The 55341-nt window shown below is 36.7% G+C and carries 52 protein-coding genes and 1 pseudogene; 7 read left to right on the forward strand and 46 right to left on the reverse strand.

Translation table 11 applies throughout. From position 1 onward, the window contains the following. Positions 1 to 242 precede the first annotated feature (242 nt). Positions 243 to 491 (forward strand): AbrB/MazE/SpoVT family DNA-binding domain-containing protein, encoded by a 249-nt coding sequence (locus tag EJN67_RS08685; RefSeq protein ID WP_129723983.1) that lies wholly within the window; start codon positions 243 to 245, stop codon positions 489 to 491. 57 nt (positions 492 to 548) lie between these two features. On the opposite strand, the gene rsmI is transcribed toward EJN67_RS08685, so the two are convergent. From rsmI to EJN67_RS08705, 4 genes are read right to left on the reverse strand one after another with little or no spacing between them, the layout of a single operon-like run. Beyond that, on the reverse strand, positions 549 to 1403 hold the full coding sequence (rsmI, locus tag EJN67_RS08690; protein ID WP_129723940.1) for a 16S rRNA (cytidine(1402)-2'-O)-methyltransferase: 855 nt from the start codon (positions 1401 to 1403) through the stop codon (positions 549 to 551). Then, a complete protein-coding gene (locus EJN67_RS08695; protein ID WP_129723941.1) occupies positions 1390 to 2163 on the reverse strand; it encodes a tRNA1(Val) (adenine(37)-N6)-methyltransferase in 774 nt (257 codons plus the stop codon). The genes rsmI and EJN67_RS08695 overlap by 14 nt, the downstream gene beginning before the upstream one ends. A 9-nt stretch (positions 2164 to 2172) precedes the next feature. Beyond that, on the reverse strand, positions 2173 to 2808 hold the full coding sequence (locus tag EJN67_RS08700) for a peroxiredoxin family protein (RefSeq protein WP_165000811.1): 636 nt from the start codon (positions 2806 to 2808) through the stop codon (positions 2173 to 2175). A gap of 26 nt (positions 2809 to 2834) precedes the next feature. Then, positions 2835 to 3509 carry a cytochrome c biogenesis CcdA family protein gene (locus tag EJN67_RS08705; RefSeq protein ID WP_129723943.1) on the reverse strand — a complete coding sequence of 225 codons (675 nt, stop codon included), beginning with the start codon at positions 3507 to 3509 and terminating at the stop codon, positions 2835 to 2837. 93 nt (positions 3510 to 3602) lie between these two features. Here EJN67_RS08705 and EJN67_RS08710 point away from each other — a divergent pair, with 93 nt between their 5' ends. Further along, complete coding sequence (locus EJN67_RS08710; protein ID WP_129723944.1) at positions 3603 to 4745, forward strand: O-antigen ligase family protein; 1143 nt, start codon at positions 3603 to 3605, stop codon at positions 4743 to 4745. Here EJN67_RS08710 and EJN67_RS08715 read toward each other — a convergent pair. The 11 genes from EJN67_RS08715 to EJN67_RS08765 all read right to left on the reverse strand — a co-directional run bounded on the left by EJN67_RS08715 (position 4698) and on the right by EJN67_RS08765 (position 18941). Next, complete coding sequence (locus EJN67_RS08715; protein ID WP_243641266.1) at positions 4698 to 5360, reverse strand: sugar transferase; 663 nt, start codon at positions 5358 to 5360, stop codon at positions 4698 to 4700. The two genes, EJN67_RS08710 and EJN67_RS08715, sit on opposite strands and share 48 nt — an antisense overlap. Further along, a complete protein-coding gene (locus tag EJN67_RS08720) occupies positions 5308 to 6489 on the reverse strand; it encodes a DegT/DnrJ/EryC1/StrS family aminotransferase (RefSeq protein ID WP_129723945.1) in 1182 nt (393 codons plus the stop codon). Before EJN67_RS08720 ends, EJN67_RS08715 begins: the two co-directional genes overlap by 53 nt. Before the next feature lie 31 nt (positions 6490 to 6520). Next, on the reverse strand, positions 6521 to 7546 hold the full coding sequence (locus tag EJN67_RS08725; protein WP_129723946.1) for a glycosyltransferase family 2 protein: 1026 nt from the start codon (positions 7544 to 7546) through the stop codon (positions 6521 to 6523). Then, entirely contained in the window at positions 7518 to 9791 is a 2274-nt protein-coding gene (locus EJN67_RS08730) for a glycosyltransferase family 4 protein (protein ID WP_129723947.1), read from the reverse strand. The genes EJN67_RS08725 and EJN67_RS08730 overlap by 29 nt, the downstream gene beginning before the upstream one ends. Then, a complete protein-coding gene (locus EJN67_RS08735) occupies positions 9745 to 10551 on the reverse strand; it encodes an acyltransferase (protein WP_129723948.1) in 807 nt (268 codons plus the stop codon). Before EJN67_RS08735 ends, EJN67_RS08730 begins: the two co-directional genes overlap by 47 nt. Positions 10552 to 10574: 23 nt before the next feature. After that, positions 10575 to 11660, reverse strand: a complete 1086-nt coding sequence (locus EJN67_RS08740) for a Gfo/Idh/MocA family protein (RefSeq protein ID WP_129723949.1) — start codon at positions 11658 to 11660, stop codon at positions 10575 to 10577. Further along, on the reverse strand, positions 11661 to 12767 hold the full coding sequence (locus EJN67_RS08745) for a DegT/DnrJ/EryC1/StrS family aminotransferase (RefSeq protein ID WP_129723950.1): 1107 nt from the start codon (positions 12765 to 12767) through the stop codon (positions 11661 to 11663). Positions 12768 to 12779: 12 nt separating this feature from the next. Then, positions 12780 to 14111, reverse strand: a complete 1332-nt coding sequence (locus tag EJN67_RS08750; protein WP_129723951.1) for a nucleotide sugar dehydrogenase — start codon at positions 14109 to 14111, stop codon at positions 12780 to 12782. Positions 14112 to 14125: 14 nt separating this feature from the next. Then, on the reverse strand, positions 14126 to 15883 hold the full coding sequence (locus tag EJN67_RS08755; protein ID WP_243641267.1) for a polysaccharide biosynthesis protein: 1758 nt from the start codon (positions 15881 to 15883) through the stop codon (positions 14126 to 14128). 241 nt (positions 15884 to 16124) lie between these two features. Continuing rightward, positions 16125 to 17456 (reverse strand): O-antigen ligase family protein, encoded by a 1332-nt coding sequence (locus tag EJN67_RS08760; protein WP_129723953.1) that lies wholly within the window; start codon positions 17454 to 17456, stop codon positions 16125 to 16127. A gap of 21 nt (positions 17457 to 17477) precedes the next feature. Beyond that, positions 17478 to 18941 carry a lipopolysaccharide biosynthesis protein gene (locus tag EJN67_RS08765; protein ID WP_129723954.1) on the reverse strand — a complete coding sequence of 488 codons (1464 nt, stop codon included), beginning with the start codon at positions 18939 to 18941 and terminating at the stop codon, positions 17478 to 17480. A gap of 373 nt (positions 18942 to 19314) precedes the next feature. On the opposite strand from EJN67_RS08765, the gene EJN67_RS08770 reads away from it, so the two are divergent. Next, positions 19315 to 20373: an LCP family protein gene (locus EJN67_RS08770; protein ID WP_129723955.1), complete on the forward strand. Its 1059-nt coding sequence runs from the start codon at positions 19315 to 19317 to the stop codon at positions 20371 to 20373. Between the two features lie 30 nt (positions 20374 to 20403). Here EJN67_RS08770 and rfbC read toward each other — a convergent pair whose 3' ends face one another. Genes rfbC through EJN67_RS14140 form a run of 5 tightly spaced genes read right to left on the reverse strand, consistent with a single transcriptional unit; the run spans position 20404 to position 23763 of the window. After that, positions 20404 to 20952 carry a dTDP-4-dehydrorhamnose 3,5-epimerase gene (gene rfbC, locus EJN67_RS08775; RefSeq protein WP_129723956.1) on the reverse strand — a complete coding sequence of 183 codons (549 nt, stop codon included), beginning with the start codon at positions 20950 to 20952 and terminating at the stop codon, positions 20404 to 20406. A gap of 1 nt (position 20953) precedes the next feature. After that, entirely contained in the window at positions 20954 to 21979 is a 1026-nt protein-coding gene (gene rfbB / locus EJN67_RS08780; protein ID WP_129723957.1) for a dTDP-glucose 4,6-dehydratase, read from the reverse strand. 33 nt (positions 21980 to 22012) lie between these two features. Then, positions 22013 to 22735 carry a sugar phosphate nucleotidyltransferase gene (locus tag EJN67_RS08785; protein ID WP_129723958.1) on the reverse strand — a complete coding sequence of 241 codons (723 nt, stop codon included), beginning with the start codon at positions 22733 to 22735 and terminating at the stop codon, positions 22013 to 22015. Then, positions 22735 to 23577: a dTDP-4-dehydrorhamnose reductase gene (gene rfbD / locus EJN67_RS08790; protein ID WP_129723959.1), complete on the reverse strand. Its 843-nt coding sequence runs from the start codon at positions 23575 to 23577 to the stop codon at positions 22735 to 22737. Before rfbD ends, EJN67_RS08785 begins: the two co-directional genes overlap by 1 nt. Positions 23578 to 23586: 9 nt before the next feature. After that, entirely contained in the window at positions 23587 to 23763 is a 177-nt protein-coding gene (locus tag EJN67_RS14140; protein ID WP_207208000.1) for a hypothetical protein, read from the reverse strand. Between the two features lie 58 nt (positions 23764 to 23821). Here EJN67_RS14140 and EJN67_RS08795 point away from each other — a divergent pair, with 58 nt between their 5' ends. Next, positions 23822 to 26686 (forward strand): phosphodiester glycosidase family protein, encoded by a 2865-nt coding sequence (locus tag EJN67_RS08795; protein WP_129723960.1) that lies wholly within the window; start codon positions 23822 to 23824, stop codon positions 26684 to 26686. A gap of 45 nt (positions 26687 to 26731) precedes the next feature. Here the strand turns inward: EJN67_RS08795 and EJN67_RS08800 are convergent, their stop codons facing one another. The 17 genes from EJN67_RS08800 to EJN67_RS08885 all read right to left on the reverse strand — a co-directional run bounded on the left by EJN67_RS08800 (position 26732) and on the right by EJN67_RS08885 (position 43496). Further along, positions 26732 to 27856, reverse strand: coding sequence for a GntR family transcriptional regulator (locus tag EJN67_RS08800; RefSeq protein ID WP_165000812.1), 1125 nt, complete (start codon positions 27854 to 27856; stop codon positions 26732 to 26734). A gap of 136 nt (positions 27857 to 27992) precedes the next feature. Next, entirely contained in the window at positions 27993 to 29552 is a 1560-nt protein-coding gene (locus EJN67_RS08805) for an ABC transporter substrate-binding protein (protein ID WP_129723962.1), read from the reverse strand. A gap of 92 nt (positions 29553 to 29644) precedes the next feature. Then, complete coding sequence (locus EJN67_RS08810) at positions 29645 to 30571, reverse strand: carbohydrate ABC transporter permease (RefSeq protein WP_129723963.1); 927 nt, start codon at positions 30569 to 30571, stop codon at positions 29645 to 29647. 30 nt (positions 30572 to 30601) lie between these two features. Continuing rightward, positions 30602 to 31486: an ABC transporter permease gene (locus EJN67_RS08815; protein WP_243641271.1), complete on the reverse strand. Its 885-nt coding sequence runs from the start codon at positions 31484 to 31486 to the stop codon at positions 30602 to 30604. A 339-nt stretch (positions 31487 to 31825) separates the two neighbouring features. After that, complete coding sequence (locus EJN67_RS08820) at positions 31826 to 32965, reverse strand: DHHW family protein (RefSeq protein WP_207208001.1); 1140 nt, start codon at positions 32963 to 32965, stop codon at positions 31826 to 31828. 34 nt (positions 32966 to 32999) lie between these two features. Continuing rightward, a complete protein-coding gene (locus EJN67_RS08825; protein ID WP_129723965.1) occupies positions 33000 to 34406 on the reverse strand; it encodes an MBOAT family O-acyltransferase in 1407 nt (468 codons plus the stop codon). Positions 34407 to 34436: 30 nt separating this feature from the next. Beyond that, on the reverse strand, positions 34437 to 34919 hold the full coding sequence (locus EJN67_RS08830; RefSeq protein ID WP_207208002.1) for a DUF4358 domain-containing protein: 483 nt from the start codon (positions 34917 to 34919) through the stop codon (positions 34437 to 34439). Between the two features lie 31 nt (positions 34920 to 34950). Further along, on the reverse strand, positions 34951 to 35847 hold the full coding sequence (locus EJN67_RS08835) for a GDSL-type esterase/lipase family protein (protein ID WP_129723966.1): 897 nt from the start codon (positions 35845 to 35847) through the stop codon (positions 34951 to 34953). Between the two features lie 171 nt (positions 35848 to 36018). Further along, entirely contained in the window at positions 36019 to 37302 is a 1284-nt protein-coding gene (locus EJN67_RS08840) for an alpha-L-fucosidase (RefSeq protein WP_394347513.1), read from the reverse strand. A 90-nt stretch (positions 37303 to 37392) separates the two neighbouring features. Beyond that, a complete protein-coding gene (locus EJN67_RS08845) occupies positions 37393 to 37563 on the reverse strand; it encodes a helix-turn-helix domain-containing protein (RefSeq protein WP_129723968.1) in 171 nt (56 codons plus the stop codon). A 150-nt stretch (positions 37564 to 37713) separates the two neighbouring features. Continuing rightward, entirely contained in the window at positions 37714 to 38043 is a 330-nt protein-coding gene (locus EJN67_RS08850; protein WP_165000813.1) for a HEAT repeat domain-containing protein, read from the reverse strand. An 86-nt stretch (positions 38044 to 38129) separates the two neighbouring features. Continuing rightward, on the reverse strand, positions 38130 to 38723 hold the full coding sequence (locus tag EJN67_RS08855) for a TetR/AcrR family transcriptional regulator (RefSeq protein ID WP_207208003.1): 594 nt from the start codon (positions 38721 to 38723) through the stop codon (positions 38130 to 38132). Between the two features lie 164 nt (positions 38724 to 38887). Beyond that, positions 38888 to 41539, reverse strand: coding sequence for a glucosaminidase domain-containing protein (locus EJN67_RS08860; protein WP_129723970.1), 2652 nt, complete (start codon positions 41537 to 41539; stop codon positions 38888 to 38890). A gap of 390 nt (positions 41540 to 41929) precedes the next feature. Next, positions 41930 to 42304: a type II toxin-antitoxin system death-on-curing family toxin gene (locus EJN67_RS08870; RefSeq protein ID WP_129723971.1), complete on the reverse strand. Its 375-nt coding sequence runs from the start codon at positions 42302 to 42304 to the stop codon at positions 41930 to 41932. Then, positions 42301 to 42543 carry a type II toxin-antitoxin system Phd/YefM family antitoxin gene (locus EJN67_RS08875; RefSeq protein WP_129723972.1) on the reverse strand — a complete coding sequence of 81 codons (243 nt, stop codon included), beginning with the start codon at positions 42541 to 42543 and terminating at the stop codon, positions 42301 to 42303. The genes EJN67_RS08870 and EJN67_RS08875 overlap by 4 nt, the downstream gene beginning before the upstream one ends. 285 nt (positions 42544 to 42828) lie before the next feature. Continuing rightward, positions 42829 to 42990, reverse strand: a complete 162-nt coding sequence (locus EJN67_RS08880) for a hypothetical protein (protein ID WP_129723973.1) — start codon at positions 42988 to 42990, stop codon at positions 42829 to 42831. Between the two features lie 179 nt (positions 42991 to 43169). Next, on the reverse strand, positions 43170 to 43496 hold the full coding sequence (locus EJN67_RS08885) for a winged helix-turn-helix transcriptional regulator (RefSeq protein ID WP_129723974.1): 327 nt from the start codon (positions 43494 to 43496) through the stop codon (positions 43170 to 43172). A gap of 138 nt (positions 43497 to 43634) precedes the next feature. Here EJN67_RS08885 and EJN67_RS08890 point away from each other — a divergent pair, with 138 nt between their 5' ends. Then, entirely contained in the window at positions 43635 to 44210 is a 576-nt protein-coding gene (locus EJN67_RS08890) for a flavin reductase family protein (RefSeq protein ID WP_243641269.1), read from the forward strand. A 168-nt stretch (positions 44211 to 44378) separates the two neighbouring features. Here the strand turns inward: EJN67_RS08890 and EJN67_RS08895 are convergent, their stop codons facing one another. The 3 genes from EJN67_RS08895 to EJN67_RS08905 all read right to left on the reverse strand — a co-directional run bounded on the left by EJN67_RS08895 (position 44379) and on the right by EJN67_RS08905 (position 47605). Continuing rightward, on the reverse strand, positions 44379 to 45209 hold the full coding sequence (locus tag EJN67_RS08895) for a carbohydrate ABC transporter permease (RefSeq protein ID WP_129723975.1): 831 nt from the start codon (positions 45207 to 45209) through the stop codon (positions 44379 to 44381). A 29-nt stretch (positions 45210 to 45238) separates the two neighbouring features. After that, the gene (locus EJN67_RS08900; protein WP_165000814.1) at positions 45239 to 46168 is read right to left on the reverse strand and encodes a carbohydrate ABC transporter permease; all 930 of its coding nucleotides are present in this window, start codon (positions 46166 to 46168) and stop codon (positions 45239 to 45241) included. 93 nt (positions 46169 to 46261) lie between these two features. Continuing rightward, entirely contained in the window at positions 46262 to 47605 is a 1344-nt protein-coding gene (locus tag EJN67_RS08905) for an ABC transporter substrate-binding protein (RefSeq protein WP_129723977.1), read from the reverse strand. Positions 47606 to 47906: 301 nt separating this feature from the next. Between EJN67_RS08905 and EJN67_RS08910 the strand changes: the two genes are divergently transcribed. Beyond that, a complete protein-coding gene (locus EJN67_RS08910) occupies positions 47907 to 48371 on the forward strand; it encodes a helix-turn-helix domain-containing protein (RefSeq protein WP_129723978.1) in 465 nt (154 codons plus the stop codon). A 233-nt stretch (positions 48372 to 48604) separates the two neighbouring features. On the opposite strand, the gene EJN67_RS08915 is transcribed toward EJN67_RS08910, so the two are convergent. Next, a complete protein-coding gene (locus tag EJN67_RS08915) occupies positions 48605 to 50191 on the reverse strand; it encodes a S41 family peptidase (protein WP_165000815.1) in 1587 nt (528 codons plus the stop codon). A 204-nt stretch (positions 50192 to 50395) separates the two neighbouring features. Continuing rightward, a complete protein-coding gene (locus EJN67_RS08920) occupies positions 50396 to 50833 on the reverse strand; it encodes an endonuclease/exonuclease/phosphatase family protein (RefSeq protein WP_129723980.1) in 438 nt (145 codons plus the stop codon). Between the two features lie 52 nt (positions 50834 to 50885). On the opposite strand from EJN67_RS08920, the pseudogene EJN67_RS08925 reads away from it, so the two are divergent. Continuing rightward, positions 50886 to 51122 (forward strand): annotated as a pseudogene (locus EJN67_RS08925) (transposase domain-containing protein); the annotation flags it as partial. Positions 51123 to 51441: 319 nt separating this feature from the next. Here EJN67_RS08925 and EJN67_RS08930 read toward each other — a convergent pair. From EJN67_RS08930 to EJN67_RS08940, 4 genes are all read right to left on the reverse strand, one after another. Continuing rightward, complete coding sequence (locus tag EJN67_RS08930) at positions 51442 to 53298, reverse strand: hypothetical protein (RefSeq protein ID WP_129723981.1); 1857 nt, start codon at positions 53296 to 53298, stop codon at positions 51442 to 51444. A 299-nt stretch (positions 53299 to 53597) separates the two neighbouring features. Continuing rightward, complete coding sequence (locus EJN67_RS14045) at positions 53598 to 53768, reverse strand: hypothetical protein (protein ID WP_157726515.1); 171 nt, start codon at positions 53766 to 53768, stop codon at positions 53598 to 53600. A 40-nt stretch (positions 53769 to 53808) separates the two neighbouring features. Next, the gene (locus EJN67_RS08935) at positions 53809 to 54669 is read right to left on the reverse strand and encodes a DUF4351 domain-containing protein (protein ID WP_129723982.1); all 861 of its coding nucleotides are present in this window, start codon (positions 54667 to 54669) and stop codon (positions 53809 to 53811) included. Between the two features lie 62 nt (positions 54670 to 54731). Next, a complete protein-coding gene (locus EJN67_RS08940) occupies positions 54732 to 55205 on the reverse strand; it encodes a hypothetical protein (protein ID WP_207208004.1) in 474 nt (157 codons plus the stop codon). Positions 55206 to 55341: the final 136 nt, after the last annotated feature.

The raw sequence follows: 55341 nt of genomic DNA on the forward strand, positions 1-55341 counted from the left end.
CGTTGTCAAGGTTGGGTAGTATTTTCTCGTATACACTCGAAAATCTCCACCCTCCCCTTGACAAGAGGAAGTAAATGGATAAGTATGATTTTCTCAAAAGTGTTGCATTTAATATTGCAATTTAGATTTAAAAATTTTTTAAAAAATTTTTAAAAAATGGGTTGACTGTAATTGGAATTATTGGTAATATAAATACGGAGTCTATGTCGAATTTTGTATTTATATAATGGAGGGAGAAAATGATGAAATCAACAGGAATTGTAAGAAAAGTAGATGAATTAGGAAGGGTGGTTATTCCAATCGAGCTTAGGCGCACACTTGGAATAGAGCAAAAAGATGCCCTTGAAATTTATGTAGACGGAGAACAAATAATACTTAAAAAGTACCAACCTGCTTGTATTTTCTGTGAAGATGCAAGGGATGTACAGGTTTACAAAGGCAAAAACATCTGCAAAAATTGCCTTGCAGAGCTTAAAGAAAAGGACATATAATTATTAAACATCTAAATTCGACATTTTTCTACAAAAGCAGCGAAAATCGCTGCTTTTTTATTTATCTTTTATATCCGAAATTCCAATTCCGTATTTATAAACCTGGCTTTTAGGAATCCCCCTATCCTTAGCCACCCTCTTTATTGCATCCTTCTTGCTAATACCCATGGATATGTAATCCTTTATATGCTCCTCTATGCTTATATCATCAAAAGAATTTTCTTTAGTATCCTCTGCCCCTTCTATTACCAGAACAAATTCACCCTTAGGCGGTTTTTGACTGAAATACTCTAGTGTACCTTCAATATCCATCCTAAGCACTTCTTCATATACTTTTGTAAGCTCCCTTACTACTGCAATCGGCCGATTCCCAAGCATATCCTTCAGATCCTTTAATGTCCTTAAAAGCCTATGTGGGGCTTCGTATAGTATAATGGTCCGTTTTTCGTCCCTTATCTCTTCTAGACGAGTTTTTCGCTCTTTTTTATCTACAGATAAAAAACCCTCAAACACAAATCTATCTGTAGGCAGCCCTGATAGCACCAAAGCGCTTATACCTGCACTAGCACCAGGTATTATGGTAGTAGATACCCCATTTTCATATGCCATGATATTTAGGTCATACCCTGGATCAGATATACCGGGCATCCCTGCATCGGTGACCAAGGCCACATTATAGCCATCCTTCAAAAGTTCTACTATATGCTCTCCGCTTTTTTGTTTGTTATGCTCATGATAACTTATAAGGGGCTTTTGTATATCAAAATAGTTAAGTAGCTTTATGGTACGACGGGTATCCTCAGCTGCTATATAATCAACCATCTTCAATACCTTTAAAGCCCTAAGTGTTATATCATCAAGATTGCCTATGGGAGTTGCACATAGGTATAGCATTCCTTTACTGCTGTCCATTATAATTCACCTTGCTTTTCATATCTATTCCATATATTTTGCACAATTGAGGTGTATAGTTGCCCTCCTCATCATATATAAAAAGGGGCGGGAGGCAGTCAATAGATGGTTTACCTCCAAGTATACCTTCTATAAGCACCAAACTTGGAGGCTTCGACTGATTTTTATGCACCATCTGTATGCGTTTGGGCTCAATATTGTACTCACGCATTCCACATACTATATCAATAAGTCTATCTGGCCTATGAACCATAGAAAATCTCCCGCCAAACCGCAAAAGGCGACTAGCTGCTGATATTACATCCTTAAGCGTGCATAATATTTCATGGCGGGCTATAGCCTTTTTATCATTTGGGTTTACTATGCCACTGCCTACCTTTTTGTATGGTGGATTGGATACCACCACATCAAAGCTACCAGCTTCCAAATATGCGTGGGCAATCTTTATGTCACCTTCCGATATATCCACCCTATCCTCAAGTTCATTTAACGCTACACTACGTCTAGCCATATCCACCATATCATGCTGTATCTCTATTCCACGTATATACCTAGCATTGGTTTTGCCGCATAGCAATATGGGTATTATCCCCGTCCCAGTCCCTAGATCAGCCACCATATCGCCGCTATTTACCCTTGCAAATGATGATAGGAGTATGGCATCGGTACCAAAGCAAAACTTTGACTTATCCTGTATTATCCTAAGCCCTTTGAGTTGCAAATCATCTATTCTTTCCCCATCTTTCATTATCAATTCCATAGTTAGTTTTTACTCCTGTGCAAGTTTTATAAAGGCCTCCATCTGTTTCTTATCAATGAAGGGACCTACTCTAACATATCGAATAGTACCCTCTTTGTCAATAATAAATGTGGTAGGTATACCGGAGAGAGGATATATTTGATTATACCTTTGGGCTATATGACTATCCTCATCAAGTAATACAGGGAAGGTGTATTTTTGCCTTTCAATAAATTTAGACACGCCACCTTTAGCCCGTTTAACATCGTCTCCCCCTTTCAATTCTATATTTGTAGAACTTATTGCTAAGACTGCTGCATCCTTATCTACATATTCATGATGCAATTCCTGCATATGTGGCATTTCTGCCTTACAGGGAGGACACCATGTCGCCCAGAAATTTAAAAATACTACCTTGCCATTATAATCGGATAATTTAACGATATTACCTTCCAAATCCTTCAGTTCAAAATCCTCGATAGGCTCATCTATCACAAGATAGTCATACCCTTCTAAAAGATCTGCAGTATCTTTATTATCGTTATCCTGCTGGTCTAGTTCCATATCTTTATCCCTATTATCCTTTTTCCCAGAAGTACACGCTATAAGCCCCATCATCACCACTATAATCATTAACATTATAAAAAACTTTGTATGCTTTTTCATGAATAGATCACCTCTCATATATTTCGTTAAATTATGCCAATAAGCATCAGCACCCCTAATAATATAAGTACAATGCCGCTTATAAGCTTTATGGTACCCATATATTTATATAATCCCCTTATATGCCCCCATATAATATCGAGCATTAAAGCGATCAGGATAAAGGGGAGCGCAAGTCCAAGTGCATATACAGCCAAAAGACCCATTCCGAAAGAAACGGTAGCAGCATTTCCTGCCATTATAAGCACAGATGCAAGTAGTGGTCCTACACAGGGTGTCCAACCAATGGAAAAGACCAATCCCATTAAAAATGAGGAAGCAAAGCTTATACCCTTTGGCATCACATTTAAACGCTTTTCATAGTTTAAAAATGGTATAGGCACCAGACCGGACTGAAAAACGCCAAAAAATATTACAATAATACCACCTATCTTTGATATTACATATCGATGTTGCTGCAAAAATCTGCCTACAGATGTGGCCACAGCCCCTAAAACGATAAACATCAATGAAAAACCTGCTACAAATCCTATGGAGTTTATAATAAGCCTCTTACGACCTTGAGCATCATCTATAATATCCTGAGCCGACTGCCCTGCCAAATAAGTAATATACGCAGGTATAAGCGGAAGTATACATGGAGATAGAAAAGATGCCAAGCCCTCAAAAAAAACAGCGACAAAAGTTAGACTTCCTTTCATTAGCAAACCTCCCAGTTAATATTTTCCATACAAATATGCGTATTGTTCTTCTCTTCCATTATGTTATAATAAATTGATTGGAGGAAATACATCATGGACAAAGTAACTATTTTTTGCATATTGTGTATATGGATTTCGCCATTTACTGCTCCAATTGCAGTTATAATCTTTTTTAAGTCATTTATAAACCAGTTATGGAGTGGTAACACAAAAATTATTGTAAATTCATCGTTCTTTGCCCCAGGCATGCTATTTTTGGCATCCAGTCTGTTGGGAGCAATAATATGTAAAAATTACATAAATATAATAGCCACCCTAATTATAATATTAGCCTATATCATATTTGGCGTATATGTAGAATATTCTCTAAAGGAAAATCAAATTATTCCCCTTATAAAAATTATGATTTTCCTAAGCTTTATAAGTGCCATAATAGGGTTTCTACAAAAGGCATTTATCTCTCTAGTACAGGATCGTATAATATCTACGTTTTATAATGCAAATTATTATGCCTACATCTTGGAAATAATATTTATACTGACTTTAAGTATCTACCCCCATATTAAATCTAGAAATGAAAAGTTAATTATGTGGGTAATAAATCTTCTAAATATAGTTGCCCTATACCTTACCGGCTGTCGTACTGCCATATTTGCCGTTGCAGTAGCTATTATATTTTATTTTGTGATCACTAAAAATCGCACCTTTATCATATTTACTGCATGTATGCTTTTTGCAGGACTAATAAGTATATATATAAACCCAAATTTAATTCCTAGGTTCAGCGTAATTGGTAAAAATATTGATCAGCGTAGGCTTTACTGGAATGTAGCCATAATAGGCATAAAGGAAAATCCATTATGGGGGCGGGGCTTTTTATCATTTCTATGGTTTGCACCGAAATACGGAGTATATGCCCCCCACTCACATAATATGTACTTAAATCTTTGGCTTGAATTTGGCATCTTAGGCATAGTATCTATAATTTGGATGTTTGGACGTGTCATAAAGAGCTGCCTTTTCTGCATAAAAAATAGCAGCTACCCGCAAATTGGGGCAGCTGTACTCTCTATACTTGTAGCCTCCCTTATACATGGCATTACCGATATCACCATGATAGGAGCTCAAACATCCCTTATATTTCTGACAGTAATAGTAATACCTTTTGTGATAGAAAAGGCAACAAAATCACCTGGCCCCTTGTCCAGTGAAAACGACACCAATAGTACGCCATAATATCCATATATCCTCTTTAAATGACAGGCGTTCTATATACTTTAGATCATATTCCACCGTCTCACCAAGGGTAAGCTCACCCCGCCCCATTACCTGGGCTAGCCCTGTAATTCCCGGCTTTACATTCAACCTCTGCCTATGATAACCGGTATATCTATAAACCACTTCAAAAATCTCCGGGCGGGGGCCTATGAGACTCATATCACCCTTTATTACATTCCATAGCTGGGGCAGCTCATCTAAACTCGTTCTGCGAAGGAATGCACCTACCCCCGTTATCCTACCGTCATCCTCGCTTTGAAATATAAATTCATCCAGTTTTTCCTGATCTATATTGAGTTTAAATCCCCTATCAGCACCCATTGTCATAGTACGAAATTTATATATTATAAATGGATTGCCATAAAGCCCTGCCCTTTTTTGCTTGAATATAACAGTCCCTTGAGAATCACATTTTATTATTATACCAATTATGATCATAATCGGAAGTAAAATTATAAATACAGGTATAGCAATTAACAGATCAAAGATTCTCTTGCCAATTCGCACATAAAATCCCGGTTCAGGCCCTTTTCCCATATTTTTCTGCGATGTCTCTAACGGCATCAATGACATAGCAAACATCCTCCTGTGTCATCTTGGGATATAAAGGCAGAGAAATTATACGCCTGTATATATCTTCTGCTACTGGAAAATCTCCCGCCTTATAGCCATACCTATCCCTGTAATATGGATGAAGGTGAATAGGAATAAAGTGCACGCTAACCCCTATATTTCTTGCCTTTAGCTCCTCTATAAAGGCATTCCGATCTATATTTAGACTATCCTCATTTATACGTATCACATACAAATGCCATGCATGGCGTCCATAATTCTTTACATAAGGCACCTCTATAGCATCCATGTCTCCAAATGCATCGTTATACATCCTAGCATACAACTCCCGCCTCTTCTGAAACTCCTCCAATCTATCTAGTTGATGTAGTCCTAGAGAGGCCTGTATATCGGTCATATTATACTTATAACCCGGATATTCTACCTCATAATACCATGATCCAGTATCCGAATACCTATTCCATGCATTCCTGCTCATTCCATGGAGGCTCATAACCCTTGCCCGTTCTGCCAGTTCATCATCATCGGTAACTAACATGCCACCCTCTCCGGTAGTAATATTCTTAGTGGCATAGAAACTAAAGGATGTAGTATTACCTATAGTACCTATATTTTTTCCCCTATAGGTTGTATATAATGCATGGGCTGCATCCTCTGATACAAAAAGATTATGACGCTTTGCTATATACATTATATCGTCCATATCGCATGCCTGACCTGCATAATGTACAGGCACAATGGCCTTTGTCCGGTCCGTTATTTTCTCCTCTAGCTTGTTTGGATCCATATTTCCAGTTAGAGGATCCACATCCACCAATACCGGCCTTGCACCAGTGTGTATTATAGTATTTGCAGATGAAGCAAATGTAAGGGTGCTTGTTATAACCTCATCTCCCGAACCTATCCCTGCAGATAAAAGGGCCAAGTGCAATCCTGCAGTACATGAATTTAATGCTATTGCATTTTTGCAGCCTATAAACTCACAAAATTTTTTCTCCAGCTTGTCCGTTTTAGGTCCCTTGCTAATCCAACCAGATTTTAATGTATCCACTACTTCATCTATCTCCTGCTGCCCTATTGTTGGAAGGGCATATGGCAAAAAATCATCACGTTTTCTAAAATTATTCACTCTTTTATTCCTCCATATATGCTATCTTTCCTCATCTAGTTAAACCATTATGCTTATCAGATTGCATGCCTCGCCCCTGCATTACACAAAAACGCCAAAGTCCATCTAAAAAGCCTAGTCCATAGCTAAAATGCAGTATGAAAAAGGCAAATATAAGCATAAAAAAATATTTCCAGCCTTCCCTTGTGCATATAATGGACGCAGATATAATATTCCCCATCCCATAGCTTATACATATTAAAAACAATAACCACCTAAAGGGCGTATAAAAAAAGGATATAAAAGCACTCACTAAAAGTCCCATCACAAATGCCATAGGTATAAGGCTTCTCAAACTAGGCACCTGATGATGCTTTTTTATCACCTTTACCTTCCAAAAACCATATTGATAATACTGTTTCCACAGCTTTCCAAAGGAGGACCGGGTATAATAAAACGATCTTATAAAAGGACTTAAAAGTATCTTACCTCCCGATTTTACAAGGCGGAAATTAAGCTCATCATCTTGATTTCTTACAAGCTCCTCATCAAATAGCCCTATCCGTTCAAACACCTCCCGCCTATATGCTCCAAATGCCAACGTATCCACAAGCTGTTCCTCCTTGGAATACCTAAACTTAGCATTTCCTACCCCAAATGGTGAACTCATGGCAAGGGATATGGCCTGGGACTTATAATCCTCATTTATACTCTCAATAGGGCCACCTACACAATCTATATAGGGCTTCTTATTTAGAATATCTACTGCATTTTTAACAAAATCCCTATCCATATAGCTATGCCCGTCCATACGTATTATAATATCACCCAAAGACCTTCGTATGCCTATATTCATGGCAGTTGGAGCAGTCTTTTTAGGATTATCCAACAAACTCACGTTAGAAAACTTAGTCAGATATTCATCTTGTATTATCCCCCTTGTATTATCATCGGACATACCGTCAATTACCAATATCTCCATACATTCACGGGGATAATCCTGGGACAATATGGAGTCTAAACACTCCCTTATATGCACCTCTTCATTCCTAATGGGTACTATCACCGATACCTTCATGCTGTCCCTCCTTTATAAGCCTTTCATACACCGATAAAAGCACATACTCCTGGTCATACCAACTGTATTTTTTTTCATATGCCCGCCTGGATTTTAACCCCATATTATATAGACGTTCAGGTACCCTTAAAAGTTCTGTTATCGTCATTCCTATATCCCTAGGATCAACAGGATTTACTACTACTCCACAATCATCTCCCTCTACTATAGATCTCCAAAGTGGAAAATCGGAGCATACTACAGGTAATCCCGCAGCCATGTATTCAAACATCTTAACAGGCAGCGAAGTAATATACTGCTCTGCCGGCTTTAAACATACCAAGCCCATATGACTGTCATTTAAATAGTCATATATCCTGTCATGTCCTACCCTGCCAGTAAAGGCTACATTGCGGTCATGAGCCAGTGACCTTATCTCATCCTCAAAGGCGTCCTCATCAAAACTTCCAACCAATAGCAACCGCACATTTCTATCACTCTCTATATAATCCATAGCCTCTACCAATTCTTTTATACCACGTACCCTGGTAAGGGCCCCTACATATATAAGCTGTATGTCTCCATCGAACTTTTTTGCACCATTAAAAGGCACATCCAATGGATAATTACGCACAAGATATGTCATATCTCTAGGAAATTTTTTTGCAATATCATCCGTTACCGTTATTATCGCATCAAACTTTGGTGATACCTTCCTTTCAAAGTTTCTAAATTTCCTGCCTATGCGCCTTCGTCTATGCTCTTTTATCCAGAATTTTGACAAAATGGCCTTTTCATAATCCTCATGCACATCATATATTACCTTTTTATCAGTCCATTTTTTGATCAGCATGCCCACAGGCAATAACTCAGGGTCATGAAAATGCACCACTTCCGCCCTGCTCCTTAAGGATACACCCAAAAGCCTTACTATATTCTTAATACGTCTCTTTCTGCTTTTAAACTCTGGTAGACCAAATACATCCACATCATTGTATCTATTTCTCTTAAACGGTGCTACAGCATATAGCTGCACATTATATACCTTAGAGAGTGATACTGCCTCCTTATGAAGTAATCTCGGGTCGTCCCATGGATGCACTGAGCTCATCATGAGCACTTTAGGCCTTGACAACCTATCATACAGCTCAAGTAGCCTTTGCTGTTCCTGTTCCCAGCTATATACACCCTTCGTTCGCTCTACATTCTCCTTATAATGGGTATATCTATCTAACACATCATTTAAGGCCCTACCCATATCCTCAGGATCATCAGGATCAAAGACCTCACCTATATCATGTCCCTTTACTATCTTAGACATCTCTGGAAAATCACTGCTACATACGGGTATGCCCGATAATATATACTCAAACAGCTTATTTGGCAGACAATAATAATAACTAAGACATACATTCTCTATAGGTGATACTCCTATATCTGCCGAAGCAGTATATAAAAGCACCTCCCCCGGAGGTACTGCCTCCTTAAAATATATCTTATCCAATAGTCCAAGATCTCTTGCAGATGATTTTAATTCAGAGATAATATTACCTCGTCCCATCAATACTAATACAGCCCCATCTACATATGACATAGCCTTTACCAGATTAAACAGTCCCCTCCCCTTGGTCATGTTTCCCTGGTATATGATTATCCGCCTATCCTTAGGGATACCAAACTCCTGCCTTAATAGATCGCTCTTCCCTATAGACATACTAATTGGCACATTCTTCACTACCACCGGAGGTGCCACATCATAGAGTTTTGATAGATAATCAGATATGGATTTGCATACGGTTATAGTCCCATCTGCCTTTTTTATAAGACCTTTTTCCATGTTAATACCCATATCTAAAAACAGCTTTGGCATGCCCATCTTATGCACAGGATCACTCCATAGCTCATGGGAATCATATACAAGCTCTGCCCCTGTACGTTTTGCTACTCCCCTGCCTATGGGGAGGGTATTTAGATCATGACAATGTACTATATTAGGATGCCATTTTATTATCCTGTGTCTTGACCTGTTCCAAAATTCTATATATTTAAACGCCTGCATGGCGGGGTTTTTAGACCAACTACGGGTTCTAAGTGGTATCCTCTCTACTTCAAACCCCTCCATCTCTTCCTGTTGTAAAAGCCCCTCACCCCATAAGGCAAATACCTTTACCTTATATCCGGCATTTTTAAGGGCCGAAGCCTCCTTTATAACCCGTGAATCATTCCTGAATTCGTTTAAAACTATCATTGCTACCCTTTTGGGCATGATCCTTTTCCTCCATATAGTCCTGATTTTTAAGTAGCTCTGCTTCTGGCACAGGTCTTAACTTTTTAGCCGGATTGCCCGTATATACCATTCCACTGTCTGCATCATGGGTAAGAACACTCCCTGCCCCTACAAATCCATCTGCACCTATGACCTTTCCTGGCAATATGGTAGCCTGGGCGCCGATTCTGCCCCCCTGCTCTACAGTTACTCCTCTATAATATTTAGATCTGTCCTTGGTACGCCCTGCAAAGTTATCATTTGAGGTTACCACCCCCGGCGCTACAAACACATGATCTTCTATATGTGAATATGCAGTTATATATGCTCCCGTCTCTATCTTACAATACTCACCAACATATGAGCTGTTTTCAACAGTAACGCTGCGTCCTATTATGGTGTGCTGACCTATTGAAGTCCCCTCCCTTACAGATGCACCATCGGCCACCATAACTCCTTCATCCAGTTTGGCACCCCTATATACTATCCCATAGGTACCTATTATGGATCCTGCTCCTATTATGGCAGGTGGTAAAGTAGCATAAAGTTTTAAGGTACTATTTACAGCCCGCATGGGAAGCTTACCCAGTACTGCTCCATCATCTATCCTTACTCCCGCTCCTATTATGGTATTGGGGTATATTATCACATGATTACCTATAACTGAGTTATCACCTATCTCCACATCATCCATTATAACGGTAAAAAAACCTATATTTACATTTCGGCCTATCTTAGCCGATGAAGATATCTGATTCATGTAGACCTCCTTAAACATATCTCCTATTTCATATCGGTAGTGGCAAAATCTTTGAGGGGTAGTTTCACCGGTTCACCTGTCATGGAGGATTTATAGGCTGCAAGTATTATCTCAAGCGCCTTTTTCCCCTCCCGCCCGTCTATATGCAGGGCTTTACCCTCAAGCACTCCATCTATCATATTTGCAAAAAGGGGTGCATGACCAAACCCATATACATTTTCAGGGTTCTCACCATAATTTTTTATTATATACTCCTCAGTATCAATCCCATCACCAAACTTCCATGTTTCCACATGATTTAAAGACATACCTCCTAAACACACAGTACCCTTCTCACCAAATAGGTTTAATGTCTCCTCTAGATTATGTGGATATACACAAACGCTCCCCTCTATTATTCCTATGGCACCACTTTTAAAGCGGATAATAACTGCACCTGTATCCTCTCCTTCAATAGGCCTTAGGAAGGTATCAGTTTGGGCATATACCGTATCTACTGGACCGAAAAACCATTGAATGAGATCTATATTATGGGTGCACTGATTCATAAGGGCACCCCCATCCAAGGCCCACGTACCCCTCCAGGCAGCCTGACTGTAATACTCATCTCCTCTGTTCCATCTTATGCTGGCTACTCCATGGAGCATCCTTCCAAATCTTCCGGCTTCATACGCCTCCCTGGTCTTTTTAACCGCCTTGTTATATCTGTTTTGAAAAGACACACAAAGCTTTCTACCATTTCTGTCAGCTGCATCTATCATGGCATCAGCATCCTTTATGGATAATGCCATGGGCTTTTCAACCACCACATGTTTTCCCGCCTCAAGGGCGTCTATTGCAATCCGTGCATGATATCCACTTTCGGTAGCTACAGTAACTATATCTATATCAGGATCCAACAGGAGTTTCTCATAATCCCTGTATTTTGATACCTTAATATACTCTCCCATAAATCTATTGTATTTGTCTATCGCCCCATCCATCTTTTCAGGTATAATATCGCATACCGCTTTGAGTACTGCACGATCACGATTTTTGGCTATACCTTCCATATGCTTTCCTGATATCCTGCCACAGCCTATCACTGCAAAATTTAGTCTATCCTTCAATTACTTCACCCCATAAAATTCCTTTATTGAATCTATTACATATTCTTGTTCCAGATCATTTAATTCAGGACACAGTGGAATCGCCAGAGTCGTAATAGCTGCCCCCTCGGCATTTTTTAGCCTGCCTATTCCATATCCCAAATTTCTATATACGGGTAAAAGATGCAAAGGCAATGGATAATATACACCACAGCCTATACCCTTATCCTTTAAATAGGACATTAATCCATCCCGTTCATCACACCCTATTACGTACAGATGATATACATGCCTATACTCATCTAGCTCTATTGGCAGCTTTATTGGCAAATTTTTTAATTCTTCATTATAAATTCTCGCCCTATATCGGCGCTTTTTCTCCCAGCCACTAAGATACCTTAGCTTTACCCTTAGAATGGCTGCCTGCAGTTCATCAAGCCTGCTATTATAGCCTATACATTCATTGTGGTATTTTCTACGGCTGCCATGAACCCTAAACATACGCACAGCATCGTCCATATCCTTACGATTGGTAACTACCATACCCCCATCTCCCATACCTCCTAGATTCTTGGTAGGGAAAAATGAAAAGCAACCTGCATCCCCTATGGCTCCCGCCCTCATACAATCCTGAGTTGCTCCTATGGCCTGACATGCATCCTCTATTACTGCCAAGTTACGGGCCTTTGCAATCTCCATAAGCTTTTTCATGTCCACCATATGACCAAATATATGAACAGGTATTATAGCCTTGGTTCGCGGCGTTATTGCATCATAGAGCATATCTACGTCCATACAATATGTATCAGGTGATATGTCTACAAAAACCGGAGTTGCCCCTACACTGGATATACTTTCAGCCGATGCAAAAAAAGTAAATGGGGAGGTTATAACCTCATCTCCCGGTCCAATATTCAATGCCCTTAATGCCATAATCAATGCATCGGTACCATTACCTACCCCTATTCCATATGTGGTACCTACAAAAGATGCTATCTCCTTTTCAAATGTCTTTTCTTCGTCTCCCATTATAAATTGACCACTATCTATTACCCTATCAAGGGATGCATGTATCTCATCCCGCAGTCTATCGCTTTGCCTTTTTAAATTAACCAAAGGTATATTCAAATATATCACCCCTTAAATTTTGAATACCTTGCCTTCATTATCAGCTATGTCCCTCGTTGCCCCTCTAGTATCAAATACAAGCTTGGCGTTATCCACCACCCATTGATAGTCTATACAGTTATGGGCAGTAGTAATTATTATGATATCTGAATTCTTTATCACTTCTTCAGTAAGCTCTATGGAGCTATATTCCCTATTGTTTATCGTAAAATTTGGTATATATGGATCATGATAATAGATATTGGCATGCGCCTCTTCTAGATGGGCTATTACCTTCAAAGCAGGAGATTCCCTTAGATCATCGATATCATTTTTATATGCCACACCAAGTAGCAACACCCTCGCACCATTAAGTGCCTTTTTATGATCATTTAAAAGCTTCATTGCCCGCTCTACTACAAATTCAGGCATATAATTGTTTATCTCCCCGGCAAGTTCTATAAGCCGGGTATGATAGTCATACTCCCGCGCCTTCCATGTCAGGTAAAAAGGATCGATTGGTATACAATGTCCCCCAAGACCAGGGCCAGGATAAAATGGCATAAAACCATATGGCTTGGTACTGGCAGCATCTATTACCTCCCATACATCTATTCCCATTTTATTGCATAATACAGCCATTTCATTCGCTAGGGCTATGTTTATATTTCTAAACGTATTTTCAAGTATCTTTTCCATCTCGGCTACCCGTGGGCTGGACACCTTGAATATTTCACCTTCCAATACATTTCTGTACATTGCAGCAGCTATTTCAGTACATTCTTCGGTGCACCCCCCTACTACCTTGGGAGTATTTTTGGTGTTATAATGCCTATTACCTGGATCCACACGTTCAGGAGAAAAAGCCAGAAAAAAATCCTTGCCACATCTAAGTCCTGTCTCCTCCAATATTGGCTTTACCACCTCTTCCGTAGTCCCGGGGTATGTAGTACTCTCCAGCACTATCAGCATACCCGGATGTAGCCTTTTAGCTATCTCCCTTGTAGAGGATATCACATATGATACATCGGGTTGTTGATATTTATCAAGGGGAGTAGGTACACATATGGCTACGGCATCTACCCTACCTATATAATCATAATCTGTAGTAGCCTCAAATTTCTTATGTCCTATTATATCGGACAATTCCTCATTCACTACATCCCCTATATAATTTATACCTGCGTTCACCATATCTACCCGTTTCTTCTGTACGTCAAAGCCTATAACATGATAACCGGCTTTGGCCTTTTCTACAGCTAATGGAAGGCCTACATATCCTAGCCCTACCACCCCTACTATAGCCCTTTTACTATTTATCTTCTCAAGCAATTTTGAGCCTAATTTACTGTTTACCACACCCATTTTCATTTACCTCCTCAAAACTTTACTTTAAAGTTTTCATCCTGAATAATATGTTCGCTACATCGATAAGTAGGCACCAATTTTTTCATCTGCCGTATCACATCCTCATAGCCACGCCTTGATAGCAGTGCCCACAGCTTAAAAAGTTCCCGTTCAAAATCCTGCCACTCTATATCCTCCATCCTTGCTACAAATATTTTATTATGTCTTGTAGTCTTAAGCCCCTCTTCAGAAGTCAAAAGCTCTTCATATAGCTTCTCGCCCGGCCTAAGTCCGGTATACACGATCTTTATATCCTTGTCCGGCTCAAAGCCACACAACCGTATGAAATTTCTTGCAAGTGTATCGATCTTTACAGGCCTGCCCATGTCCAGTACAAAAAGCTCCCGCCCCTGTGCCATTGCCCCAGCTTGTATTACTAATTGAACCGCCTCGGGAATGGTCATAAAAAATCTGGTGATCTCCGGATGGGTGACGGTCACTGGTCCACCCCTGGCTATCTGCGCTCTAAACAAAGGAATAACACTCCCATTACTTCCTAATACATTTCCAAACCTCACTGCAGTAAATGTGGTATTGCTCTTTTTATCTAGCGACTGAATTATCATCTCTGCTACCCTCTTGGTAGCACCCATGATATTGGTGGGATTTACAGCCTTATCAGTAGATATGAGTACAAATTTTTTGCATCCGTAATAGTCCGCTGCCTTAGCCACATTTAGCGTACCAAATATATTATTCTTTATGGCTTCAGTAGGATTTTCCTCCATGAGCGGTACATGCTTATGGGCAGCAGCATGAAACACCACCTCTGGATGATACCACTTAAATATATCGCCTATACGCTGTCTATCGCGAACTGAAGCTATTATGACCTGCACGTCGAGATTTGGAAAACTACTAAGCAATTCCTGTTGTAAGAAATATGCATTGTTTTCATATATATCAAGGATTATTAGTTTTCTAGGAGCAAACGCCCCTATCTGCCTGCATAGTTCTGAACCTATGGATCCTCCGCCTCCAGTTACCATCACTACCTTGTGCTGCAAATATCCTGCTATCTGATCTAAATCCACCTCTATCGGTTCCCTGCCTAAAAGATCCTCTATTTCTACATCTCTAAGTTGACTTATGGTAATCTTTCCGTCTATAAGTTCAAATACACCTGGTAGTATCTTTACCTTACATCTAGTATCTGTGCATAGTTCTATTATCTCCCTCGTAACAGATTTAGGAGCTGAAGGCATGGAGATTATGATCTCCTTTATCGTATTTTTTACGACCTCTTCTGCTATGCAATCACGTCCACCTACTATGGGTACACCATATATCCTGCTTCCATGCTTTTTTTCATCATCATCTATTATAACTACAGGATTCATCCTGAGCTCAGGATGACATTTAAGCTCCCGTATTACCATCGCCCCTGCATCTCCTCCACCTATTACCATTACATTTGTCATACTATTTAATATACATCCCCTGTATTTTATGTCCTGCCTTGTGTAGTAGGTGTGCAATATAAGCCGTGCTATAACCATAAAGATCATAGCAGATATATCGGAATATATAAGCATACGCCAAGGTATGAAATAATTAAATAGCTTTAAACCCAAAATGCCGGATAAAAAACCTAGAAAGTTTGATATTATAATCTTTTTTACATCTATCATGCCTATATATTTCCACATGTTCTCGTATAATCCCATAAAAAATGATGATATAACCGATACTGCAGTCATTATGGCAGCAAAGAGAAAATAATCCTTCATATATTTTAAGGGAATCCTGTGTGATATAGGCAAAAAAAACACCAGTCCTATAGCTAGGTTTATTATTGCTATATCTATAAAAATCATCATTAAACGTCTTTTTCGCGTATTTATATCAATCCACCCCATTCCAATAGAACATAGGCATCTCGGATAATTTAATGGCATTACATTGTTTAATTTTTCTCAAATATTATATCACTACTTTATTCAGAATTTATAAATTTTTTATTAAATTTCATTAAGTATTTGTAAACAAAAGTGTTATAAATATCCAAAATGGCTTTGTATATATATATCCATAGCTACCTGAGATCATGCTGTTTATGAAAATTATAGCCCATACTGCACCAATTGCATATATGAAGCCCTTAGGTTGTAAACCTTTTTTGTACATGATATACAGATTAAGAAATACACAATACCATATGTATATAGATACACAAAGCTTTATAATGCCACCATTAAGCATATCACTCAAAAATGCATTATGTGGGCTCATGCTCCCTAACTGAGCTGCCTTTCCATTCCCGTAAAGCCTGTCCATCTCTTCAGTATATTTTTGGTTATATATGTAACAATCATACCCCGTTCCATTTCCTGTCAAAAGGCTAGAAATATTAAAAGATGATATCTCCTTTATAGCAATATTCCATATAGCAGGTCTTTTACCTAATGCAGTACCATTATATATGGTTTTATAATTACTCTTTATATTTACCTCTTTTGGTATATCAACACTTGTCTTTAAACTATCATTATAGTCCTCAGAATAAGTCTTTTGTAGGGCTAAAGATACACTTCTTGTAAATAACGGCACTAAAATCAACAGAGCGCATAAAAATACCACACCTTTTTTACCATCCCGCCAAGGTCTTTTTATGTATATATAACCGATCAATATAAATATTGCAAGTAAAAATCCTCGCTTTGAGCCACTTAGGATAACTACGGGCATATTTATAATAAAAACTAGTAGCGATATTATATATACCTCACCTTTACCTTCACCTATCCTGCCCGCATAATAAAGGAGCATCAACATACCCATCAATATACAAGTTGAAAATACATTGTAGTCCTTTATAAGTGATATACGTTTATGGTACAAAAGCCCCGACCTGTCCATAAAAAAATAAGCACCATAGCAGTATATGGATATACATAAAGATGCCAATCCTATAGATAAAAATACATAATCATGCCATCTACAATCGCTAGACATCGATATAATCATAATACACATAAATACCATAGGCAATATGGTAGTGTACTTATAAGCTCCGAATAGGGGCACAGGTGAATAAAAAATACCTACAATATCTATTGCCATATATGCAATAATTGCGATTATTAGCCTTCTCTCCTCCCCAGTTCTTTCAGTCCATATATCCTTTATTTTTCCAAACCCCATTACCACATAAAGTGCAAACAATATACATGATACCACAAAAGTTACTTTATGGTATACAATATCGCAAGACAGCATCATCTGTAGCCAGATTAAAAATACCGTCACTATTATAAACATCCCTGTTATGTGCTTAAATTGTTTTTTATCCCTCAAGTCCATCTTTGCTCATTCCCCTTTTTGCTACTGTCCATTATTAAAAAGTACACCTATGCTATGCCAAAGGGCTAAAAAGTCTTTTTTGTATAGTATATACACAGCCGCCACGTATATGGATATACCAAATAATATGGTTGCCAGCATGATCGCAAGTTCCGGTAATTCTACGAGAATTAAAAGGCGTTTCAAAAACATAAGCCCAATAGACATTATACCAGTTGCCACAATTGACGGCAGTACTGATTGCATGAAATTACCCATATCTGCATATATTATTCTATTTACCACGCCCTGGTACAAAAATCTGAATATCCAGCCATATAAGGTAATCGACCAAGCTATACCCAAAAGTCCCCATTGGGCACCTATAAGTATAAATACTATCATGCTACATAGCCTTATGCAGGTCATCCATATTACTGTTCTTATATGCCCCTTGGCCTTCAAGAGTTGACCCCACAATATTCCTCCTAAACTGTTTGACATGGCATATATGCACAATATTTGGATTATTGGCACGGCAGGCATCCACTTATCCTTAAGGACTATACTGGTAAACTCAGGAATTACAAATATTATACCTGCACATATGGGCAGAGAAACAAGCCCTAAAAACTTTATAAGCTTAAAATAACTCTCTGAAATACCCTTATCATCATCCTGGAACGTCAAAAAAGCAGGAAACATTACTTTCTGAGTAATGCTGTTTATATGGTCCGGTAGTCCAGTAGATATACTAAATGCAATGGAATATAATCCCACCTTGACAGAGGGTAATATTCTGCCTATTACCACCATATCAATCTGCTGGCTTACGATAGTAAGCAGATTAATGAGCATTACATTGATACCAAATCTAAAAATATCCCTAAAATATCTGCCATTCACCTCATATATGGATATATGAAAGTCGGTATCAATCCAGAACATAATGGTAATGCATATCTGGGATACAATTTCCCCATATATTATGCTCCATACACCATATCCTAGATATGCCAGTATTATCTTTACGATAGTACCTAAAAATACCGATATCATATTTATTATAGTGCTCTTTTTAAAGTTTAACTCCCTACCAGTTAGTGCCACCTGTACAGATGATGCCGCCCTTATAATAAATACAACGGAAAACGTTTTGAGGTATGGCACCATCTGCGGTTTTTTATAATACTCCCCTATGACAGGTGACAAAACTTGTATTAAGGCAAATAAAACTACTCCCACTCCCATGTTTATGAAAAATGCAGTGGATAAATGTCCCCTATCTATATTTTTTTTCTGAATAATGGCTGTATTAAGTCCCATATCAACCACTACAAGCAGTATATTCATAACTACAGCTACAAGGGATACAAGCCCATAATCCTCCGGCATCAAAAACCTTATTATAATTATATTTACTATAAAGCTCACAGCCTGCTGAAGCATCTTTAATATGGTTTCCCATTTAAAACCGCTTACTATATGCTTACTTATATCTTTCATATCTATAAAATCCAACCCTTCCTGACCTACTCATATACTATAAAAAACCATTGAAGCATATCATATACTGTCCGAAGAGTCAATTAAATTACTGAAAGTAACTCATCCTATGCTTTGTTCATATATTATTCATGTAATGTTCATTTTTCGTTTAAAATATACTATATTTGTAATAGTCTTATCCTCGGTCAATAGTATTATAACATCAAACGGTTAAGCTTTTAATAGTGGATTTGTTAAAAAACGTTACAGAATTGTAAACTTTATAAGGCTGTTTATATATTGACTTAAAGACAATTTTGTAGAATAATGATTTTAATGTGTTATTTCTCATTGGCATTTTTAATAGGTTTTTTTGGAGGTATAAAAGAGAATGAAAAAATTTTTGACAACAATATTAATAATTTTGATAATAGCGTTGGTGGGGGCGGGAGCGTATACAGCTATTCAATTAAATCGCATAAAGGAAACTCCTTTGGATGAAATCGACGGAGACAATAAGATAACGGAAAAGGACCTTGGCATATCTGATTCAGCACCGGATGAGAAGGATACCGGCGTTATCAACATCTTGTTATTTGGCGTAGATCGCCGAACTGAAAACGAGAAACCACGTTCCGATAGCATTATGATTGCTACAATTGACAAAAAGTATAAATGTGTAAAACTAACATCCATAATGAGAGATACATTTTTACCTATCCCAGGTAAAGAAGACAATAGGATAAATGCAGCATATGCCTTTGGCGGTCCATCACTTGCCATACGAACAGTAAATTCAAACTTCAACATGGACATCCAGAGATATGTAACGGTAAACTTTCAGGGTATGGAAAAGATAATAGATACCCTTGGCGGGGTAGAGATAGAGCTTACCAAAGGCGAACCAAAGGTGCTTAACCAATATTTGGACGAACTCAACAAGCTCGACAAGGAAGGTAAAAAATCACCCTATATCAAAAATACCGGTCTGCAAAAACTTGATGGAAAACAGGCGGTTGCCTATTGCCGTATAAGGTATGTAGGAAATGGAGATTATAAGAGGACAGAACGTCAGCGTACAGTACTAAACGAACTATTTAAAAAGGCAAAGACCGTAAGTCCTATGAAGATTCCGGAGTTGGTTACGACCATCATCCCCTATATTGAAACCAATATGTCAAAGACTGAAATGCTTACCCTTGGTGCGTCGGTAATGGGCTTTAAGGATAAGGAATTAAAACAGTTTAGGCTGCCGGTAGAAGGTGCGTATACCGGTAAAAAAATAAGGGGTATGGAGGTATTGGTTCCTGATATAGAGGCGAACACCAATCTATTACATTCTTTTATCTATGGTGATCCTAGTCAAATGCATCTAGACGGAAAAGGCGGTATGGATAAGGAAACCGTAGAAACATTTAAACAACATCCAATAGAGGCAAGTGAAGAATAGATCAAGAATTAAAAAGGGCTTGAGGGCATGTTAATGCTCCCCAAGCCTTTTCCATTTTTTATCCTTGTCCGACAATATAATATCACCTGTTATTCTATCCATAGGCCACTTTATGCCTATTTGAGGGTCGTTCCAAATAATTCCTCCCTCGTCATCGGGATGATAAAAATCGGTACACTTATACGTAAACTCTGCACTATCAGATAATACTAAAAATCCATGGGCCAATCCAGGTGGTATATATAATTGTTTTTTGTTTTCTTCTGACAGGATTATACCATACCATTTACCATATGTAGGGGAACCTTTGCGTATATCAACTGCCACATCGAATACCTCTCCCCTTATAACCCTGACCAATTTTCCCTGGGGATGCTCCTTTTGAAAGTGGAGTCCCCTTAGTACGCCCCTTTGTGATTTTGATTGATTATCCTGTACAAACTCTACATCTATTCCTCCCGCCTTAAACCCATTATAGTTATAGGTTTCCATAAAATATCCCCGTTCATCCTCAAATACCGTAGGAGATACTACAAAAACCCCAGGTAAGGAAGTCTCTGAAAACTCAAATTTTGCCATGTCAATCCTCCTCCTTAGAGAGGACTGCTTCCATCCAATCCCTGTTATTTATATACCAATCAATAGTCCTTACTATACCATCATTAAACGTAGTAGTAGGTTTCCAGCCAAGCTCCCGCCCTATCTTAGTAGGGTCTATTGCATAACGTCTATCATGCCCCTTACGGTCTTCTACATACTGTATAAGGTCCTCTGTAATACTATCATCCACATGATCGTTTAAATACCCTATTATAGTCTTTACTATATCAATATTGCACCATTCATTATGACCACCTACATTATACACCTCTCCTATCCTGCCATTATGGAGCACCATATCTATTGCCCTGCAATGATCTTCTACATACAGCCAATCCCGTACATTTTTGCCGTCGCCGTATATAGGTAATTTTCTCCCATGTAGGCAGTTATATATCATAAGGGGTATGAGCTTCTCAGGATATTGATAAGGTCCATAGTTGTTGCTGCATCTAGTTATATTTATTGGCATCTTAAAGGTGTGATAATACGACATCACTATCAGATCAGCACTGGTCTTGCTGGCAGAATAAGGGCTTCTAGGTGCTAGAGGTGTTTCTTCCGTAAAATACCCTTCAGCTCCTAAAGAACCATATACCTCATCGGTCGATATCTGCAAGAATTTCTTGCCGGGTAAAAATCCGTCTCTACATTCCCATGCCTCTTTTGCCACATCTAAGAGTACGTTTGTACCTAATACATTTGTCCTTACAAATACATCTGGCGTATCTATACTCCTATCCACATGGCTTTCTGCTGCAAAGTTTACCACATAATCTATATCATATTTAAGAAATATCCCCTTAACGCATTGCCTATCACATATATCACCCTTTATGAATGTATACCTAGCATCATCTTCTACGGACTTTAAATTCTCAATATTACCTGCATATGTAAGCTTGTCCAGGTTTATTATTTGATAATCATCATATTTATCCAGCATATATAATATAAAATTACTGCCTATAAAACCCGCACCGCCTGTTACCAGTATAGTCTTCATAACATCCATCCTTTCCTTTGTATATTAGTAGTATTAGATCTCCATCTCTATTTTTGCTGCTAGATCATTTGCAAGGGCTAGGGACTTGAATGTACCCGCATCCGTCCACCATCCCTGCATCTTGTCATAGGTAAGGGTACCTTGGCTTATATAAGCATTATTTACATCTGTTATCTCAAGCTCGCCCCTATCTGATGGTTTTAAATTCTTTATTATATCAAACACCTGATTATCATACATATATATACCCGTTACGCAAAAACTGCTCTTGGGCTTTTGTGGCTTTTCCTCTATCGAGAGTATATGTCCATCTTTTATCTCGGCAACACCATATCGTTCAGGATCTGGCACTTCCTTTATGAGTATCCGTGCACCCTTATCCTGTTTCTTATAACTATCCACATAAGGTGTGATATCATCTTCAAATATGTTATCACCTAATATGACTACACATCTATCCTGGCCTACAAATTCACGTCCCAGATCAAGGGCCTGGGCTATGCCTCCCGCCCTATCCTGTATCCTATATGTAAACTTAAGCCCCATCTCATAGCCACTTCCCAATAGGTTCACTATTGCCCCTGCATGTTCCTTTCCGGTTACCACTAGTATATCCTCTATCCCTGCCTTTTTCAGCTTATATATGGGGTAGTATATCATTGGGTACTTTCCAACGGGTAAAAGGTGCTTATTGGTTACCTTTGTGAGGGGGAAAAGCCTTGAACCCGTACCCCCTGCAAGTACTATACCTTTCATTATTTATCCTCCCTTATATATTCATAGAGTGCATCCTGCCAATTTCTAAATATATCCTTATCAATGAGCCTTAGCATAAAATTGTCCAATACGGAATACCCAGGCCTGTTTGCGATGCTACCCAATTCCTCTGTAGTTATTGGCACAACCTCCACATTCATACCCTTTAGACGAAATATCTCCTTTGCAAAATCATACCAACTGCAACTGCCCTGACAGGTAGCATGATATGTACCATAGCTATTTGTATGCATCATTTCAATGATACAATTTGAAAGATCTACAGTACTGGTGGGACTGCCTATCTGATCGTTTACTACCCTTATAGTATCGCCCTTTTGACCCAAGGATAGCATTGTCCTCACAAAGTTTTTGCCATCACCGTACAGCCATGCTGTGCGAAATATAAAATGTCTAGGGTTTAGTGAACGTACCATTTCCTCTCCCAGTTTTTTGGATGCCCCATATACATTTATAGGGTTGGTTTTTGCATCCTCCTTAAGCGGTACCTTTGAAGTGCCATCAAATACATAATCTGTGGATATATGCACAAGCTTTGCCCCTATATCAAAAGTTGCTGCAGCTAAGTTTTGAGGGCCTATGGCATTTATCCTATAAGCTAGATCCACATTTTCTTCGCATGCATCCACCTTTGTATATGCAGCACAATTTATAACCACATGGGGCCTTAAGGCCTCTATTGTATCAAAAACCTTGTATGAAGATGTAATATCCAGCTTGTCTATATCCATTGCAGTTAACTCATATCCTGCTTTGCCATCAAGTCTTTGGACTATTTCCCGTCCTAACTGACCATCTGCACCGGTTACAAGTATTCTCATATCTCACACCTATCTTTCCCATGCATTTTCTAAAAAATATCTTCCTATTTTCATGCATCCTTTTCTAACATTTCCTTTAATAATGTTTACATTTATGTCACATATATTAACTATTATAGCATAAAACGTTGGTACTTGGGCAGAAAATACGGTCAGCCACTGAAAATTTTTTGGTATTTTTTTCATTGCCCTCCTTTGGATAAAATGGTATTATTAAACTATTGTTACGAAGGAGGCTGACATAATGAAAACAAAACACATGCTAAAACATAGAACAATAGTTTATTCCCTTTTTATCATCATTACTTTAATATTGACCCCAATGGGAAATGTAGGCTATGCAGAAGACCAGATGGATGTACCTTTTAAAGATACCATATATACCAATATCCATGACAGTATTATAACAAAGGGTGTAGTACACCAAAAGTTTGATGTATTTGACAAAGATGGGTGGCTAAGGGGTGATATCTTAACCATTGACCTAAAAGATGAGAATATACACACCGACCTTCTACATACACCAAAACTTACCCAAGGCAAAACCCCTAGCCAACTGGCGCGAGAGGCAGGAGCTATAGCAGCGGTAAATGGAGATTTCTTTGATATACACTTTGGCACCAGAGCGCCTCAAGGTTACGTCATAAAAGACGGTCAGATAGTAAAGACCAGTCAGACAAAACCATTTGCCATAGGGGTAAATAAAGATAATCTTGGTAATATGCTAAATTTTGCCCTAAATGCCAGGATAATAGATGTATCCAGACCCAATTTGATGCCCATTCCCCTAAATGGCATAAATGAGTATATTCTAAATCCCGGACAGACAATGATCTATACATCCGTATGGGGCAAAGCCTCAAGAAATAGGTTGGTAAAGGGATCATCTCTATTTGCAGAAATAGTGGTAAAAAACAATGTAGTAGTTGACATATTAAAAAATAACCTGTTCAAAGGCAATATTCCAGATGATACATATATACTCCTTGGACGGGATAACGGGGCAAAAAGGCTCCTTGATAATATAAAAAAAGGTGACATATTAAAAGTAGATTATAGGACCAATATACCCTTAGACAATATATCCTATGCCCTATCCGGCGATGAATGGCTAGTTCAAAACGGGAAACCAAACAGCTTCCCAAGCAGCACAGGTCAAGCCAGGCACCCACGTACCGCCGTAGGCTTCAACAAGGAAGGCAACAGGATGTATCTGGTGGTAGTAGACGGGAGGCAAAAGGACAGCAGGGGTATGTCATACGATGAAATTGCCCAGTTTATGACAAGACTCGGTGCATTTACCGCCCTAAATTTTGATAGTGGAGGCTCTTCCCAGATGGTGGCAAGACCGGAAGGTAAAGAAGATATAGAAGTAATAAACTCCCCTTCCGATGGACGGGAGAGGGCAGTACCAAATGGCATCGGTATATTTACCAAGTCAACCCCTGGAAATCTTACAGGATTTAACATTGAAACCCCCGATAAAAACGTACTCTTAGGACTTACCCGGACATTTAAGGCGCACCCTTACGATGAAAATCATAATCCAATAAATATTGATAAAGAGATCATATGGAGTGTATCAAATGACCTAGGTATTTTTGAAAAACCCGGTCTTTTCAAGGCAACAAACAGTGGCAAGGGTGAAGTTAATGCATCACTTGATGATAAATCCACCCCCTCTAGTATAAGGGTACTTGGAAAACCTGTAAATATATACCCCAGTACCCCAAGCATAAACTTTAATACCGAAAAAACAGGCACATTCGAAATATACGGCAGAGATGCAAATGGTTACAGTACTATTATAGAACCAAGGGATATAAAGATAGAGTATGATGCTAATTTAATAGATATAAAACCTCAGGGGAATTCGTTTGTAGTAAATAAAAGGGCGGGAGATGGAAACGGGCTTATTGAAATATCCGTTTCAGACCTTAAAACATATGTGGGATATAGTATGGGACTCAAACAGGAAGTAGTAGAAAAATTTGAGGATCCTTCTAAATGGAAATTTACCCGATATCCAAACACAGTAGGAGGCCAGCTATCATTTATAGATTCACCTAATCGCAGTGGCAAGGCCCTTAGACTAGATTATGACTTTACTAAAACAAAGGTCACACGGGCAGCCTATGCAATGTATAACCCTGGTCCGCTAAAGCTTCCACAAGGTACTAAAAAGATAGGCATGTGGGCATTTGGCGACGGCGGCAATGGACACTGGCTAAGGGGAGTAGCAAAGGATGGGAGCGGTAAAAATCATAATATAGACTTTGCCAACAAGGTAGATTGGAAGGGATGGAAATACGTAGAAGCTGATCTATCAAAGCTATCCCAGCCCATATCCCTAGAGAGGGTATATATAGTAGCAACAAATCCAGAAAGCCTAAATAGTGGCTATATTATATTGGACGATCTAACCGCCTCCATACCTAGGGTAATAGAACTACCAGAGGAAGAAGAGAAAAAGCACTCCATTGTAATAGATAAGGATAACATGCCGGAAGGTGGAGTAAAATTCCTCATAGTAGATAACTTAGATCTAGACCCTAGCCTAGAAAAATCCCAGGCATTAGAATATATAGAACAAAGGCTTAATGATAAGGATAAACTAAAACCTGAACTTGTAATATTCACAGGCAGGCTATGTAAGCTTGAAGAAGGTATGTCCTATACCCATGAATGTATAAAAGAAGTACTAGGAGATACAAAATATCATCTATCAGACTCTGAAGCATTTAATTACCAAGGTACAATGTTTATATCCCTTGATATGAAAACGGGTAGCTGGCGTACCACCGATGCTACCCAATGGAAAATGGTCCAGAATGCCCTGAACGCTGCAAAAGATAATAAAGAGATAAAAAATGTTGTAGTAATAAATGAGATGTATGATAATATTACAGATGATAAGGAATATAAATTGATGCAAAAAACGCTTACCAAATTTATGGAAAAAAGCAATAGGCCTGCAGTATTTATAAATACCGATAAAAGATTTGATATAGATATAAAGGATGGCATACGATATATAAAGGCGGGAGATAATACACCCGTGTTTATAATAGATAATACATCTGATGAATGGCTAAAGATAATAAGATAAAATATAGGCAGGTCTATAGACCTGCCTATATTTTATCTTATATTACTAAATTCCCACGGGAGCAGTAGACGCCCTTATAATTAAGTTTACTGGTATAAAATGTACATCACAGGAGTACTCTTTTGTCTCAACCAAATTAACAACTATTTCAGCGGCTTTTCTACCTATTTCATGAAAATCTTGATCAACGGTTGTAAGGGATATATCCAATTGTTCCAGCATCTCAACATTGTCAAAACCTACAACTGAGATATCCCTAGGTACATTCATGTTTAATCGTTCCAGTGCTTTTTTCGCATATACGGCAATATAATCATTTTCAGCTACTATCCCAGTCATACCTGTGTTTTTAGAAAGCAACCCTTTAATCTTACTTTCAAAAAAATCTATTTGATCTATCGGCCTATCAAGTTCATTAGTTATCTCATGAAAAAGCCCCACCTCTATCAAACTGTCCTCTATCTCAAGTCCATAATCGTCTAAGGCTTTACAATATCCAAAGAAACGATCCCTTACTGAACTAGATTCTTCGATATATGGATTAGCCATATAAGCAATCTTCTTGTGCCCCAATTCTATTAAATGCTTTGTTATCTCATATCCGCCTTTAAAATTATCAGATACCACACAGTTTAACGGAATAGAATGGCAATATTTATCTATCATAGCTATAGGATATTTCTTTAGGTGCATTTTATAGAGAATATCAAAATTATTTCTAGCTGAAGGATAATATATAATACCGCTGACCCCATTACGTGGCAATTCAAGCAGAAATTTCCGTTCTTTTTCTGGATCGTCATTCGTATTATGTATGGTCAAAAACCAGCCCTTTTCATCCAGATATTCTGTAGCTCCCATAATATAGTCCACACGCCTTCCACCTGTACCATCCGAAGGTATGATCATTGCAATTATTTTATTGTTCTCGGTCTCTTCAGGCTCATCTGGTGACAGCACAAAGCTACCCTGTCCCTTTTTTCTGTAGACAAGACCTTCCCTTTGCATTTCATCCAATGCCCTTTTTGTAGTAATTCTGCTAACTCCAAATAGCTCTGCCATTTCCATCTCCGTTGGCAACCGATCATCTGGCTTTAATTGTCCATTTTTTATTTTTTGTTCGTAATGATCATATATCTGCTTGTATAGGGGTTTATTTGATCTAGCCACGTTTACACTCCTCACTTAATCCACATAGTTGTTAATCGTAATAAATAATGAATTATTAGTATTATACATCCATTATTCAGAAATATCTACAAAAATTGCGGCTTATGCCGCAATCTTTGTAGATAATATATCTCTATTATTTTTTGCTTGCTTTCCATTCATCAAGCTGCTTCTGAAGTTCATCTATAACCTTCTGTGCACCTGCTTTGTTGAGCTTATCTATATATTTAGGCAGATACTCATCAGGATCTACAGTACCATTGAAGATTATCTTCTCGAATTCTTCCTTCACGTTATTTATAGCAGACAATTCATTATCGATGTTGCTAGTATCAGGCCAGAATCCTAGACAAGGTGCTGGTACTGATTCATTATTGAACTTTTCAAATGCTTCCCATTTATCCTCTGGATCATCCGGTCCTAGGTTTGTAAGAAGCACATTACCCATAGCAAACTGAGGAACTTGATAGTTCTCATTGCCCGGCTCTATAGGCACTTGTCTTCCATCCTTCATCTCATAGTGTACACCCTCAATACCTGAACCAACAAGTACCCTCAAATCCTTATCTGTGTTTAATAGATTCAAGAACATCATAGCCCTCTCAGGATGCTCAGAAGCAACTGAGATAGCATGCATTGAACCGGTGGTACTCCAATTCTGTACTGTAGGTTTACCAACTGGGACTACATCTACCTTATAGCCTTTACTTGTACTATCTGATATTTCATTATAGGGCATATAGTGATAAGCATTGATGAACCATTTTCCTGTCTTATTTATATCCTCTACATCGGGATTTGTTACAACATCCTTACGTATATATCCCGCTTGATAGAACTCCCTCATAGTCTTTGCAAGTTGTTTCATCTCTGGAGTATCTACCATGTTTACAATCTTATAATCTGTATTTTTAGGATCATTTGAATCAAAGTATACACCAAATGGAGGCAGAACCTCTTCATATGGAATTATAGCTTTTAACCATGCACCATCTGCGTTAAATGGTACAAAACCATCGCCTTCCCCCTGTTTTACCTTCTCTAATGCAGGTTTCAATGATTCAAGATCTGTGAATTTCTTATAATCTATACCATATTTTTCTGCAATACCTACATTTACATTCCAAACAACCTGTGCACCTAATTCCTTGTTTACGGGAATAGCATAGTTCTTACCATCAATTTTGCTACCCTCTAAGAAATTAGGATTTATTGTCTTTTTAATATCCTGACCATATTCATCCAATAGATCATTTAATTCAAGAAAGGCACCCTTTTGTGCATTGCCCCTATAATCATTGGCCCAGCTGCATGTAAAACAGATATCATATTTTTCTCCGGAGTTAACTATAACCTGCATCTTATCGTTATAGTCACCCCAGTCATACATAACCATGTTTACAGTGGCATTTATCTTGTCCTTAAGATATTTGTTTACCTCTTCAAATACCATATCGGTATCCTTTTGAGGTGTACCAATTTGATACCATAATAGTTCAACCGGTTCTGAACAATCATCTTTTTTGCCTTCCCCTTTATCCTCTTCGTTATCTACATCTTTCTTATTTTCGGTTACAGATGAATTATCCGCTTTATCTGCATCTGTATCCTTGTCATCTTTTGAGCAGCCGGTAAAAATACCTGCAACTAGTAAGGTCATAACAAGCAAGATAGAAACAATTTTTTTGCTCTTCATTTCTTTTCCTCCCTTTACCTTTAATATTTTCAAGCTACAATCTTATAGCCTGTATATGTTTATTGGAGCAATGCCCCATAACATATCAAAAATTAACCTTTTACAGATCCAATGGTTAGGCCCTGTATAAAGAACTGCTGAAAAAACGGATATGCAGCTGCAATTGGCAGTACAACTAAAACAACCATGGCCATTCTGGCACTCTCCCTCGGTAATGACTTGAGGGCGGAACTAGCCTCTGAAGACGTCATTTTAGTCGCATTTTGTATAATAAACTCCATCCTGTTTTCAATCTTCATCAAAAGATACTGAACAGGGATAAGATTTGGATTATCTATAAACAACATGGCATTAAACCAGTCATTCCAGTATGCAAGGGTCGTAAATAGCCCTATAGTTGCAATGCCAGGCAAACTTATGGGGAGTATGATCTGCAAAAAGGTTCTAAATTCCCCACTGCCATCTATCGCTGCCGCATCTATCAATGAATCTGGTATCGTTGTAGTAAAAAAGGTACGCAAAACTATTATATGAAATGCATTCAAACACATAGGCATTATCAATGCCCAGATACTATCGCGTAATTTTAGTAATTGAGTCATCGTTATATAAAATGGTACCAATCCACCACCAAACAGCATTGTAAAAAAGGCTATAAAGGTAAAAAATCCACGGAATTTATAATCCTTTCTATACAAGGCATAGGCATACATGGAAGTAATGATGAGGGTAAGAATAGTACCTACGACAGTTATGACTACACTTACGCCATATGATCTACCTAGCAGCTCACCAGTTTTAAAGATATACTTATATGCTTCCATAGTTGTTTTCTTAGGGAAAAAACTATATCCATACTCTGCCAGCGCCATCTCATCAGTAAAAGAAATAATTACAATAAATATAAAAGGAATTATGCATGATAAACTGAAAAGGGCCAAAATTATATTAAATATAACCTCTGCTACCGGCCCAAGGGCGTTTGGCCTATATTCCTTTTTCAATCCATTTCCCTCCATTCCTATTTATAATAAGTACACTTAATGACATTAGAATAATGCACTATCTTCATCTATGCGATTTACAACTTTATTTGTTATTAAAATCAGTACAAAACCTACTAGTGACTGAAATAAACCTGCAGCAGTAGACATGCCGATATTTCCCATTTTCATAAGACCTCTAAATACATATGTATCTATAACATTTGTCACCGGATATAATGCCCCAGAATTCCTTGGTACATTGTAGAACAAACCAAAGTCTGCGGAAAATATCCTTCCAATTCCCAGAATAGTCATCATAATCATCATGGGTTTTATAGAAGGAATGGTAATATACTTAATCTGTTCCCATTTGGTAGCACCATCTATCATTGCTGCCTCATAATATGTCTTATCAATACCGCATATTGCTGCTAAGTACACAACGCTATTGTATCCGGTACCCTTCCATAGGCTTACAAAAGTCAATATAAATGGCCAATATTTAGGCTCCATATACCAGTCCTTTGCTGCGATCCCCATATTTTCAAGCATTTTATTTAAAAATCCTGATTCAGAGCTTAAAAAGGCAAAAACAAAATAACTAACTACTACCCAAGACAAGAAGAAAGGAAAAAACATCGCTGTTTGATATACCTTCGCCAATTTCTTGCTAGCTATCTCATTGAGCATAATAGCAAAAAAGACAGATATAAAGAGACCTAAGAACAACCAGAGTATATTATATCCTACTGTATTCCGAATAATAACATATGCATCATTAGTGGCAAATAAGAATTTAAAATTCTTTAGTCCTACCCATTCACTATTTATTACACTTGCAAAAAAACCGCCCTTGCTTATCTTAAAATCTTTAAATGCAATAACAATACCTAACATAGGAATATATTTAAAAATAAGAAACCATAATGCACCAGGTAACACCATCATTGTAAGGGCAAAATTCTTCTTGAATGATTGAGATTTTACATTAGCCACCTTTTCCCACCTCCATTTCATATCTTAAAAGTACTAACCAAACAAGATACTGGCATTTAGAAAGTTGAATTATATCTGCTATATATGATATATCATATATAGGACATATTGTCAATATTTTATATTAAAATATTGTTTTATACATCGTATGATATATTTTGCTCTGTAATGCCATAATTTTATCCATTGTTTTTATATCAAGATATATTTTGCTTGCAGATTTATGAATCGGCATTAATATTTACCCATAAAAAAAAGGCTATATGAATATAGCCTTTTTATAAATAAAAATTAATCTGTTATATTGAGTATGGACTGATCTTCAACAAAAGTAATTACATTATACAAAATCATTATATTATCTATATGTTCATCCCTTACCAGTTTCTCTATGCTATCTGTATAATACCTCGGATCCACCATATAAATCTCATCATAATGCTCCAATAGAAATGGCACCAAGGTATTTGCATAGGAATCTTTTATTATAAGTAGCTTTCTATTATTTCTTCCCGGTGTAGTTATCCTTATTAAGGGATAATTGCCACCTAAAAACACCATATATTTATCCTTTTTACCTAACGCATCCATATCATATATGGAACTAGCAGTTTTGCCCTCCATGCAGTATTCCACCTTATAATCCATTGGATTTATAGGCATATATAATTCTATACTATCGGGGGATATATGCCTATATCCGCTTTTAGAATACAAGGATCCATAGAAGCTATCTGTAACCTGTTGTATTTTAAACTCTTCCATATCACTAGCCTTAAAACCCATCTTAGCTGCAATACTCCTATAGGCATAGTATGCACCCCTGGTAGTCCAATGGTGATCAGTCCTATAGTATATATATTCATCCCTTTTAGAGAATAGTGCATCATATACATCTATAAAATGTATGTCCCCATCTAACCCATCACGTATAATATCCATGTATATACTTTCATCTGCTACAGGCGCATTCTTAGGCAGCTTATCCTCCAATACCTTTACGGAATTTGGTACCAGCACAAAATATTTATTGATATCAGGAAACATATCAGACAATGCATTTACCGCCTGTATTTTCTTATCCATACTTTCCCCCTTGGGCGCATCAAAACCCTGCATAAGGTATCCATCTTTACAGAGGAATACGCCGTTATTATCCATCTTACCCATTGCCTTTTCCATGCCAGACTTTATACCTACCCATCCATCCCTAAAGGGAAACTGGTCTGAGATATACCGTTCAAACTCAGAAGTAAATCTCCCCTTTAAAAGTCTCTTCATTGAAAATTCAGGCATTTCCTGAAGCACCCTATTCTCCCCATCAGAAAAAGATCTATCAGGCATAAATATATGCATTACCGGTATACCGCCTATAAAGCATACAAATATAATTACCATGATCTTTGTATATATGTTTTGATGTCTATGCACAATAAACCCCCATTCAAAAATAATACCTGATATATCAAAATCTAAAATATAAAAATGGATTATAGCTCTCATTTACCAGATAGGCAGTAGAAAGCAGCAACAATATAATATACAAAATGGGCTGCACTGCTAAACTAAAACCCTCAAACCTTGTCCTCATGTTTGAAGCAACCCGTTTTGGCAAGGGTGTACAGCTAATTATAAGCACTATAAAATATAACGCATAACTCCTCAAATAGTAAAGGCAGGTCTTATCAAAGAGCCCGCTCCCGCCCATGCCAAACATCACCCTTGTAAACTCCATGCCCTTTGTCATATCATCAAACTCAAAGAACACCCACCCCAATATGACTATAAGCATGGTATATATATGTCCTACAAAATTTGGCTGTCTGTCCAGCCATTTCTTTAAGAAACATTTTTCAATGGTCAATATAACGCCAAAGTATAAACCCCAAAGTATAAAATTCCAATTGGCACCATGCCAAAATCCCGTCAAAAGCCATACTATAAATATATTCCGATATTGCTTTAGTTTACCTTCCCTGTTGCCTCCAAGGGGTATATATACATACTCGCGAAACCACGAGCCTAAAGAAATATGCCATCTGCGCCAAAACTCTGTGATGTTTTTTGATATATATGGATAATCAAAGTTCTCCATAAATTCAAATCCGAACATCCTTCCAAGGCCTATAGCCATATCGGAGTACCCGCTAAAATCAAAATATATCTGGAGGGTAAACGCTCCTATGCCCATCCATGCAGATACGGTGGACATATTTTTTATATCCAAGGACTTTATACTGCTCCATAGAAGGCCTATGTTGTTTGCCAATAATACCTTTTTAGATAGACCTATTATAAATCGCTCTATACCCTTTGAAAAATTATTAAGGGTCTCCTTTCGTTCCCTGAGCTGCTTTTCGATATCACCATATTTTACTATGGGACCTGCAACTAGTTGTGGAAACATAGTAACATATGTGCCAAAGCTTATAATATCCTTCTGTACATTCACCTTCTCAAGATATACATCTATTACATAGGACATGGTTTGAAATGTATAGAATGATATACCTATTGGCAAAGGTAATTCCCTATATTCTAAATTTATACCAAAAATTTTATTTATATTTTCAATAAAAAAACCGTAATATTTAAAATAGCCAAGCAAACCTATATTTACAACTACAGATGATATTAAAATCAGCTTGTCCTTTTTCCCCATGCCCTTAAATTTATCTATAAGTATGCCGCATATATAGTTAAATATAATGGAAAAAATCATTATGACAACATATACAGGCTCACCCCAGGCATAAAAAATAAGGCTGGCAATAAGGAGCACCAAATTTTTTGCCCTGCCTTTTGATATATAATAAGCAAATAATGTTATTGGTAAAAATACAAATATAAATATTAAGCTGCTAAATACCATATTACCCCCTGCCAAACCCCTTCAAGATATTTATTTAAAGCTATTTTCAAAGGCTTCTTCGATTTTTTCTGCATCCTTTGAAACTACAAAGAGTATATAATTGCCCTTCGAAGTAAGTACATGTTTTTGTATAAGTTCATACTCCTCAGGAATATAGGCCTTAAAGCCTTCCTTCTTATCCTCTATCCTATCCTTTATATCATCTATTATATCATCTATATCATCTTTCTTATTAGCCTTTATTACAGCCACCTCATCGGACCTTATATTTGACGGAGCGAGATATAATAAAAACTCCTCCACCTCATCCTTATCCATATCATATAGCTTATCAAAATCCTTTTGATCGCCCTTTATCATCTCTGACACATCTGATGATTTTTTTATATTCTCCCATATCTCTGCCATTGATGGCTCCTTTTCAACCTTATCAGACTTTGTGCAACCTGAAATCCATGTTATGGAAAACATTAGCAAAAATACTATGCTTATAATCCTATAACCTTTCTTCATATTATTATCAATCTCCCTTCATCTTTTATTATTACATATTTTCCTTTATATAGTTGAGCCATACGATATAAAATTTATATTTATAATGTATGCCATCTGGTTCTCTGAGCTCATCGCCATATTGTTTGGCCACGGCGGCCACATCCATATAAGAAACCCCTTCTTTTTCCGCCATCTCCTTAAGTGCCCTATTAAACTCATCTATCCTAGGATTATTAAGATTGCCAGATCTCTTCTTGGCCCTATCATCCACCGGAAGAATAGATTGGATATAGATTTTAGTATTTGGCAGCCTTTCCTTAAGGGCATCTATAAGTTTTGTATACCCTTCTATAAAAGTACCTTCCCCATCAATGACATCATTCATGCCAAATAGTATAAAAATCTTCTCTGGCCCCTTCTCTACTACTTTGTCAAGCTTTGACATGGCCTTTCTAGATGTAAGCCCCTTTATGCCAAGCACCCTGGACTCGTCCACAAACTTATAATAGGATATGGATTCAGTAATTGAGTCCCCAAAAAATACACAATTTTGAAATTCCTTGTTATAATCATACTTTATCTCTATAGATCCCTTTTGCTGAACCTCTTTTGGTGCTTCTTCCTTCGGTGCTTCCCCGTTCGGCACTTTCTCTTGCCCATTTTCCCTTTGAGCTTCATTATCATTTAGTTCATTTACAACTGTATCTGCCTTATCTTGATTGCCCTTAGGGCTCTTCTCCTTCTCTAAAGCCAAATCATTAGTGTTTTTAGCAGTATCAACATCCTTTACTTTTGCATCTGCTTCTGCGTTTATTGCTAGATCTTTATCCTTTGAAATAAACCCTTTAATACATAAACTTAAAACAAGAATTGAAACAATACTTATAAAAATAATAAACCTTTTCCTATCTGCGACCCTTACTCTAGTCAATTTTACAAAATTCATAATATCATGACACCTGCTCCTTATATCTAGAATAACACTATATATGATTTTACTATCGAACTCAAAAAAATAAGTTACGAAAAGATTTCAATTTTATTTCATTATATAAACAACTGATATTCTAACAAAAATATATAGGAGCATAACTTATACAAGCCATGCTCCTATATATTAATTACTCTCTATGTTCTGCCCCGATTCTCTATATAGATCAATCTCTCCATCTAACTCTATCTTTATCACAGTACAATCCTTATCTATGGCATCTTCAGGAACATCTATCCATAGTATGCCAGGTATGTTAAGCCACGGAGCTCCTCCTAGTTTCTTATATCCGAGTTCCATTCCACTGCCTAAGGCTGTAATCTTCTTTATCCTATTTCTTATACCCTTCAATGGCACATCATCATATGGCCTATCAAAGCAAAATAGGTACAATGTCTTTTTATCCTTTGATAGGGTGCTAGGTCCATAAAAGTGTCCAGGCGGGAGCCCTGCCTCCGTATCATATATGGCCTCATCATGACGTCTAATCCATTCACCGAGGCCTAAAAGTCTCTTTTCCTGCTCCGGATCTATACTCCCATCCTCCATTGGACCAATATCCAGAAGCATATTGCCGCCCATACCTATGCACTCTGCAAACATCCTTATAATCTGCCTTACCGATTTATAATTCTTATCATCGGGCTGATATCCCCATGAATCATTTACCGTTACACAAAATTCCCATGGTCCTTCAGGCCTTATTATGGGTATACCCTGCTCAGGGGTCTTGTAATCACCATATCCCCACATACGGGAGTTTAATACTACATTGGGATTAAAGCTGTGGAGATACTCCCTAAGCTCTTTCATCCGCCATTCATCTGCGCTCTTTTCCCAATCTCCATCAAACCACAATAGATCTGGATGGAAATTTTCCATGAGTTCCTTTAATTGACCCCTATGAAATTTTAAAAATCTCTCCCATGCTTCAAAATCCTCTTCACCCTCTGGATGGGTAAACCTATTTCTATTTAGATTGGCAAGATTCTCCCTCTCATCCTCCCTATATATGGATGCATAATCAGGATGAGACCAGTCAAGATGTGAAAAATATAATCCAACCTTCAATCCTTGCTCCCTTACTGCCTCTACCCATGGTTTTATAAGATCCCGGCCTGCAGGTGTCTTGTGCACTACACTTAGATCGTTCAGTTTAGTATCCCATAGTGCAACACCATCATGATGCTTTGTAGTAAGGACTGCATATCTTGCACCTGCCTTTTTATACAGCTCAGCCCAGGCCTTTGGATCATAATTTTTTGCTGTAAAACCTTCACACTGTTTCATATAATCCCCATAGGATATCCCACCATTATAGAAGGACCAGGACTCTGCTATCCCATATACAGAATATATTCCCCAGTGTATAAATATCCCCAATTTAGCATCTTTAAACCATTGCTGCATCATACATAATTACCCCTTCCATAGAAATGCTCAAATTCCATTATAGCATTTTTATGGAAGGGGAACAAGAATAAACTGTTAAATATATTGCTACTGCTCATTACTACGATTTCTTAGCCATTCCTCAACTTCTAATTGATTATACCGTATGCTCTTCTTTTTGCCTATATATGGCATACCTTCCTTCCTCCATCTCCATGCCGTCGTAGAATTAATAGACAACCATTCACAGAGCTCCCGCTCTGTTATCCATTCAGCCATGGTTAATACTCCCCTTACATATATTATATTATTACATTATGTTTAAATATAATTAAATTATACACTTTGTTTATTTTTTGTCAATATCCTCTTCTTATTGTAAAAATACCGCCAATCTCCATATTTGTTAATGGAAATTGGCGGTATTTATCAATCCTTATGGGGAAGTGTTTTCAACACTTCAGATGCTACCTTCCTTACATTCTCATCTTCATCGGTAGTAAAACTCCTTATATGCTCACTGGCTATTGGATTACCAATTTTACCTAATGTCTTCATTATTTCTATGCGAATTTCTGGATCTGCATCCCTAAGCATTGTGATCAATTTATTGGCAATATCCAGATCCTTAGAAGTAGCTAATGCCCTTATAGCTGCCAATCTAATATCTTTATTAGAATTTGTCGTTGCCTCCAATAATTTATTTGTCTTTCCCTTTTGTTCCCATGATTCGATCTTTTTTAATGAAACACCAAACATGGACAACCACTCCTTTTTATAATATTTTATATGAATAATATGAAAGCAAAACTTCATTGGTTTTGTACTTTCCCATAGTATAAACCTCAAATATGAATACCTTCCATAAGCATATCCATAAGTGACTGCCTGTCTCGTTCCCTCTGTGCCTCACCATAGCTTAACATTGCACATCTCATACAATGGCGGATTACCATATCATAAAATATATCTGCTACAAAATCACAATCGATATCCTTTATACACCCTTCCTGCTGCCCACACTCAAATATTCCTTTAAGCACATCGATAATCTTTGTCCTTTGATCACAAATATATTTCTGCAATTCATTTTGGGTTTCAGCCTTTAAAGATACTCCGCCAGTTTTAAACATCATATCGCTGGTCTTTATATTCCTATTGACCTTCTGTTCGTGGAAATATATAAAGGCATATAGTTTGTCCATAAATACATGCTCTTCGTTTACCTCTTTTATCATCTTTAAAAAATATCTTTCATAATTGTGTTCAAAAACTTGAAGAAATAATGCCTCTTTGCTTTCAAAATACTGGTATACTGTGCCTTTCCCTATACCTGCATATTCTGCTATTTCATCTATACTTGTATTATAAAATCCTTTTTTACTAAACATATGTGTAGCAGCGTCCAATATCATCGACTTTTTACTTTTTATAGCCAATATCTATCTACGCTCCTTTACTATAAAGCATTTTATGGCTGAACGTTGACTGACCAGTCAGTCTATGTATAATATAGCACAAACACTCGGATATGACAATAAAATTCCCTGTTTTTATAAAATATATCGCCAATCTCCAAATATCCAGAGATTGGCGATATATTTTATATTTGATTCACTTTCCTTTCGATTTCCTGCAATACCCTATTATAGTAATCCAACATGGTTTTAAGGTTTGGATCCAAATTTTCAAGTGCCATTCGTACCGATTGAACGTTTGCCTTATCTTCTATAGAAAGATCACCCTTATCTGCTAGTTCACATATCCCTTTAATTACTAGTTGTACCTTTTCAAAATCCTCTTCAGATAGTGGCTGTGTGTTATATATACTATTTGTATAATCCCTCATTATTGATATGCCATAATCTATATTAGGTGCCCACTTACCACCTAAATCTTCTATGTATTTTATCGTACCTGCCCAACCTGCAGTCTTAGTTATGTACCACCTAGGATGTGGCGTCCCTATAGGATCTACTCCACAATATATACCCATATGGTTAAAATGTGCCCTTACACCATCCTCCGGCGTTTCAAAAGACTCATGATCCTCGGTCTTATCCCCTGTGGGATTGGCAGTCTTTATACCTGCCCAATTGTTCATATAGGGTCTAACTGAACCGGTATAACGCCCAAAGTTGGTCTCCTTTGCCGCCTGAGAATAAAGTATCTCAGGATTAATCCCCGTTTGTCCATAATAGTACCAATAGGTAGGTGCAATATCTATATACCTAAAATGGGCACCTTTTTTTATGGCCCAAGTCTGCGCCTGCAGTATAGTAGCCTTAGTAGTGCCTATTATGGGCGTCTTAAGGGACTGTATTTTATTTTCTACAGCTAAAAATTTATCTATCAAATTACTAGGAATTGATGTCCGTTCATCTCCAGACATATTATCATAGATTCCCCTTGCCTCTTCAACCCTTTTTTTATCATCTGCCCTTATCTGGGCAATAGTAGAAGGCTCAGGCAGTAGATTTACTATATCAACAAATTTATTGCTAGGGGAATCGGGAGCCGTTGGCTCCGGCCTTATTTCATCCGATGCCTTAAACACCCTATTGTCTATTACCCCATCTAATCCTGCATCTCGAAGATTTTGAAGACATCTATCTGCATCTTGTTTTGTTTCAAACTTATCTACTATCATCCAATACCAATCATTTTCCGGTATATAGAGGGCAAATGCATTCTTAAACCCTCTATCCATAAGCATTTGTATATTATTTACTGCATTTACCTTATCTCTATTTATTGAATATCTAACACAATAGTAGCCATTTAATCCTGATTTTATCCTATCCTCCAATGCCGTTAGCTTATATACATTGTTTACCCTCTTTTGTTGATCCAAAGTAAGTCGATCATATGCTATTCTTACTACCTGAACCTGTTTTTTAAGACTATCATCTATTTCCTGTACCTCTTCTACCTCTGGCAATGTATCTATTAAATTGATTACCAGCTGAACTGCCTTTTTATCCTCTTCTGCCGGATCCGTTGGTTTAGGATCAATTGGTTTAGGATCAACTGGTTTAGGAGCTTGTCCATCTTTTACTATTCTTATGTTGATGGCCTCAATGCGCCTACTTTCTCCTGCTGTTCCGGCAAATGCGCCGTTTGACTTCCATTTATCTACGTTGGCCTTTGGATTTCCCGTAAGTTTTAAGGCATTTAATCTATTATCAATACCCCAACCGTATTGGGCCATGTGTACCTGATATTCTATCTTATATCCCTTGTAATCACTGTTTGTCCTGGTATCGATCAGCCTTAGTTGTATGCCCTCTATCCGTTTTGACTCACCTTTTGTACCTATATAGCCATTGGATTTTAACCACAAAGAACCATCCTTAGGATCCTTCCACACATTCTGGCTACCTGCCTTTGGCATATCACCAAGCCCTTGCACATGTCCTCTATAGACTAAAATCATATTAGCAGGAGGATTTGTAAGCTTTAAGCTTAAGCCTTCTATCCTCTTACCCTTACCCATGGTACCTAGTCTAGTAGTAACTCCTTCTACTATATATTCACCATTAAGATTGCCATAGCTTTCCACATGCCCAGACCCTGAAAACTTTATAGCATCATATACCTCTTCGCCAGAGGTATTATTGGATATTATCCTTACATTTATCGCCTCAATACGTCTACTTTCTCCTGCTGTTCCGGCAAATCCACCATTGGACTGCCACTTATCTACGTTGGCCTTTGGATTTCCCGTAAGTTTTAAGGCATTTGATCTATTATCAATACCCCAGCCGTATTGGGCCATGTGTACCTGATATTCTATCTTATATCCCTTGTAATCACTGTTTGTCCTAGTATCGATCAGCCTTAGTTGTATGCCCTCTATCCGTTTTGACTCACCCTTTGTACCTATATAGCCATTGGATTTTAACCACAAAGAACCATCCTTAGGATCCTTCCACACATTCTGGCTACCTGCCTTTGGCATATCACCATGCCCTTGCACATGTCCTCTATAGACTAAAATCATATTAGCAGGAGGATTTGTAAGCTTTAAGCTTAAGCCTTCTATCCTCTTACCCTTACCCATAGTACCCAGTCTAAATACGAGCCTTTTTATGTACTCACTATTGACATTACTATATGTTTCTACATGTCCATACCCTGAAATGGTAACTTCGTCTGCTGCATTATACACCTCAGCAAATATTCCCGTACTGAATATAACGCCTAAAATCATTACAAAAATTAAAACCTTTGAAATAACCGATCTTCCAAACATTTCCCTTCACCCTCCTCTTAGGTCCCATGTAAATTAGATATAGTCTCTCCCCGTTACAGAACAATAAATTAACTGAAATACCTCCTTATACCATAATCGAAATATATATATGAATATTATATTGGTATTTACCCTTCTTTTCAATAAGCAGTATTAAATAATAGTACCATTTTCCTAGAGAACACTAAACAACCTATTCGTATTATTCTAAGTTGTGCTTCAGCTTTTTATCTCCTTATCTGTATATCTTGAAATATCGTAAGGTAAATACTCATAGTTTTGAATGTGTTTTTTTATGTCCTTTGGAAGTTCTTCATATCCATTTATCATTTCTCTAAGAGTAGTTTTTATATTTCAGTTACCTTTACCGTGATATCTTACCAAGCAACTCTAACTATGCTCTATTATCCAATTTAATAAATCTTTATCACTTACTGATCCGTTTGCTAAACCTAATCCAAGTCTAATCAATTCACCATCTGTACAAGTAACTTCAATTCCATTTAGTTCAAGGAACACAAGCATTGCTAATATTCCAATCCTCTTATTTCCATCAATAAAAGGATGATTATTTATAAGAAAATAACCCAATTTAGCAGCTTTAGATTTAACAGTTCTATATATGTCTTCTCCACCAAATGTTTGAAAAGGTGCATTTAAAGCAGAATCTAATAAACCTTCATCTCTAATACCATCACTCCCGCCAGTTTCTTTAATAAGAAGACTATGCATATTTAATATTTGCGTTTTAGTTAATCTTTTCATTTGGATAATTCCTCAAATGCTTTCATATGTTTAGATAATACTCTTTTAGCAACTTCCTCTACTTCTTCATCATCAATTGTTTTAACCTTCTCTAATTGACCATATTCTATTAACACATAACGTGGTACATTGTTTTTCAAAATTATTACAGTTCCATTTTCATCTACAATTCTTGCTACTTTTGAAAAGTTTTGATTAGCTTCTGAAATAGAAACTAAATTTTCGATATTAACTTTCATAAAAATCCACTCCTTTCTACTTATATTATACCCCACCTTTTAGGATAAATTCAACCTAATTTATGATAAGTAAAAAAATATACAGCTCTTATCCAGTAATACTAGATATCGATAGATTTCATAAAGCCCTTATAATCATTTTGTCCTTAGTTCGTTGTATAATTAAATGCAACACCAAAAAATATAGAACAATAGTTACTCCATGAAAGCCTCTAAATAACTTCCTCTTGATAAAATAAATGTAGCAATTTTTGCAATGAAATACCTTGTTTTTTTCTTGCCAAACTAAAGGTATACTATCTTATATCCCTTGTAATCACTGTTTGTCCTGGTATCAATCAATCTTAGCTGTATGCCCTCTATCCGTTTTGATTCATTTTTTGTCCCTATATAGCCATCGGATTTTAACCACAAAGAACCATCCTTTTGAAATAATCGTTTTCCCAAACATTTCCCTCCGCCTTGCTCTTAGATCCCATGTAAATTAGATATAATCTCTCCCCGTTATAGAACAATAAATTAACTGAAATACCTCATTATACCATGATCTAAATATATATAATAATACCATTTTCCTATACAAGAGTTTTATAAAAATTAGGTGCCACTCTAATAATACTATATCTCTACATATTTTCACTTCCCCATTGGCACATAGCCTCTAAAATAGGTACAAGGGTCTGCCCTTTTTTAGTTAACCAATATTCCACCTTAGGAGGTATTTGATTGTACTGCTCCCTATGAACCAAACCTTTAGACTCCAAATCTTTCAATTGTTGACTTAACATCTTATGAGTTATTCCATTAATGCTCTTTTTTATTTCACCATATCTCTTAACTCCATCTTGGGCTAAACTCCATAATATAAGAGGCTTCCATTTCCCTCCAATAGCCTCCAACGTATATTCCACAGGACATCTATATTTTTTAGTAATATCATTATCTATAATCATAATTAACACCTTACTCTCTTTTTGGTTAGTATATTACTTAAAAGTACATACTTGTATTATATATCGTATAACATATACTATACAGTATAATCTGAAAAATAACATTGTAAAGTTAAATCAAAGTAGAGGAGGATTTTTATGATGAAATACAACGATATGGAAAAGAAAAACATAGGTGCTACATTTGCACTATATCCAACTCCAGATACCATAATAGGAACGGAAGTTGATGGTAAGGTAAATTGGGTAAATATTGCCCATCTGGGCATAGTGGGAATGGATAAAATAATGCTAAGTATGCATAAATCTCATTATTCCAACAAGGGAATAAAGCAAAACAAGACTGCTACGGTAAATTTAATCAGTAAAGATATGATAGTTAAGGCTGATTATGTAGGAATAGTCTCTGGACATAAAGTAGATAAATCCAATGTGTTTGAATATTATTATGGTACCTTAAAAACTGCCCCCTTAATTAAAGATTCTCCAATCTCTATGGAGTGCAAACTTGTAGATAACTATGAAACAGAAGAAGAGGATAACTTCATACTAAAGGTAGTAAATACCTATGTCGATGAAAATATATTAGATGAAGATGGCAAAATAGATTATGAAAAATTTAAACCTGTGTTATTTGAAATGCCAACAAAATCCTATTTAGAAGCAGGAAATAAAGTCGGCAATTGCTGGAGCGATGGTAAAAATTATATTTAAAGATTAATGACGACTGCACTAGAGTCAGTAAACATGAAAACCAAGTTTAAAATGCCTTTAAAGAATAATTTTTCTGTATACAAAAATGCCCTGAACCATGTTTAAATCAAAGATTCAGAGCATTTTTATATATCCAAACTAATCCCATATTTTTTATTTTGTTAGGGCTTAATTTTTCATACCTGTCAATGCAATTCCCTCAATAAAGTAACGCTGTGCAAAGATAAATATAATCAAAATAGGTATAGTCGCCATCACACTCCCAGCCATAATATGATGATATGCTGTTGAATACTGTCCTTGCAACAAGGCAATACCAATAGACAATACTCTTGCCTCATCAGAAGTGGTAGCAATAAGGGGCCATAGAAAATCATTCCACGAATACATGATCGTAAAAACTGCTAAGGCCGTCAAAGCTGGCTTAGTTAAAGGTAACAATAACTTCCAATAGATACCGAAATAATTGCATCCGTCAATTTTACCCGATTCAATGAGCTCATCGGGAAGAGTCATAAAGAATTGCCTCATCAGAAATACCCCAAAGGCACTGAACATACCAGGAGCAATTACAGCAGCTAAAGTATCTAGCCATCTTAAAGTCTTCATGATGATATAGTTAGGTATCAAAATCATTTGTGTAGGAACCATTAATACTGATAAAAAACCAAAAAACAAAAAGTCTCTTCCTTTAAACTTAAGTTTTGCAAACGCAAAAGCTGCTAGAGAACAAAAAAACAACTGGCCCAACGTTCTTACAACGGTTACAATAATAGTATTACGATAATAGGTTAAAAAAGGCACGGTATCAATAACTGCCCTATAATTTTCAAACTGGGGTACCTTAGGAAAAACAACGGGAGGCACCTTCATAGTTTCTGGAAAAGTTTTTAAGGATGTAGAAATCATCCAGAAAAACGGTATAATCATAATTATAGATCCCAGTATAAGGATTACATGAATCAATATTTTCGATAATGGTATCTTCCTTTTATCCATTTTCATTCCTCCTTACAATATGTAACTGATTATTCATAGTGGACCCATTTTTTCTGACCCATAAATTGGAGATAAGTCAAAAGTAGAATAATCAAAAATAACACAATTGCTTGTGAGCAAGCATATCCCATTTTAAAATATACAAATCCATTTTCATAAATACCAAATACTATAGAACGACATGCATCTCTTAATGAGCCCTTGGTTGCACCTAAAATAACAAATATAGGATCAAAAACTTGTGTTGCACTAATAAGAGAGGTAACACTTACAAAGAATATAGACGGAGTTAATAATGGGATAGTTACATTTCTAAAAGTTTGCCATCTGTTAGCACCATCAATTTCAGCAGCTTCATAGTATACTCTTGATATACCTTGTAGTCCAGATAACAGAATTACAATATTATAACCTAGACCACCCCAAATACTAATAAGCATGATGGCAGGTAATATGAATTTTTCATTAGATAACCATCCAACGGGAGCAAACCCTAAAAACTCAAGAAAATAATTCACTAAGCCATAATCAGCATTTAATAACCATTTCCATACCATGGCTACTGCGACAGGCATGGTCATAGTAGGTAGAAAGAAAAAAGTTCGGTATAAGTTTTGCCCCCGTATTTTAGAATTTAATGCGACTGCTAAAAGTGTAGAAAGGACAATAGTGCAAGGAACTGTGATAATTGTAAACCAAAAAGTATTAATGATTCCAAGCTTAAATGTATCATCTCTCAGCAACAGTTTAAAATTATTTAATCCTGTAAAAATTGGAGTACCTATTCCGTCCCAATCAAACAATCCTAAAACAAGTGAAAATACAATGGGAATTATATAGAATACAGTAAGACCAATGGAATTGGGAGCAATAAAAAGATAACCAGCAAAGCTTTCATTATATAACAAACCCTGTTTTAATGTATATGATTTCTTTTTGTTGCCATTTAAAACATTCAATATCCGTTCCTCCTAACATATTACCAAATTAATTTATAAAAGCGGTATGAAGAATGCAAAGAATTCACACCCTTCATACCTTTTAATCATCATTTATTTCTCAGACGCTAGGATTTCATTCATTTGTTCAGCAATTTTTTTCATAGCTTGATCTGCATTTTGTTTGTTCATCCAAGCATCAGTCAATTCTTTAGCTTCTACCTCCATCCATTCAGATGCCCTTAAAGATACAGGATATGGATGACTATAGTTAGCAGCATCAACAAACACTTGAAGATTCATAGAAGGAATAGCATTTACCCAGTCTTCTTCTATGCCCTTATAACTAGGGATGGTAATACCTTCTTTAGCTAACAAAGCCATAGAATCCTTTGAAATCAAGTGATTAATTAATTTCCAAGTTTCTTCAGGATACTTGGTCTTAGCATATCCTGCCCAAGATAATCCATGAATGATGGTCTTTCTCTCGTTTGTATTAGGGCTCATGGGCAAAGGAGCAATATCAGCCTTATCTCCAAGAGATTCATATACAATAGGTACATACCATGAACCAATGGTAGTCATAGCTACCTTGCCAGAATTAAACAGATCTTCACCTGTAGTATCTATCATCTGCTGCCCAGTAGGAGATACACCATCTTTATAAATTAGATCCAATAAAAATTGAATGGCTTCAATGCTCTCTGGTTTGTCAAATAATGAAGTTTTGTGATCTTCACTAATTATCCCACCGCCATTCATAACCATAAAATTATAGTAACCGCTTTGATTTGCATTAAGGGAAGCAAAACCATACTGAATAATCTTCCCATCATCGCCTTTAATGGTTAACTTCCTGGCATTTTCCCTTAAAGTATCCCATGTCCAGGTATCATCCGGATATTCAACTCCTGCTTTATCAAACATCTCCTTGTTATATACAAGGGCAATAGTATCGTATTGTTCAGGAATAGCACATACCTTCCCATTATAGCTATAGCCTTCAATTAGGTCCTTGGGATAGTTTGAGACATCAACCCCATCTCGTTCAATATACTTTTGAAGTTCCAATAAAGACCCGTTATCAGCATACTTAGGGAAGTTCGGTATATTCATCCAAAATACATCAGGAGCATTATTGCCAACAGTAGTCGTCTGTAATTTTTCCCAATATTGAGCCCAAGGCACAATAGTAGCATCTACCTTGATATTAGGATTATCTTTTTCAAAATCATCAATCATCTTATCAATAACAGGCTTTTGTACTTGGTCCCAATACATCATGCTTAGTGTTACTTTCTTGTCATTATTGGCAGATTTTTGAGTCTTATCTTCATCAGAAGAATTGTTTACATCGATGTCACTAGAAGATTTATTATTAGAGCAACCTGACAATAGAAAAGCAAATACAAGCGCAATACAAAGTAAAAAAACAATAATTTTTTGACGTTTTGCCATAAAAAAGCACCTCCACTTAATATGTGTTAATTCTAACAGAATAGCACCTCATCTACAGATGATTTTTTGTTAAAGCTTTGTTATAATATGGTTGGGTAATAATATTATTTAGTGTTTAGCATAATACGGGCAATATAGAAACAGCATATATACGCGCTATAATTATGTTTAAATTAACGCCCGTATTATGCAATATCTTTGACAATAATAGTATAGCATTTAGTTGCGGCAAAGTCAACTAAATTCGAGTTTATTTTTTATAAACACGAATTTAGTAGTGTCTTTTAATGGGAGGAAAAACATGAAAAATGTAAATGATGACATGATATTAGACAAATATAATTGTAGTGATATAGATCCTTTTGCAACAAATGATGTGATTGTCTATCTGGCTGATCAATTAAAACTTACACAAAAAGATTTGGTTGAGCAAACTGGGCTTCATAAGTCACAAATGTCCCGTATATTTAATAAAAAGGAAATACCAACTAAGGAACAATTGGAAAGATTATCTGTACCATTAAAGATATCAAAGGAATTATTATGGCTAATTGGAGGATATATATTACCAGAAAGCAAAGAAGGTCCGTTAATTTCTGAATTAAAAACATTAAATAAACAACTAAAATCCATACATGAGGAAATAAAAAATAAGCAAACCTCCTATGAAATGGATTCAAATCTTACAACTAAAGAAAAAGAATTTATCAAAGAATATATAGAATTTACCCAGTATAGAAAAGAAAGGAATAGGCAATATAAATAATTTTGTATATTCTCTTCCATTGGCAAATATTTAGCTTATTAACCATTATGTCATATTTTATCGCTTTTAAATGACGATAATCTAATAATAGGAATGGGTGGCAATTAGCTGCCCATTCCTATTCATGAAAGAACCAAGGCTATATATGACTTAACTTGCTATTTTGGTTTTCGCTGTAGATCCTAGCGTTATTTACATAATGTGTTAATTTATCTCCTCATTATATCATTTAATCATTTTGTCCTTATATGGCATATAGCCCCATCCTTTAGTTTTTGTCCACCAGTAGATCTTATATCACCATGCATAACAACTACGTATTCTTCATTTGATTTTAACATATTAGCAGGGGCTATCTTTACCTTGTCACCTGTAAACTCTACTATATCATACTCTACCCTCGCCCCCGTTGCAATCTCTATGAGCTCAATATTATTATCGAGAGTAGATCTATCCACTTCCTTATTAAAGGATATCAAAAACTTTTTATCCGTACTGATATCATATAAAGGCGATAATACATCATATCCTGGATAATACCAGGTAGTGATAGCATCTTTTTTAAACAAGTCCCCATTCCATCCTGTATCCGTCCCTGCATAGATCTTTTTACCTCCCGCCATAGCACCTTTTATAAGCTCTGCATAACTTGTCCAAAATTTAGTCTGACGGGCTAAGTTTAAATCTACACCAAATATGCTGCCTCCCATATCTATGCCCACTATCCCCTTTTTTGCCTCATTTCCTCCTGTTTGCAAAAGGTATGCGGCTATCATCTGGGCATCTTGGCCTTCTATACTTATATCAGGCGGGAGCCCTACTTTGTTTATAGTCCTATCGTTAGGGGTAAAGAAATAATCTGTAGTAAGCTTTATCGCCCCACCATTGGATAAAAAGTACATATTCTGCATACATCCCTTGCCAAAGGTGGTATTCCCCACTATATATGCCTTGTCATAGTCTCTTATGGCTCCTATAAACGCCTCTGATGCACTTGCACTATATTCATCGGCTAAAACTATTACCGGCTTCCCTATCCTTACCTTTTGCGGTATAGCCCTATATTCCCCCTCTGATGTTTTATTCCTAGTCTTTATCGCTACATTGTCATCTATGAAAAAACCAGCCAATTCAAGGGCAGTATTTAGGTATCCCCCACCATTGCCCCTAAGATCTACAATATACCCCTTGACGCCTTCCTGCTCCATATTTAGAACAGCCTTTTCAAAACGTTTGGCAGTATCCGTACCGAAGGACATAATATCTATATACCCTATTTTGCCATCAAGCATGACATGTTGAATAGTAGGTATATCTATCCTGTGTCTCCCTATCTTTAAGCATAATATCTCTCCGCCACGTTTTACAGTTAGACTAACATATGTACCCTCGTCTCCAGAGATATATGTAATAGCAGCATCTGCATCAATACCTGCCAGAGGGCATCCATCCACCTCTGTAATAATATCTCCAGGAAGGAGACCTGCCTCTGATGCCCCTGAACCTTCAAATACAGATAAGACCATTATCCCTTCAGGTACCTGCTCTATAACAACCCCTATTCCCACATACTGCATCTCTATAGAGCCTATAAATGCATTTAACTCCTTTGGTGTCATATATGTAGTATATGGATCATCTATTTTATCCATAAGATCATCTATATCTGTAGAATTAAGTACATCACCTTCAAGTGGCTCCACATAGTCCTTATTGAGCCAATATTTAATTTCATCCAAGCTGTCATCTGCATGGGATACGGTCGGAAATACGCTTAAAATGAGTACAAATATCAACAGAAAGGATAATACCTTTTTCAAATAAACCATCACCTTTGCATATATAATATTATATATATTATAGCGTTTGTATAAACTTTCCTCAATATTATCTCCTAAAAGTTTTACCATCATCAACCAATGTTTTAATGTGATAAAAGAATTGCCTGTTTTTCTGTATATCCAAACTAATCCTTAAATATATAACCCTTAGTGTTTAAAAAATATCCTATTCCTTATTTTGACCTATCCTTTTTGAATTGCCTCTTTATCCGTTTCTTGTATAACTGTCACCGTTATATCTTTACTAGCTGTAACTTCTCCTTTTGTCAAGGTTATCTTGTAGGTACCTTTATCGCTATTTACAATTTCTACAGTTACAGTTATATCTTCATTTTCTATGAGCCCTTCTACTGCCATTTGTATTTTCTCAACTGTCACTTCATCTAGCTGTAAATCTACAACCTCTATTTTTGTGCTTGTTAGTATATAGTCTATACGTTTATGTGGATTATCTACAGGAAATGTATAACCTTCCCCTTCTCCCGCTAAGTCCCAACTATCACTCAGATATTCAAACAACGGTACAAGTTCAGGCGCATCTGGTAGAGCATTTAAATCTCCAACTAAAATCTTAGGTCCCGCTATTTCCGAATAGATATTAAGCATATCATCAACTTGCATCTATCTTACCATAGGATCACCACGATAATCTAAATGTGTTACATGAAAATAAAGCATATTCCCATTTACATTAATTTTAGCTTCTAGGAACCCTGGCATAGGAGAAGGAGCTGCTGCAAGTGCTACTGTCTATAGTATGATTGAAAGTGCTAAGGCCAATGGAATTAGCCCTTATAAATATCTAAGCTTTATATTTAGCGAATTGCCAGGCATACAATTTGGGCAAAACCCTGAGTTCCTAGAAGATTATCTTCCGTGGAGTGCAGATGTTCAAGCCACTTGTAAATAATCATAGGTCTATGATTACAGCATTTTTTTAGAATTTTCAATACACCAAGTTATTATGCGCTTACTTTTAATCCTTAGAAATGATGGATTTGAAGAACTATTTTTTAATGGCCATGACTGGTAAATTACAATCTTCCAGCCTTGGCCTTTTTCTTTGCGTAAAAAAAACCTCACAAGTATTTTTCTACCTGTGAGGTCCTTCTTTATCTCGTTAGCAAGTTTCGACAAAAGTCGGGCAGTACCCGGTACCTTTGCGAGGGGGAGGGCTTTTCTCCCCTGAGCTTGCTCCGGTACTTTTGTGGCGTTAATAATTCTTAATCTTATAGACCAGCTGCTACTTTAACTGCTGCTAGAGTTCTGAATGGAGTTTTTAATGCTGTTCCGTCTTCGTTAAACTCTAATCCTAAGAAGAATGCTTCAGCTATATCAGCTTTTTCTGCGTTAGTCATTTCTGCAAATTCAGAGGATACTGCTTCTAAAGCATCAATAACATCTGAAATTTCATCATTTGCTTTTAAAGTATTTATACCACTTAATGCTTTTGTATATGATCCTTCAGTTCCTATAACGCCTTCTAAAGCTGTATTTAGAGCACTATAGTCGTTAAATTCTTTATCTTCTGCTCCATTCCTAGCTTCTAATACTTTTTCTGCTACAAATAATCTATCTGCCTTTGGAATATTAAGGTAAGCTTCAACTGGTAGTTCTAATAATGCAGCATCTACATCTTCTGCTGTTTCTGCTTCATTAACTAATACAACTACACCGTCTTGAGATAGTTCATCAACGAATTTAATTGTAAAACCGTCTTTTTGGATTACATTGCCATTTGCATCTTTAACTGTGAATTCTAGTGTCTTAGTATTACCGCCTGCTTGTGGTACGAAGTAGTATAATAGATAATGGTCGCCATCTAATTCTAGATCTTTTCTTAAATCATCACCGTCTAGTAGAAGGTCAAATTTATTTGCAAATTTTTCATTTAAAGTAATCTTTAATCCAATCCATTTAGCTGTTGCTGGTGGAGTATCATTGTTTGCTGGATACTCTGTTAATGCTAGGTAGTCACCTTTAACTGTTACTAGGCGTTTGTCATCTAATGTAGAACTATCAACAGTAACTCCTGCATTTGTTCCACCATCAGATACTACTGCAAGGTCTGTTATTTTCAAAGCTGCTTCTGCATCTGCTGCTGCTTGATTTGCAGTATCTATAGCTGTTTTAACATTAGCAACACTTAATACACCTGTTACTTCTTCGCCTGTCTTAAATCCTTTAATTTCTTCAATATATGCTTTACCATTAGCATCTTTATATGTTGTTATGTCTAATTGAGTTTTATCATTTACTAACTCAGCTAATGCTGTAACTTTAGCTTTTAGGTTTGTTGGTGTTGTTGCTTCACGAACATCAACGATAGCTAATTGAATATCAATATTCTTTAAAGCTGTTTTTGTTGCTGATTCTTGTTCACCTTTAGCATTTGGTGTAGCATATGTTTCAATTAAAGCTTTTGATGCTAATAATTTAGCTCTATCAACATTATTAGCTGTCTTTGTAGCCTCAGTAGTTACTTTACCATCATTAACAGTGTTAATTACAGTTTGTACTGCTGCTGCATCTGCTGGTTTATTTAATGCTTCTCCAGTATAGAAGCCAGCTTTATATTCATTAATCCATTCATTATTTACTCTTGCAAATACATCATTTTGTAATGCTGTTAATAAAGCGATATCATTGTTTGCTTCTAAAGCGTCTACTACTGCTTTGGTTGCAGCTTTTTCTGCTGCTTCTTTTTCGCCTGCTTCAACTGCATCATCATTTACTTTATCTACGAAACCTTGGATAGCTTCTACAGTTAAATCTCCCTCTAAGTCAGCTAAGAATTTATCTTTACCATCTAGGTATTTTTGAATGTTAGCTACTTCTACATTCTTAATTCCTAAGTCTGCGAAAACTTCGTTAAGTCCTAATTGTGTATCTGCAGCTACAAATGCTGCTAAGTTTGCTGCTAAGTCAGCATTATATGAAATTCCTGCTACTGTCCATATGCCTTCAACTTTAGTAACAGCTTTTACAAATTCAAATTCAGCTGTAGTGTCTCCTGCTGCTATATCAACAGGTTTTACTTCTACAACTGCACCTGTATTGTCTTTAACTTCTATTGTTTGTTGCATTAAATCTTCTGCTGGAGCTGTAATTTTTACAACTACAGAGTTATTGTTAATAGCACAAAATTACTTATTTCTCTGTATAATAAAAAGCCCTGAACCCCACTTAAATCAAAGGTTCAGAGCCTTCTTATATTCCTAAATTAGTCTTCATTTATATAATGAGTATCATTATGCATACTGATAGGTTTTATAAGCTTATTATTCATAAAGGTTTTCTAATAAATAATACCAGGGAGCCCACTCGTGCCCCCCATCTTTGGCAATAATACCACCTTAGGCCTTCATTCCAAAGTATATTTGTATTATTTTATCCGAAGTAGCTCCAATAATTTATTCTCTCTTTCTCTCATTCTATTTACAGCATCTCTTGAATTCATTTCTAATGGTTTTATATCTTTTATAGCTTTCTCTAGCCTTTCAACCGTTTCTGATTTTGATATTTTAAATTCTTTTGTAAAAGAATCAACTGACATAAAATCACCTTTAATCACAAGTATTAGTAAATAAGCATTTCTATTGAAGTGTCTTTTCAACATCCTTAATACTCTCATATGAGAGGGCTTCATCCATAATTCTATCTAGAGTTTCAGAGTCTAATGACTCTATCCTTTTTCTTAATTCTGGTGGGATAACACCAAATCTTTTGGTTAAAAGTTTTATAACCATTTTAGCTTCGCCTTCTACTTTTCCCTTTTCATAAGGCTCTCTGTATAGTGATGATTGCATTATGATCTCCTCCTTTACAAACTTTTTATATTTACTCTTTTCATACAACTTTTTAACGCATTGAACTGTAAGAAAATAATAGTCTTTGTCTGGAAGTGATTCCACAGCTGTTAGACATTCCAAAATATGTTCTTCTTCACTCTCTCCATCATGCTTCATAAATACTCTTAAAGGATATAATACCACTTGCTTATCTTTTAGTACTTCATATTTATCAATTTCATATGCTTTAATTACTTTGTATTGGTACTGCATCACATCTAAATCTTGTACTGTGCTTTTAAAACTACCTTCTATATTTTTTACATTAGTTGGTTCTTTTAGTACCATAAGTACTTGATAAATTGGTAAGTCATTATGCCATTTTATATAAGTATAATATTTAAGCATTCTTTTTAGCATTTCTGTATTACTTTTATATGCAGATTCAAATTCTATGTGAAGAATAAAACTCTCTTCATTTATATTAACTTTTGCTAAAAAATCCATTTCTATCATATCAGGTATAGATAGCTTTGCATGTTCAAGAGATATTTCATCAGCTTCTTTTACAACTGGTAAAACGAACTCAGCAATTCCTCTATAATCCTTTTTCCCTAATACTCTAATCGTTTCATCATAGGTTTGTGGCCTTGTTTCATAAGACATTTGGATATACCACCTCCATCTTACTATTATTATACCACAAACCTATCTTTTAAAAAGACTTTTTACTCATTTTTCAGAAGTGTCTCAACTTCCCTCTTGAATCCATACTTCTGGAGATATTCAATCAATGCTCCTTCCATGACTTCTCTCTGGGTGACATTCTTTTCTTTGCTAAATTCTGCAGTAAGCTTTGCTACCATATCACTCATATAAATGGCTTTGGTTCTGACAAGTCCTGGCACTACATATCTTGGTATGGTCCCATCTTCTTTAGTTCCTGATAATAGTTGGTAGATGTCATCTCTTTTCTCATATAGAAATCGGATAAATGGAATGTATTCATCTATATCTGTCGGTGGACTTTGGGTTGTTACTACTTCCTCTATTACTTCATCTGCTGTTTTTTCCTCTACCTTTCCTATAGTCTTTACATAATTATTTTTATAAGCATTCCACCTTAGTTTCGCAGCAAATAATACAATTCTAAAAACTATAGCCCTGCAATGCCAATTGATACAAGCCAAATTATTTGTCAAATTTTAATCTTTTTCCTGTTGTTCTATGATGTTCTATGGTATAATATATATGGTGATGAAAATGTTTCTAAAGAAGGACAGGAAACCCAATGGAAGGGTTTATCTATCTATAGTACAAGGCTACAGAGAGCCAGGT

The sequence above is a fragment of the Xylanivirga thermophila genome (assembly GCF_004138105.1).
Lineage (GTDB): Bacteria > Bacillota > Clostridia > Caldicoprobacterales > Xylanivirgaceae > Xylanivirga > Xylanivirga thermophila.

Excerpts from the sequence above, each read along its gene's own strand:
- EJN67_RS08685 (WP_129723983.1), top strand. The coding sequence starts at position 243 with ATGAAATCAACAGGAATTGTAAGAAAAGTAGATGAATTAGGAAGGGTG.
- rsmI (WP_129723940.1), bottom strand. The coding sequence starts at position 1,403 with ATGGACAGCAGTAAAGGAATGCTATACCTATGTGCAACTCCCATAGGC.
- EJN67_RS08695 (WP_129723941.1), bottom strand. The coding sequence starts at position 2,163 with ATGGAATTGATAATGAAAGATGGGGAAAGAATAGATGATTTGCAACTC.
- EJN67_RS08700 (WP_165000811.1), bottom strand. The coding sequence starts at position 2,808 with ATGAAAAAGCATACAAAGTTTTTTATAATGTTAATGATTATAGTGGTG.
- EJN67_RS08705 (WP_129723943.1), bottom strand. The coding sequence starts at position 3,509 with ATGAAAGGAAGTCTAACTTTTGTCGCTGTTTTTTTTGAGGGCTTGGCA.
- EJN67_RS08710 (WP_129723944.1), top strand. The coding sequence starts at position 3,603 with ATGGACAAAGTAACTATTTTTTGCATATTGTGTATATGGATTTCGCCA.
- EJN67_RS08715 (WP_243641266.1), bottom strand. The coding sequence starts at position 5,360 with ATGTCATTGATGCCGTTAGAGACATCGCAGAAAAATATGGGAAAAGGG.
- EJN67_RS08725 (WP_129723946.1), bottom strand. The coding sequence starts at position 7,546 with ATGAAGGTATCGGTGATAGTACCCATTAGGAATGAAGAGGTGCATATA.
- EJN67_RS08730 (WP_129723947.1), bottom strand. The coding sequence starts at position 9,791 with ATGCCCAAAAGGGTAGCAATGATAGTTTTAAACGAATTCAGGAATGAT.
- EJN67_RS08735 (WP_129723948.1), bottom strand. The coding sequence starts at position 10,551 with ATGAATCAGATATCTTCATCGGCTAAGATAGGCCGAAATGTAAATATA.
- EJN67_RS08750 (WP_129723951.1), bottom strand. The coding sequence starts at position 14,111 with ATGGGTGTGGTAAACAGTAAATTAGGCTCAAAATTGCTTGAGAAGATA.
- EJN67_RS08755 (WP_243641267.1), bottom strand. The coding sequence starts at position 15,883 with ATGAAGGATTATTTTCTCTTTGCTGCCATAATGACTGCAGTATCGGTT.
- EJN67_RS08760 (WP_129723953.1), bottom strand. The coding sequence starts at position 17,456 with ATGGACTTGAGGGATAAAAAACAATTTAAGCACATAACAGGGATGTTT.
- EJN67_RS08765 (WP_129723954.1), bottom strand. The coding sequence starts at position 18,941 with ATGAAAGATATAAGTAAGCATATAGTAAGCGGTTTTAAATGGGAAACC.
- EJN67_RS08770 (WP_129723955.1), top strand. The coding sequence starts at position 19,315 with ATGAAAAAATTTTTGACAACAATATTAATAATTTTGATAATAGCGTTG.
- rfbC (WP_129723956.1), bottom strand. The coding sequence starts at position 20,952 with ATGGCAAAATTTGAGTTTTCAGAGACTTCCTTACCTGGGGTTTTTGTA.
- rfbB (WP_129723957.1), bottom strand. The coding sequence starts at position 21,979 with ATGAAGACTATACTGGTAACAGGCGGTGCGGGTTTTATAGGCAGTAAT.
- EJN67_RS08785 (WP_129723958.1), bottom strand. The coding sequence starts at position 22,735 with ATGAAAGGTATAGTACTTGCAGGGGGTACGGGTTCAAGGCTTTTCCCC.
- rfbD (WP_129723959.1), bottom strand. The coding sequence starts at position 23,577 with ATGAGAATACTTGTAACCGGTGCAGATGGTCAGTTAGGACGGGAAATA.
- EJN67_RS14140 (WP_207208000.1), bottom strand. The coding sequence starts at position 23,763 with ATGAAAAAAATACCAAAAAATTTTCAGTGGCTGACCGTATTTTCTGCC.
- EJN67_RS08795 (WP_129723960.1), top strand. The coding sequence starts at position 23,822 with ATGAAAACAAAACACATGCTAAAACATAGAACAATAGTTTATTCCCTT.
- EJN67_RS08805 (WP_129723962.1), bottom strand. The coding sequence starts at position 29,552 with ATGAAGAGCAAAAAAATTGTTTCTATCTTGCTTGTTATGACCTTACTA.
- EJN67_RS08810 (WP_129723963.1), bottom strand. The coding sequence starts at position 30,571 with ATGGAGGGAAATGGATTGAAAAAGGAATATAGGCCAAACGCCCTTGGG.
- EJN67_RS08815 (WP_243641271.1), bottom strand. The coding sequence starts at position 31,486 with ATGATGGTGTTACCTGGTGCATTATGGTTTCTTATTTTTAAATATATT.
- EJN67_RS08825 (WP_129723965.1), bottom strand. The coding sequence starts at position 34,406 with ATGGTATTTAGCAGCTTAATATTTATATTTGTATTTTTACCAATAACA.
- EJN67_RS08830 (WP_207208002.1), bottom strand. The coding sequence starts at position 34,919 with ATGAAGAAAGGTTATAGGATTATAAGCATAGTATTTTTGCTAATGTTT.
- EJN67_RS08835 (WP_129723966.1), bottom strand. The coding sequence starts at position 35,847 with ATGAATTTTGTAAAATTGACTAGAGTAAGGGTCGCAGATAGGAAAAGG.
- EJN67_RS08840 (WP_394347513.1), bottom strand. The coding sequence starts at position 37,302 with ATGCAGCAATGGTTTAAAGATGCTAAATTGGGGATATTTATACACTGG.
- EJN67_RS08845 (WP_129723968.1), bottom strand. The coding sequence starts at position 37,563 with ATGGCTGAATGGATAACAGAGCGGGAGCTCTGTGAATGGTTGTCTATT.
- EJN67_RS08850 (WP_165000813.1), bottom strand. The coding sequence starts at position 38,043 with ATGTTTGGTGTTTCATTAAAAAAGATCGAATCATGGGAACAAAAGGGA.
- EJN67_RS08860 (WP_129723970.1), bottom strand. The coding sequence starts at position 41,539 with ATGTTTGGAAGATCGGTTATTTCAAAGGTTTTAATTTTTGTAATGATT.
- EJN67_RS08870 (WP_129723971.1), bottom strand. The coding sequence starts at position 42,304 with ATGAAAAGATTAACTAAAACGCAAATATTAAATATGCATAGTCTTCTT.
- EJN67_RS08875 (WP_129723972.1), bottom strand. The coding sequence starts at position 42,543 with ATGAAAGTTAATATCGAAAATTTAGTTTCTATTTCAGAAGCTAATCAA.
- EJN67_RS08885 (WP_129723974.1), bottom strand. The coding sequence starts at position 43,496 with ATGATTATAGATAATGATATTACTAAAAAATATAGATGTCCTGTGGAA.
- EJN67_RS08890 (WP_243641269.1), top strand. The coding sequence starts at position 43,635 with ATGATGAAATACAACGATATGGAAAAGAAAAACATAGGTGCTACATTT.
- EJN67_RS08895 (WP_129723975.1), bottom strand. The coding sequence starts at position 45,209 with ATGGATAAAAGGAAGATACCATTATCGAAAATATTGATTCATGTAATC.
- EJN67_RS08905 (WP_129723977.1), bottom strand. The coding sequence starts at position 47,605 with ATGGCAAAACGTCAAAAAATTATTGTTTTTTTACTTTGTATTGCGCTT.
- EJN67_RS08910 (WP_129723978.1), top strand. The coding sequence starts at position 47,907 with ATGAAAAATGTAAATGATGACATGATATTAGACAAATATAATTGTAGT.
- EJN67_RS08920 (WP_129723980.1), bottom strand. The coding sequence starts at position 50,833 with ATGCAAGTTGATGATATGCTTAATATCTATTCGGAAATAGCGGGACCT.
- EJN67_RS08930 (WP_129723981.1), bottom strand. The coding sequence starts at position 53,298 with ATGCAACAAACAATAGAAGTTAAAGACAATACAGGTGCAGTTGTAGAA.
- EJN67_RS14045 (WP_157726515.1), bottom strand. The coding sequence starts at position 53,768 with ATGTCAGTTGATTCTTTTACAAAAGAATTTAAAATATCAAAATCAGAA.
- EJN67_RS08935 (WP_129723982.1), bottom strand. The coding sequence starts at position 54,669 with ATGTCTTATGAAACAAGGCCACAAACCTATGATGAAACGATTAGAGTA.